Consider the following 57,019-nt stretch of genomic DNA (forward strand, 5'->3'; position numbering starts at 1 on the left):
TTTTCGCGAGCAAGCTCGCTCCTACAGGAGGGCGGTGAAACCTGGCGCGTGACTTGCTAGGAACACCTCAACCAAGCAGTCAACGCTGACTGCCCTCTCACGACAAAGGCGCCGTGTAATCCCCGTTCTGAACGGAGGGTTGCAAGGCGCCTTTTTTGTTTACGCAGGTTTCAGATGGCCAACCAAAGCATACGCAGTGTGTGTCCCTATTGTGGCGTGGGCTGCGGCATCGTCATGCAGGTGCAAGACAACAAAGTGGTCAAGGTGATCGGCGATAAGGCCCACCCCACCAACTTTGGCCGCCTGTGCACCAAGGGCACCACCTGCGGGCAAGCCATCGCCGAGTCCGGGCGCATGGAAAACGCCTATGTACGCCAGGCCCGGGAGCATGACCCGGTGCGCATCGGCATGGACAACGCCCTCCGCGAAACCGCGCGCCGGTTGCGTCACACCCTCGACACGCACGGCCCGGACGCCTTGGCTTTCTACGTGTCCGGGCAGATGTCACTGGAGTCCCAGTACCTGATCAACAAATTGGCCAAGGGCTTCGTCCGCACCGCTAACATCGAGTCCAACTCGCGGCTGTGCATGGCCAGCGCCGGCAGTGGCTACAAACTCTCCCTCGGCTCCGACGGCCCGCCGGGGTCCTATGAAGACTTCGATCGCGCCGACCTGTTCTTCGTGATCGGCGCGAACATGGCTGACTGTCACCCCATCCTGTTCCTGCGCATGATGGACCGGGTCAAGGCCGGGGCGAAGCTGATCGTGGTCGACCCCCGCCGCAGTGCCACGGCAGACAAGGCCCACCTGTTCCTGCCGATCAAACCTGGCACCGACCTGGCATTGCTCAATGGCCTGCTGCATCTGCTGGTCAAAAACGGTCACACCGACCCGGCCTTTATCGCCGCCTTCACCGAAGGCTGGGAGGCGATGCCGGAATTCCTGGAGGACTATTCGCCAGATCAAGTCGCCGCCATCACCGGCCTGGCCGAAGCCGATATCCGCCAAGCCGCCGACTGGATCGGCCAGGCCGCCGAGTGGATGAGTTGCTGGACCATGGGCCTCAACCAGAGCACCCACGGCACCTGGCACACCAACGCGCTGTGCAACCTGCACCTGGCCACCGGCGCCCTCTGCCGTCCGGGCAGCGGGCCGTTTTCCCTCACGGGTCAACCCAACGCCATGGGCGGACGCGAAATGGGTTACATGGGCCCTGGGCTGCCGGGGCAACGTTCGGTGCTGGTCGAGGCCGACCGCGCTTTTATCGAAGAGTTGTGGCAGATCCCCCACGACAGCCTGCCGCGCCAGGCTGGCAGCGGCACCGTGGCAATGTTCGAGCAAATGGCTGCCGGACAGATCAAGGCCTGCTGGATCATCTGCACCAACCCGGTCGCCAGCGTGCCTAACCGGCAGACCGTGATCAAAGGCCTGCAAACCGCCGAACTGGTGATCACCCAGGATGCTTTTCTCGACACCGAGACCAACCGCTACGCCGACATTCTGTTGCCCGGCGCGCTGTGGGCCGAGGCCGAAGGGGTGATGATCAACTCCGAGCGCAACCTGACCCTGATGCAAAAAGCCGTCGACGCGCCCGGCGAGACCCTGCCCGACTGGCAGATCATCGCCAGGGTCGCGTGTGAAATGGGCTTTGCCAATGCGTTCACCTATGCATCCGCCGCCGACGTGTTTGAAGAAATCAAACGCGCCTGGAACCCCAAGACCGGCTACGACCTGCGTGGCGCGAGCTACCCGCGCCTGCGTGAACAGCCGCTGCAATGGCCTTGCGCGTCGGAGGATGGCGCGGACCGCAACCCGATCCGCTACCTGGGCACAGGCACCCTCGCCTTCGCCACCGAAACCGGCAAAGCCCAGTTCTTCGCCCGCCCGCATATGCCGCCCGCAGAAATGCCGGAAGACGCGTTCCCCTTCGTGCTCAACACCGGCCGTGTGCAGCACCAATGGCACACCCTGACCAAGACCGGCAAGGTTGCGACCCTGAATAAACTCAACCCCGGCCCCTTTGTGGAATTACACCCCGAAGACGCGAGCCGATTGGGTATCAAGGACAAGGATCGAGTCGAAATACGCTCCCAGCGCGGCATCGCCGTGCTGCCCGCCGTGGTCACCGACCGTGTGCGGCCAGGCAATTGTTTTGCGCCGTTCCACTGGAACGATGTATTCGGTGAAAACCTGGCCATCAACGCAGTGACCAACGACGCGGTGGACCCGATTTCCTTACAGCCGGAGTTCAAGTACTGCGCCGTCGCCCTGGCCCGCGTCGAGCTGATCGACCACCAATTCCTGGACCGCCCTTCCCCCGTAGCAGAGGACACCGCCATGTCGCGCCTCGACGCCTTCGCCGAAATCGCCGGCATCCGTAACCTACCCGCGCCACCCCTGAGCGAGAATGAGCGCACCTACCTCGCCGGCTTTCTCAGCGGCCTGCAGTCCAACGCCGCGCGCCAGGCCGTCGGCGTGCCGACCATGCCCGCCAATGCGCCGCTGGCCGATGCGTCGCGGCTGTGGTTGAACGGTTTGCTCGGCGGATTGTTCAGCCATGCGCAATCCGTCGCAGCGCCCTCCCCAGCCGTTACCTTGTTGTGGGCCTCGCAAACCGGCAACGCCGAAGCCTTGGCCGAGCGTTTTGCCAAACGGCTGCGCGACGCGGGCATTGCCGTGGAACTGAGCGCGATGTCGTATTTCCCGGCGAGAAAACTGGCAAGCACCCACACCCTGGCGCTGATCAGCAGCACCTTTGGCGACGGCGACCCACCGGACAATGGCGAAGGTTTCTGGCACAGCCTCAGCACCGCCGAGACGCGCCTGGAGTCCTTGCGCTTCGCAGTGCTGGCCCTGGGTGATCCGAACTATGACCAGTTCTGCAACCACGGCAAGCAACTCGACCAACGCCTGTCGGAACTGGGCGCCACCCGCCTGCTGGAACGCGTCGACTGCGACACCGAATTCGAAGCACTGGCCGACGCCTGGCTGGTGCGTTTCCAGCAAACCTTGGCCCCGGCAAAGCCCGTCGCGCCCGCCACCCCCGCCGGAAAAACCAAGCTGTACGGCTCACGCCTGCTGCTCAACCGCCACTTGAACCCGCAAAGCGTCCACAAGGAAACCCGTCAGTTCGCCCTGGACCTGGCCGACTCCGGGCTGACCTACGAAGCCGGTGATGCCCTGGGTGTGCGGCCGCGCAACTGCCCCGACCTGGTCAGCGAGTTACTCGACTTCACACGCTTGAACGCCAGTACCTGCGTGAACATCGACACCTTCGGCGACGTGCCGCTGCAACAGGCCCTGACCCAGCACTTCGAAATCGCCCGGCCCAGCAGCGACACCCTGGCCTTCATCGCCGAGCGCAGCACCAACCCTGGCCTCAAGCACTTGCTCAACCCCGAACACAAGGCCGAACTGAATGACTGGCTATGGGGCCGGCAACTGGCGGATGTGCTGCAGGCCTACCCCATCGAGTGCTCGGCGGATGAATTACTGGGCACCCTCAAGCGCTTGCAACCACGCTTGTATTCAATCGCTTCGAGTGCCAAGGCCTATCCGCAGGAAGTGCACCTCACCGTAGCCGCCGTGCGTTACGGTAAACGTAAAGGCGTGTCCTCGACCTTCCTGGCTGACCGGGTCGGCGACGGCGAAGTGCCGCTGTTCGTGCAGCCGTCCAAGCACTTTCGCACGCCGACTGACGGCGACGTGCCGATGATCATGATCGGGCCCGGCACCGGTATCGCGCCCTTTCGTGCGTTCTTGCAGGAACGTCGCGCACTGGGTCATCAGGGGCGCAACTGGCTGTTCTTCGGCGAACAGCACGCCGCCAGCGATTTCTATTATCAGGACGAACTGCAAGGCATGCAGCGCGACGGCCTGCTCAACCACTTGAGCCTGGCGTTCTCGCGCGACCAGGCGCAAAAGATCTACGTGCAGGACCGCATCCGCGAACAAGGGGCCGAGCTGTGGCGCTGGTTGCAGGACGGCGCCAGGCTGTATATCTGCGGCGACGCCAGCCACATGGCCAAAGATGTCGACCAGGCCCTGCGCCAAGTCGCGCAAACCCACGGCGGGCTTGGCGTCGAGGGTGCCGTGGAGTACTGGCGGCAGTTAGGTGAGCAGAAGCGTTATCTGCGTGATGTGTATTGATTGGATACAGAACAATAAGCACTTTGTATTGTGTACAAAAAACCCTAAAGATTTGCCGGCACCGGGCCGAAACATCAGTGGTAGCAAATCGCCGCAATCCTGATTGAGATAGGCGACGATTTGGCCGCCCTTCACGCTGATGGTCGTCTCGATGAAAATAAAAAATAAGCTGGTACTCGCATTTGTCTCCGTTGCATTCATCCCGGTAAGCCTGGTGGCCGTGATTTCGGTCATGAACACACGGACCCAGGCGGTGGATCAGTTCATCGACGGCAGCACCCGGGAAATCCGCCAGATTGATGGCAACATCCGCCAGTTCTTCGACGGCACCTTGCAAAACGTCGATCAAATGGCCACCGATTCTGTATACACGTCCGTGAGCACGCTGAAGAACTACCAGCCCGCCGACGCAGCCAGCCAGCCCATGCCCGCCGAGGCGCAAGCAGTGATCGACCGCTTCGCGCGCTTTGGCGCCACGCACCCAGCGGCGGCCATCCTGTCCATCGGCCTGGAAGACGGCACCTACGCCAAATGGCCGGATGACCCGCAACTGGCCAAGTACGACCCGCGCACCCGCCCCTGGTACAAGGCGGCCATGGCCAGCCCTGGCAAGACCGTGCGCACCCCCGCGTATTACTACGACAAAGACGACGTCGCTCTGGTGGGTACTGCGCGCGCACTGCTGGAAAACGGCAAGGCCAAGGGCGTGTTCGTGGTCAGCGTCTCACTGAAAAACCTCACCGAACTGCTCAAGAGCATCAAGCTCGGCGAAAGTGGCTACGTGATGCTGATCGAGGACGGCGTGGTGCTGGTCGACCCGCGCAACGCCGCCCACAACTTCAAGCCGCTCAAAGACCTGGGCACAGCCTATGCACAGTTGGCCGACACTGCACAGGGCTCCACTGAAGTGGTGATCGACGGCGTACGCTACATGGCCAACGTGTGGACCTCCCCCCGCCTCGGCTGGCGCTACATCGGGCTGATCGAACACCGTGAAGTCATGGCCGAAGCCACACGCATGACCTACCTCACCGCCATCATCGTCGCGGTGCTGGTGCTGATCTTCGGGCTGATCGCGGCGGCGTTTTCCAAGGTCATCGTCAAGCCTATCGGCCAGGTCAGCACCGGCTTGCAGTCCATCGCCCAGGGCGAAGGCGACTTGCGCCACGAATTGCAGGTCCAGGGCAAGGATGAAACCGCCGAGCTGGCCGGCTGGTTCAACAAGTTTCTTGCAGCGATCCGCCAACTGATCCAGCACATCGGCGCAGCCTCGGCCAATTTGCAGAACGCCTCCAAGGTCAACAGCGAGGTGGCGCACAACATGAACGAGGCGGCCGGACGCCAGCGTGAGGCGGTCGAGCTGGTCTCTACGGCGTTCAACGAAATGGTCGCCACTGCCAACGAAGTCGCACGCTCCTGCAGTGGCGCGGCGCAATCCGCCGAGAACGGGCACCGTCGCGTGGCCGAGGGCAAGCAGCAGATCGAAGTCACCACCGACAACGTCAACCGCCTGGGGCGCCGCCTGACTGAGTCATCCCAGGCCATGGTCGAACTGGAAGCCGGCAGCCGCAGCATCAACCAGATCCTCGGCACCATCCGTGCGATTGCCGAACAGACCAACTTGTTGGCGCTCAACGCCGCCATCGAAGCCGCCCGTGCGGGTGACCAGGGCCGTGGTTTTGCGGTGGTAGCCGACGAAGTGCGCGCACTGGCCAAGCGCACCTCCGACTCCACCGGCGAGATCGAGCAACTGCTCGGCACCCTGGAAAACAAGACCCAGGAAGTCACGCAAAAGATGGGTAGCTGCCTGGACCTGTCGAAGGCCAGTGTGTCGTCCATCGAAAACGCGCGGGACAGCTTTGAAGGGATCCAGACGTCGGTCAACGAGATCCGCGACCAGAACCTGCAGATCTCTGCCGCCGCCGAGGAACAACACAGCGTGGCCGAAGAGATCAACCGGCATATCCAACAGATCTACGACGAAGCGCGCCTGGTGGAAAGCCTGGCCAACTCGGCGCAGGACGATTCGGGGCGGCTGTCAAACCTGTCGGATGAGTTGAATGGATTGGTGGGGCGGTTCAAGTCCTGAGGAAGTCGGCGATTGCCTGCCACATCGCGAGCGGGTTGGAATACATCGGGAAATGCCCACACTGGGCAATCGGTGCCAGGCGCACGCCGTTGGCCTGGATATGCGCCAGGTAGGACAGCCCGGCATTCTGCTCGCCGTACATGAACATCTTCGGGCACGGCAGCCCGAGGAACTTGCCCATCAGGTCGGCGTTGCCAGAGAGTTCGACCATCGACTGGAAGATCCCGCGCACGGCACCGGCACGCACCTTGTGGCGCAGGCTTGCCGAGTAAAGCGCGCTGGCATACGCCGGTGCCTGGCGGGTGCGCGCGATGAAGGCGCTGAAAAACGCCTCGGGATCCTCTGCCGGGAAATCCACGATCTGGCGGCTGAGAAAGCAGTCTTCGGGGGCGATATTGCCTTCAATGTCGGTGAAGCTCAGCACGCGATCCGCAAAGCGATGCGCCAACATCAAGGCGGTCAGGCCGCCCATGGAATGGCCGACCAGATGGAAGCGTTCGATCTTGAACTGCGCCAGCACCTGCAAGGCGGTTTCCAGCAGGAATGGGATATTGATGCTCGCCAGGTCGGCGCATTGGCTCTCACCGCAGCCGGGGGCGTCGTAGGCGATGAAGGCATGCCCGTCGAACGCCGGGTGCAGGACGATATCGGCGTAGTCCTCCTTGGTCGAGCCGAACCCGTGCAGGAACAGGATGGGCGCGCGCTCGCCGTCGCGGTGGATCGCTGCAATCTCCACAGCGGTGCCGTCTATGGTCAGCGGAATTAAGGAATGAACGAACGACATGCAAGAGTTCCTTGGCCAAAAAGGTGCCAATTTCAGCGGTTAGCCGCGCGGTGTAAATGACGGATAACGGAAGGTTGTCATACGCCAATCGTATGAGTCTGGAACTGCGCGACCAACTCGGTCACCAGGGGGTTGGGTCGCTCACTGTTCCAGGCTACCGCCGTGGTGACCACATTGAGTTTCTGGGTCAGCGGCCGTAGCACCACGTTGTCCGGCGCGAGTTTTTTCAACGACGCCGGCACCAGCGCAATGCCCTGGCCACAACTGACGAATGCAATCTGCGAGGCTACCGAGCGCACTTCATGCAGCACCCGTGGCGAGAAGCCGCTGGCGCGGCAGGTGGCGATCAGGTTGTCGAAATACACCGGGCTGACCTTGCGCGAAAACATCACCAGCGGCTCGCTGGCCAGGCTCGACAGGCTGATACGTGAACGCGCGGCCAACGGGTGATCGCTCGGCAACGCCACCATCAAGCGATCTTCCCTCACCGGCAACGACTGGATCGCCGGGCCGAGGTCGCCGTCCAGCCGGGCGAAGGCCAGGTCGATATCCCCGGCTTCCAGCGCCGGCAGCGCCTCGACGCTGTCGATCTCGCGCACCGACACGGTGAGGTGCGGATACTGCTGCTTGAGTTGGTCGATCAGGCTGGGCAACACATCAAACATCGCCGTGGAAATCGCGCCGATGGTGAGCATCCCCGACTGGCCCGCCACTGCTTCTTCGACAGCGAGTTCCAGGCGTTCAAGCTGCTCGGCAAACTTGCGCACCGCCGGCAGGATCGCCGCGCCCACCGGGGTCAACTTGGCGCCCCGCCGGGAGCGTTCGAACAGCTGGACCTTGAGCGCCTGCTCCAGCACCTGGATCTGCTCGCTCAACGGCGGTTGCGACATGCCCAGGCGCTTGGCGGCGCGGCCGAAGTTTTGTTCTTCAGCGACAGCGAGGAATAGCCAGAGGTGGCGAATGAGGCGGAAGTTGATCATGGCGTTTCCATAGGCTTGGCGTATGCAATCAGCGGTTTAGCGCCAATATACCTATCTATTGTTGCTGGGAAACCATCCAGTCGAGAAAGGCTTGAAGCCGAGTGGTGAATTTCTCGCCCTCCGCGCTGGGGTTGCGTGCCTCGAACAAAAAGAACGCGAGTTGGGCCACCATCGCCGGGTAATGCTGGAGGAACAGCTTGACGTGGTCCTCAAGCGATTGCGGCCACATCAAAGCCTGCACCGGGCAAAACAGCAGCGTTGAGCGCACCAGCTTGCGCGATGCTTCACGCTGCAAACGCAGACGCGCTTCATCAGCACCGGCTTGCTCGATGCGAACGAGATAGCCCTTGAGCACCGCTTCAAAGTCACCGTTAAGCGCCCAGGCAATCTCACGGGATGGGCGGAACGCGTCGAAACGCACCGAAAGATCATTGCCCCATACACAACGACAATGGTGTTTGAGCCAAAAACCCCAACGATCTTTGTTCTCGGGTGACAGCACCTGCGCGCAATGACCGATATCGAAGTCGACCTTCGTCACTTCCGGATGCCGCTGTTCAAGGGCCAGGCGGGTCAGTTCCAACTGTTCAAGCAACTCGGCTTGAGGCGGTTCACGAAATACCAGCGTGAGATCCAGATCGGACTCAGCGGAAATGGCCTCTCCCCTGGCGACACTGCCATACACATAAATACCGCCCAGCCCCCACTGCGCCGGTGAAAGGGTCGCACAGACATCGCTGAGCAACGGCTGGAACTCAGGCTGCAGGGGCAAATCGGTCACGGCAAGGACACATCCTTGCGCGTCGACACCAGTAGGTTGCGATGAATTCACGGGAACTGTTTCCTTGAGAAAGACCGACAAGCATGACGGGCAAGGGGCTGAGGGCGCAACGACCTTCAATCCTTGGGCTATGCTCAAGCGGCCCCTGACAGCACGCACTGTATGGCCAATTGGATAGGAAGTCCTATGAACCCAACGACCCGCGTTTTAAGCCTGCTCACCCTGCTGCCCATCGCGATGGCCCAGGCCGACGACGGCGGTATCAGCTTCTGGCTGCCCGGCCAGTTCGGTGCCCTCGCCGCTGCGCCGACCACGCCGGGCTGGAGCCTGCCGCTGGTTTACTACCATGTGAATGCCAGCGACGGTCGGCACTCAGCCACCCCGCGCGGCGGGCGCACGGTGGTGGGGCTGGATGCCAAGGCCGACCTGTTGTTTGCCAGCCCGACCTACACCTTCGCCACGCCGGTATTGGGCGGTGCCCAGGCGGCGATTTCGGCGGTGGCGGCCGTGGGGCGTTCCGAGGCGAGTGTCGACGCCACGGTGACCGGCCCACGCGGGCGCTCGTTTTCGGGCGGTACCAACGATGCCCTCAAAGGGGCCAGCGATCTTTACCTGCTCGGCACCCTGAAGTGGAACCACGGCGTGCACAACTTCATGGCTTATTCCATGGGTAACCTGCCCGTGGGCGCCTATGACCCGGATCGCCTGGTCAATATCGGCCTGGGCCATGCCGCGCTGGATGCTGGCGGCGGCTACACGTTTTTTGACAAGACCAACGAGTTCTCCGCCGTGGCGGGCGTGACCTATAACTGGGAAAACCGCGACACCCACTACCAGAACGGCATCGACGCGCACATCGACCTCAGCGCCTCGCACTTCTTTACCGCACAGACCCACGCCGGACTGGTGGGTTATTACTTCCGTCAGGTCACCGGCGACAGTGGCAGCGGCGCGGTGCTGGGGGACTTCAAGTCCCGCGTGGCCGGGATCGGGCCCCAGGCGGGGCACTTCTTCAAGGTGGGTGATGAACTGTGGTACGCCAATATCAAGGGCTACTACGAATTCGACGCCAAGAACCGCCCGGACGGCTGGAACATGTGGCTGTCCCTGGTAATCCCTCTGTCTGGCAAAGGCTGACGCGATTCAGGCACTTTGCCGCTTCCAGTGTTCGTAGAACGCCAGCGAGGCGACGTTCTTGCCTTTGGCTTCAAGCATGATGTCGAAGCGATCGAGGAACTGCAGCGCGTAGTCATTGGTCCAGCGGTTCCACATCTGCACACTGTGAGCGTAGAGATCGCGCTTGGACACCACCTGCAACAGCGCGTCCATTTCCAGCTTGTGTTCGGCGTCGAAACCCAGTTCCTGCAAGACTTCCTGGGGCTGCGAGTAATGCATGGTCGGGCGCACGCCGCGCCAGCTTTCAATCACGCGGGCAACGCGTTCGGAGTGGGGGTCGATGTAGTCGTTTTCGTTGATCCAGCAGTGGTGGATGTCCAATACCACCGGCGCCAGGTCAGCGACTTGCAGGCAATGGTCGAGGCCGTAGGTTTTCTCATCGTTCTCAAAAGTGATGCAGTTGCGCGCCACCTCCGACAGGCGCGACCACACCGCGCGGGTGCCTTCCACGCCAAGGCGACCGGCGATGTGCACGTTGCACTTGAGGTCCTGGAAGCGACGGCCGTAACCCATCATGCGGATCATGTCGGCGTGGTATTCGAACTCGGCCAGGCTGTTTTCCACCACGCCGGGGTTCTCCGAACCGAGCACGCAATACTGGCCGGGGTGGAACGACAGGCGAATATCCGACGCGCGCGCCAACTCGCCGATGGCCGCGAACCCTTCCACCAACTGGCGCTCGATGGCTGGGTCTTTATACACCGCAGCAACTTTCTGATGGCTGTAGAACGGCAGCAGATCGCTGCTCAGGCGCAACATGCGCAAGGTCGGCGGTAACTCGGCCACGTAAGCCAACAGGCGCAACTGGGCGGCCAGGTTGTGCGTGACCACTTCCACCAGCTTGTCGCGGGCCACTTGCGGCGTGACGCTGTCCATCCAGCGCAACGTGGTGGTGCGCGGGTTGAACGGGCCTTCAATCAACTTCAAGGCACTGGCGGACAGTAGGCGCTCGGGATGTTGGTACTGGCACGCAAAGCCGATGCGAGGGTGGGTCATGGAGGCGCCTGACGAGAGAAAAGGACGGGATGATACGGCGTTAGGCCGGGGCCGCCCTAGAGGGTTCCCACTAATTCGAATCGTTTCACGCTGAACTTTCTCACACGCGACGCGTTCACTTCTTATGCGCTGCCCCGTCCAGGGGCGTTGTACAACAAGGAGCCGCCATCGCTATGACTACCCTCCCCGCTTACCGATACGCACCCGGGCCGCTGCATGCGACCTTGCTCGCCGGCACCGTGCCGTTGTTTCTCGGTGCCTTGCTCAGCGACATTGCCTACACCCAGACCTACCAGATTCAATGGGCCAACTTCTCCGCCTGGCTGATTGCCGGCGCGTTGGTGTTCGCCGGCTTCGCGTTTTTGTTTGCGCTGGTCAACCTGCTCCGTGCCGAGCGCAAGGCCGGGCAACCCACGTGTTATGTGCTGCTGTTGTTGGCCACCTGGATCCTCGGCCTGGTCAATGCCTTCCAACACGCCAAAGACGCCTACGCGTCGATGCCTGGCGGCCTGATCCTGTCGGCGATTGTCTTGCTGCTGACGCTGGCGGCCACCTGGACCGGCCTGCGCGCGGGGGGTGTTAAATGAAAACGTCGAGCACACTGACGCTGTTGAGCGCTGCCCTGCTGCTGACCGCCTGCGGCGGTGAAGGCGACAAGACCCAGGCCCGCGGCCCCGATCCCAAGCTGCCGGAACAACAAAGCAGCCTGTTGCCGAGCATGAAGATTGCCGAGCCCGCGCCCTGGGGCGATCAGAAACCCAAGGTGCCGCAAGGCTACAGCGTCACGGCGATTGCCACTGACCTCGCGATCCCGCGTCAGACTCTGGTGCTGCCCAACGGTGACATCCTCGTCGCCGAAGGCCGTGGCGGCAGCGCGGCCAAGCTCAAGCCCAAGGATGTGATCGCCAGCCTGATCAAGGCCGAGGGCAATACCAAGGTCAAGGGCGGCAACCGCCTGACCTTGCTGCGTGACGCCGACGGTGACGGCACCTATGAACTCAAGACGGTGTTCGCCGAAAACCTCAACGCGCCGTACGGCCTGGCGTTTGCCAACGGCAAGCTCTACGTGGCCAACCAGGATGCGCTGGTGAGCTTCGACTACGCCGACGGCCAGACCAAGGCCGCTGGCCCGCCCACCAAGGTCACCGACCTGCCGGCACAGATCAACCACCACTGGACCAAATCCCTGGCGGTGAGTGCCGACGGCAGCCAGCTTTACGTGGGCATCGGCTCCAACAGCAACGTCACCGAGCGTGGCATGGAAGTGGAGATCGACCGCGCAATGGTCTGGCAGATCGACGCCGCCACTGGCGCGCACAAGCCGTATGCAACAGGCCTGCGCAACCCGACGGCACTGACGATCCAGCCGGACACCGGGCAACTCTGGACCGTGGTCAACGAACGCGACGAACTGGGTCCCGACCTGGTGCCGGACTACCTGACCTCGGTGCGTGAAGGCGCGTTCTACGGCTGGCCGTACAGCTACTGGGGCCAGAATGTCGACCCGCGCGCCCAACCGCAGAACCCGGCCAAGGTCGCCGCCGCGATCAAGCCGGATTACAGCCTGGGCTCCCATGTGGCAGCGCTCGGCGTGGACTTCTCCATCCCCGAAATGGGCGAGCAGTTCGCTGACGGCGTGTTTGTCGGTGAGCACGGCAGTTGGAACCGCGACAACCCGGTGGGCTACAAGGTGATCTTCGTGCCGTTCAGTAATGGCAAGCCGTCCGGTGAGCCGATCGACTTTGCGACGGGTTTTCGCGGTGATGACGGCAAGACCCGTGGGCGCCCTGTCGGTGTAACGGTGGACCCCAAAGGTGCGCTGATCATTGCCGATGACCTGGCCAATACCCTTTGGCGGGTGACGCGTAACCGCTAAGCAAAATGTTTGACATGGTTGCCTAAAGCAACAATATAATTGCTTCAGGCAACCATTCGAGCATTCCCGCATGTCCACTCCCCTGCTTGTCGAACGCGCCGGCATCGTGCGCGGCTTCAATCGCTTCTACACCCACCAGATCGGCGTGCTGCAGGAACACCTGCTGCAGAGCGACTATTCGCTCACCGAAATCCGCGTGATGTACGAACTGTCTACCCGTGGTGATCTCACCAGCGCCGACCTGTGCCAGATGCTCAGCCTCGACGCGGGCTACCTGAGCCGATTGACCAGTGGTTTCGAAAAGAAGGGCCTGATCCAGAAAGTCCGCTCCGCCACCGACGCCCGCGCAGTGCAACTGCACCTCACCGACCATGGCCGTGCAGTGCTGGCGCCCCTGGAACAGCAGACCCAAAGCGAAGTCATCGCCCTGCTCGACAGCCTGCCCGAACAACACCAGCGGCACCTCACCGGCGCCATGAAACGCATCCAAGCGCTGTTGCAAGGCACCGCGCCAACCTACTTGCTGCGCGATCCACAGCCAGGCGACATGGGCGTGGTAGTGCAACAACAGGCCGCGTTGTATGCCCGTGAATATGGCTGGAACTGGGAATTTGAAGCGCTGGTGGCGGAGACGGTCGCCAAGTACCTGAGGGCGTTTGATCCAACCTGCGAGCGTTGCTGGATCGCGGAAAAGGACGGCGAAGTGGTGGGCTCGGTGTTCGTCATCCGCCACGGCGAAACCACAGCCCAGCTGCGCATGCTCTACGTGGACGCCAGTGCGCGCGGCATGGGCATCGGCCAACGGCTGGTGGATGAGTGTGTGCGCTTTGCCCGGCAGGTCGGCTACCAACGCATGCAACTGTGGACGGTGGACATCCTCGGCGATGCACGCAAGCTCTATCAGAAGGCCGGGTTCGCGTTGGTCGAGGAAGAGACGATAGACAGCTTCGGCAAATCCCTGGTCAGCCAGACCTGGGCGCTCATGCTGTAAAGCGGTCCCGCGCCGTTGCGGCGCGGGACATAAGACCTTACAGGTCAGTGATTTCCTTGTGACGCGGCACCAACGTCTTCATCACGCTCCAGGCCACCAGGTAGGCCAGTGCGCAGATGGCGAACATGATCATGTAGCCGGTGTGGATGTCGCCGACGGACTTGTAGTAGTCGAACACCCAACCGCCGATCTTGGTCATGACCACGCCCCCCAGGCCGCCGGCCATGCCGCCGATACCGACCACCGAGGCCACGGTTTTCTGCGGGAACATGTCCGACACGGTGGTGAAGATGTTGCATGACCACGCCTGGTGCGCCGAGGCGCCCACGCCGATCAGCAATACCGGCACCCAGAAGCTGATATAGCCCAATGGCTGCGCCAGCAACACCACCAGCGGGAACAGCGCGATCACCAGCATGGCTTTCATGCGGCCATCGTAGGGCGCATCGCCGCGTGCCATGAAGTAGCTGGGGAACCAGCCACCGCCGATACTGCCGACCATGGTCATGCTGTACAGCACCGCCAGCGGCATGACGATATCGGCGCCTTTCATGCCGTATTGCGCCGACAGGTAGGTGGGCAACCAGAACAGGAAGAACCACCACACGCCATCGGTCATGAACTTGCCGAAGGCAAACGCCCAGGTCTGGCGATAAGTGAGCAGCTTGAACCACGAAACTTTCTTCTCCACGGCGCCAGCAGGTGCAGGGGTGAAAGGCTGCACGGTCTGGTCGCTGCGGATATACGCCAATTCTTCAGGCGACAGGCGTTTTTGCTCCTCCGGTTTCTTGTAGAGCGCGATCCACACCGCTACCCACACGAAACCCAACCCGCCAATCACGATAAACGCCGCTTCCCACCCCCACAAACCGGCAATCAACGGCACGCAGATCGGCGCCAGGATCGCACCCACGTTGGCGCCGGAGTTGAAAATACCGGTGGCCAGCGAGCGCTCTTTCTTCGGGAAGTATTCGGCGGTCGCCTTGATCGCAATCGGGAAGTTGCCCGCCTCGCCAATCGCCAATACCGCACGCGAGAGCATGAAACCGGCAATCGACACCGGAATCACCGCCAGGCCAATTGCACCGCTGATGGCCGCGATGCCCTCGCCCATGGGCACCGAGAACGCATGCATGATGGCGCCCGTGGACCAGATGCCAATCGCCACTATATAGGCCGCCTTGGTGCCGATCTTGTCGACAAAACGCCCGGCAAACAGCATGGAGATCGCGTAGACAAACTGGAAGACTGCCGCAATGTTTGCGTAGTCGGTGTTGCTCCAGCCAAATTGCGTAGAGAGCTGCGGCGCCAGCAAGCTGAGCACCTGGCGATCGAGGTAATTGACGGTGGTCGCGAAAAACAGCATCGCGCAGATGGTCCAGCGATAGTTGCCTACCGCTTGGCCAACGCGGTGTGCGTTGATGGGCTCGTTCAAGTTCATGGCATCACTTTTTATTTTTGTTAGGTAGGACATATGTAACGTCATATGTCGTCGTACAACTGTCACTTTTATATCGGGACGCCAGAACGCTGTCAATCTGAAAGATTGCCGTTTATCGAGGTATTGCGCGGGTATGTGAAATGTCAGGCAAAAGCAGTTGTAGGATGACGAACGCGTAGTACCAAGCTAGGTGCCTTACCCGGCACATCGTCGAGCGTACCGTAAGGCAGCATGCCGATCTTTTCCAGCACGCGGATGGAGGCCGCGTGATCCGGCCGTACCAACCCGAACACTTCGGGCAAGCCGAGTGTTTCGAAGGCCAGCTTTAATGCGTCACGGCCCAACTCGGTGGCGTAGCCCTGCCCCCAGGCTTGCACCGCAAACCGGTAACCCAGGTTGATGCGTCTATCGGTCAGGTAGTCCATCGGCGCGATGCCACCAAAGCCAATGATGTAATCCGGTGCTTCGACGCGTGCAATCGCCCACCAGCCATAGCCTTGGGTAGCCCACTGTTCGATCCAGTGATCGAGCACGCGTTGTGCAGCCTGCAGGCTGGCCATGGGGCCGGCGGGGTTGAACAGGTTGGTCTGCGGATCGCCGTAGATCGCGAACAATCGCTGCACGTCACTCGGTTGTGGCGGTCGGTAGGTCAGGCGGGGGGCGGCAGCGGGCATTCGGTTTTCTCCTGAGTAAACCTGTGAAGTTCAATGCATGTGCAAAAAAACGCAAATAGAGGTGAATTATTTCATGTCCGCTTGTATCTGAACTGACAGAGCGGTGCCATCGCAACGATGGCACCTCCCCTGTTCTGCTTTAGAGTGCCCCGCATGAAATTACGTAAGAAAAGCGTCAAGCCCATCGGATTGAAAGACATCACCATCGTCGACGACACCAAGGTGCGCAAGGCAATCACCGCCGCCGCCCTGGGTAACGCCATGGAATGGTTCGACTTTGGCGTCTACGGTTTTGTCGCCTATGTGCTCGGCAAGGTGTTCTTCCCCGACGCCTCGCCCAGCGTACAAATGATCGCTGCACTCGGCACGTTCTCGGTGCCGTTCCTGATCCGTCCCCTGGGTGGTCTGTTCTTCGGCGCACTGGGCGATAAATACGGACGGCAAAAGGTTCTCGCCGCGACCATCGTGATCATGTCGCTGAGCACTTTTGCCATCGGCCTGATCCCCTCCTACGCCTCGATTGGCATCTGGGCGCCGATTTTGCTGTTGCTGTGCAAAATGGCCCAGGGTTTCTCGGTGGGCGGTGAATACACCGGCGCGTCGATCTTCGTCGCCGAGTATGCGCCGGACCGCAAACGCGGCTTCCTCGGCAGTTGGCTGGACTTCGGCTCCATCGCCGGTTTCGTGCTGGGCGCGGGCGTTGTCGTGCTGATCTCAAGCATATTGGGCGAAGCCGACTTTGAGTCATGGGGCTGGCGCCTGCCGTTCTTCCTCGCCCTGCCCCTGGGCATTATCGGCCTGTACCTGCGTCATGCGTTGGAAGAGACCCCGGCCTTCCAGCAGCACATGGACAAAATGGAACAAGGCGACCGCGAAGGCCTGACCCACGGCCCCAAAGTCTCGTTCAAGGAAGTGGCGACCAAGCACTGGCGCAGCCTGCTGACCTGCATCGGCATCGTGGCGGCGACCAACGTGACCTACTACATGTTGCTCACCTACATGCCGAGCTACCTGTCGCACAACTTGCACTACAAAGAAAACAGCGGTGTGCTGATCATCATCGCGATCATGGTCGGCATGCTGTTCGTGCAGCCGTTCATTGGTTTCATCAGCGACAAGATCGGCCGCAAGCCCTTCATCATCGCTGGCAGTATCGGCCTGCTGTTCCTGTCCATCCCGGCGTTCATGCTGATCACCAGCGGCAAGATCGGCCTGATCTTCGCAGGCTTGCTGATCCTCGCCGTGATCCTCAACTTCTTCATCGGCGTGATGGCTTCGACCCTGCCGGCAATGTTCCCGACGCATCTGCGCTACAGCGCGTTGGCCAGTGCGTTCAACGTGTCGGTACTGATCGCCGGCGTAACCCCGACCGCCGTGGCCTGGCTGGTGGAAAGCACCAACGACCTGTTTATGCCTGCCTACTACCTGATGGTGTTTGCCGTGGTCGGCCTGATCACCGGCCTGACCATGAAGGAAACCGCCAACAAGCCACTGCGCGGCGCAGCGCCGGCCGCTTCGGACATGGAAGAAGCCAAGGAACTGCTGCAAGAGCATCACGACAATATCGAGCAGAAGATCGAAGACATCGATGCCGAAATTGCCGAACTGGAAGCCAAGCGCAAGAACCTGGTCGAGCAGCATCCCCGTATCAACTAAACCCTGACCCTGCGTGGCGGCCAACGCCGCCACGCCATAGGAGTGTTCACGCATGGTTCCAAGCGTCACCGCAGCCTCGTTACTCAGCGCAGATGAGCGCGCTGCCATCGCCGAAATCGAAGCCACCACCAGCATCCTGCACCTGGTCACCCGCCTCACCGGCATGCGCTTCGCAGGTATCGCCAAGTTCACCGACCTGGAATGGGTGGTGTGCTCGGTCTACGACCCGCTGCAAATGGGCATCAACGTCCACGATGTACTCGACCTGGAAACCACCCTGTGCAGCGAGTTCTGCATCAACCCCCAGGCGCTGTTCATTCCCGAGATCAGCAAGAACGGCCGTTTTGCCACGCGCCCAGTGGTCAAGCAATACGAGATCGAAAGCTACGCCGGTGCGCCAATCTTCCTGCCTGACGGGCGTTTGTACGGTGCGCTGTGCGCGCTGGACTCACGGGCAATGCTGTTCGACGACCCCAACCTGCCGGAAACCCTGAGCCTGTTTGCACGGCTGATCGGCTGTATTTTCTATGCAAACTTGACGACGACCGGCGATACATAAGCCCTCATTTTCTGACCCGCGCGGCCGATAACACGAGATACCCCTGACTTGCAGTGACGCCCTGCGGGAAACAATGCCGAATACTCTCGCTCCCATCGTCCGCTCGCTCTCCGATCGCACCAGCCTCTCCCTGGCGCGCACCTCGCTTCTGCGCTTCATGGCCTTGCTGGCCGTGGTGTTTGCCGCCGCGGCCTATTCTCTGGTCTACCTCGCCCATGAACTGGACCGCTCCGAGCAGGTTGAAAGTGCGTTCTATACCCGTAAAGCCGTGCAGTCGCTGGAAAAATCCTTGCGCGTAACGGTCAAGGACTACGCCTTCTGGAGCGACGCCTACAAACATTTGCATATGACGGTCGACACCGATTGGGCCTTTGCCCGTGGCAATATCGGCGCCACCTTGTTCGATGACTTTGGCTTTCAAGGCCTGTTTGTGGTCGACGACGCCAACCGCACGGTCTATGCCGTGGTGGACGGCCAGTTGCAGAGCGTCGAACTCACCCAGTGGCTCGGCGGGCCCATCACCGAGATTCTCGAGCAGGCTCGCGCGGGCGCCGAGGATGAAACGCCCACCACGGCCTTTATCAACGTACGTGCCAGCCCTGCACTGGTGGCCGCCGCCGCCATCACCCCCGGTACCGACCCCACGGTGTTGCCCGACGGCCGACCGGCATCGGTGCTGATCTTCGTCGACATCCTCGACAGCGCCAAACTGGCGGTGATCGGCGATGAGTTCGGCGTGGACAAACTGCACATTGCCACCCCCGATGAAATCGGCAAGACCTTGCTCTTCCCCCTCGGCGACAATGGCGCAGCGGGCAGCCTGCACTGGGAACCGGCCCGCCCAGGCTTGCGTTTGATGGGGGTCGGCCTGCCCCTGCTGGGTCTGGCGGCATTGCTGGTGTGCTTGATGACCTGGGTCATTTCGCGCCGCACCACCGCCGCCGCGTTGGCCCTGGATGCCAGCCATACGTCGCTGCAGAACAGCCAGAGGGCCCTAGCCACCAGCGAAGCCCGCTTTCGCGATGTGGTCGAGGCCAGTTCCGATTGGGTCTGGGAAATCGACGCCGACTGGCGCTTCACCTACCTGTCGGAACGCTTTGAAGGCGTCACCGGGCTGGTACGCAACGCCTGGATCGGCGCCGCGATAAACGACTTGCTGGAGACCGAAAGCGGCCAGCTGTCCCAGTGGCTGAGCACACCCGGACGTCGCCCGGACATCAGCGTGCAGTGTCGTTACGTCGATGCGCTGGGGTTGGAGCGCAGCACGCGGCTGTCCGCGCGGCAGATGCCCTGTGGCGGGTTTCGCGGCACCGCCACCGATGTGACGGAAGAGGTCGAAGCCCGTCGACGCATCGAGTTCTTGTCCCAACACGACGCCCTGACCGGGCTGCCCAATCGCACACGCCTGCAAGCGTTCCTGGAAGGCAAGTTCAAGGCCATGCCTACCTCAGAGCAGCCGCTGGTGATGCTCAGCCTGGACCTCGATCGCTTCAAGCCGGTCAATGACCTGCTCGGGCACGCTGCCGGTGATCGGGTGCTCAACGAAGTGTCGTCCCGATTGGCCGACTGCGTACGCCATGGCGACCTGGTCGCGCGTATCGGCGGTGATGAATTTGTTCTGATCCTGACCGATGCCGGCACGCAGGATGAAGTCGAAGCCCTGTGCAAGCGACTGATCGAATCCATCGAGCGCACCATCAGAATCGACGAACAAGAGGTGTTTGTCAGCGCCAGCATCGGTATCGCCATCGCCCCCAACGATGCCCACGAGGCCGCGGAGCTGCTGCGCTACGCTGACATTGCCCTGTACGAGGCCAAGGCTGCGGGCCGCAATACCTGGCGCTTCTACTCCGGCGACATGAACGCACGGATCATCGAACGTCGACGCCTGGAGAGCGACCTGCGCTATGGGATCAAGCACGGCGAGCTGCGCTTGCATTTCCAGCCGCGCTATCGCATCGCCGACGGGCAGATGGTTGGCGCCGAAGCCCTGGTGCGCTGGCAGCATCCGGTGCGTGGGTTGATCGCGCCAGACACCTTTATCCCGATTGCCGAGGAGTCCGGGCTGATTCTGGCCTTGAGCGACTGGGTACTCGAAACCGCCTGCACGCGTGCCGCCCAATGGCCGGAGCATCTGTTTGTATCGGTGAACCTGTCACCCTCCGAGTTCAAACGCGGCAACCTGGTGGAGCGCACACGCCAGGCGTTGACGAGCTCCGGTATCGACCCGGCCCGGGTGGAACTGGAAATCACCGAAAGCGTCATGCTCGATGATACCAGCGGGGCACTTGAGGTCATGCACACGCTCAAGCACTTGGGCCTGCGCATCGCCATGGATGACTTCGGCACCGGCTATTCCTCGTTGAGCTACCTGCGGGCGTTCCCCTTCGATGGCTTGAAGATCGACCGCAGCTTCCTGACCCGCCTGGAAGAAAGCGCTGACGACAAGGCGATCATCCAGGCGATTGTCGGCCTGGGCCGGGCATTGGCCCTGACGGTGACCGCCGAAGGCATCGAAACCGCCGAGCACCTTGCATTGCTCAAGAGCGTGGCGTGTGAAGAGGGCCAGGGCTATTTCCTCAGCCCACCGCTGGACGTCGATGGCTTCAACGACCTGCTGGGCCTGCACACCCCTGCCACGCACGGCGCTATCTGAAAAAATGACTCGGCGTCTTGCCAAACTGTTTCTTGAACATGCTGGTAAAGGCGCTCGGGCTTTCATAACCCAGCTCCAGGGCGATATCGATCACCTTCTCCCCCACCGCAATCCTCTCCAAGGCCAGCAGCAGCCGTGCCTGCTGGCGCCACTGGCCGAAGGTCATGCCGGTTTCCTTGCGAAACAGGCGCTGGATGGTTTTCTGGTCCAGGTTCAAGCGCTCGCTCCAGTGCGCCACCGTGGAGGCGTCGCCGGGTTCTTCCTGCAACGCGAGGCAGATGCGCTGCAAGCGCGGGTCGGCAGGCTGCGGTAAAGAAAGTGGCAAGGCCGGCAGGATGGCCAGTTCGTCGAGGATCAGGTGCATGATCCGCGCATCCCGCGAGTCCTCGGCGTAGGGCGGTTTCAGGCTCACCGAGGCCTTGATCAACTCACTCAACAACGGCGAAATGCTCACCGTCTTCGGCTCGCCCGGCATGTTCGGGAAGCGATCCGGGCGCACAAACACGCTGCGCATTTTCAGGGTGCCCACGCACCGCAGGGAATGCACCTGCCCGGCGGGCATCCAGATCCCGCGATTGGGCGGCACCGTCCATTGGTTGAGCGCCGAGTACACCACCATCACGCCTTCGATGGCGTAGAGCAGTTGGTGCTTTTCGTGGCTGTGGTCGGGGATCACCCAATTTTCCGGGTAATCCGTGGCGGAACTGATGACCGCCCAGGCGCCTTCGTTGATTTCCTGGAGGAATTCGTTCAGTGGTTTGATCATTTCGCCCTTTTTGCGATGGTTGTCGCCCGAATTACGCGAGACAGGCATTCCTGACGAATCTAGCATGAACGCCGAATCATTTTGTAATGGATGGCGACCTTAAGAAGTTGCCGCCTCTGATTAGCTGCCTTGTATGGAATGCCTGCATGTCGACCCTCACCGCGTCACCCGCCGCTGCTACCACGACACCCCAAGCCAGCCCTTTGGTCATGCGCGTCCTCGGCGCCTGCGCCCTGGCGCATTTGATCAATGACCTGATCCAGGCTGTGCTGCCGTCGATCTACCCGATGCTCAAGGCCAACTACGGCCTATCGTTCACCCAGGTGGGCCTGATCACCCTGACGTTCCAGCTGACTGCATCCCTGCTGCAACCGTGGATCGGCTATCACACCGACCGTCATCCCAAGCCGTGGCTGTTGCCGGCGGGCATGGTCTGCACCTTGATCGGCATTCTGATGCTGGCGTTTGTCGGCACCTTCCCGGCAATCCTGCTGGCGGCGGGCCTGGTGGGCGTCGGCTCATCGACCTTCCACCCGGAAACCTCCCGCGTCGCTCGCTTGGCTTCGGGCGGTCGCTACGGCCTGGCGCAATCGACCTTCCAGGTCGGCGGCAACACCGGTAGCGCTTTCGGCCCCTTGCTGGCGGCCGCAATCATCATTCCTTACGGCCAGAGTCATATCGCCTGGTTTGGGCTGTTTGCCGTGTTCGCCATCCTGGTGCTCTACGGTCTGAGCCGCTGGTATCGCCACCACCTCAACCTGTTCAAGCTCAAGCAAGGCGGCAAAGCCACCCACGGTTTGTCCAAAGGCCGCGTGACTTTTGCCCTGGTGGTGCTGGCCGTGCTGGTGTTCTCCAAATACTGGTACATGACCAGCCTGACCAGCTACTTCACGTTCTACCTGATCGAGAAGTTCCAGTTGTCGGTCGCAAGCTCGCAGATGTACCTGTTCCTGTTCCTCGGCGCCGTGGCCGTCGGCACCTTCGCGGGTGGTCCGATCGGCGACAAGATCGGGCGCAAGAAAGTCATCTGGTTCTCCATCCTGGGTGCCGCGCCGTTCACCCTGGCCCTGCCCTACGTCGACCTGTTCTGGACAGCAGTGTTGAGCGTGGTGATCGGGTTCATCATCGCGTCGGCCTTCTCGGCCATCGTGGTGTACGCCCAGGAACTGGTGCCGGGTAACGTGGGCATGATCGCCGGGATCTTCTTCGGCCTGATGTTCGGGTTCAGCGGGATTGGCGCAGCGTTGCTCGGTTTGCTCGCGGATACCCACGGTATCGAGTACGTCTACAAGCTGTGTTCGTTCCTGCCGCTGGTGGGCATCCTGACGATCTTACTGCCCTCGACCAAGGGCGCCTGACCTGCCGATCATCGCCTGGCCGTGTGCCATCACACGGAATGCTCTGAAAAACCTGCGTGTGCGCTTACAATCCCGGTTCTAAACGCACACCAGGCAGACCCGGCAAGACATGACGCTCGACCCTCCTACGATTTTGGCACTCACCGTTGCCCTGGCAGCCGCTGCCGCCCTGTACCTGGCCGTTGAATGGCGCAGCGTGCGCGAACCTTCGCTGCTGTGCTGGAGCGCCGGTTTCGCCACCATCACCGTCGGTTCCACCCTGGCCCTGCTGCGCCTCAATGGTTACCTGACGATTGGCATCTGGTTCGCCAACGGCTTGCTGGTCACCGCACACTTCCTGTTTTTGCTGGGCGTGGCGCGGTTCACCCAAACGCGGCTGTCGCTGCTGTGGCTGCTGATGCTGGTGGTCTGGCTGGGTATGTTGATGCTGCCGGCCGACCCTTCCTGGTCCAAAGCCATGCTGGCGGTGCAGTCGCTGCTGGTGGCGTTGCCAACCCTGCGCGCCAGCTTTTTGCTGCGGCCCCATGGCAAATCCCTGAGCATCGGCGCGGTGCAGTTGCGTTATGTGCTGTTGATCCATGGCGCGTTCTATGTGGCCAAGGCGCTGTCGGTGCTGATCCCCGGCACCTTGATCGACCTCGCCGCCTTCAAGGGTGAGATCATCCAGATTTCCTTGGTGGAAGGCGCCATGGCGATCATGCTGATTGCACTGTCGATGACCGGCTCCGAACGCTACCGCCGCGAACAACAGATCGCCCGCCTCGCCGCCCGCGACCCATTGACCGCCCTGTACAACCGTCGCGCGCTCGACCTGCGCGCACCGCGCCTGCTGGCCCAGGTGTCGCCGGCGCAACCCGGCGCGTTGCTGCTGATCGACATCGACAATTTCAAGTCGGTCAACGACCTTTACGGCCACACCGCCGGCGACCGTTTGCTGATCGCCTTGAGCGAGATGATTCGCAGCGTGGTGCCCCAAGGCGCGTTGGCCGCACGCCTGGGTGGGGATGAATTCGTGATCCTGCTGAACCCGGCGTCCACCGAACAGATCGTCGAACTGGGCAGCAGCCTGCGCGACCAGTTTCATCAACTGGCCTCGCAATCCTTCACCACGCCAGCACCGGTGACCCTGAGTATCGGTGCCAACCTGTTCGACCAGCCGCCACCAAGCCTCACGGCGTTGATCGAGCAAGGTGATACCACGCTGTATGAATCCAAGCGTGGCGGGCGCGACAGCATTCGCCTGGTCGACCGGACCGGCGCCAGTTCCTACGGCTAGAGGTCGTAACTGACCGCCACACTGCGCCCGGTCTTCACCGACTCCAACGCACAGTCCGCCAAATGCAAGGCATACAGCCCATCGCGCATGCTGGTGGGCAGTGCCTTGCCGCTGTTCAGCGCATCGATGAACTGCGTCAGCTCATTGCGATACGCATCCGCATAGCGCTCCAGGAAAAAATGCTGCAACGGCTCCAGCGCTTCGGTGTGTTCGGCGCTCCAATGGCGCAAGGTGCTCGGGCGGTGGTTGTCGGTGAGCAATACGCCATGGGCGCCGGACACTTCCACGCGCTGGTCGTAGCCGTACACCGCCTGGCGGCAGCAGTTGATGTGGCATTGCTTGCCGGAGGCAGTGCGCAGCAGCACCATTACGCTATCGTAATCGTCGATTTCGGCCAGGCTCGGGTCCACCAGACGGCTGGCGATGGCGCTGACTTCCACTGGTTCTTCGCCGAGCAGGTGGCGGGCGGTATCGAAGTCGTGGATGGTCATGTCGCGCAGGATGCCGCCGGAGTGGGCCAGGTAGTCACGTGGCGCCAGGCCGGGGTCGCGGCTGGTGATGATGACCTGGCGCACCGCGCCGATCTGCCCGGCATCGAGGGCTTGGCGCAGGCGCAGCATGTCGGGGTCAAAGCGGCGGTTGAAGCCGAGCATCACCTTGCCGCCTTGGCGCTCCACGACCTGGGCGGCGCTGCGGGCCTTGGCGATATCCAGGTCGATGGGCTTTTCGCAGAGCACCGCCTTGCCTGTGGCCACCGCCGCCAGGAGCAAGTCGATGTGCGTGTCGGTAGGCGTACCGATCACCACCGCGTCGATGTCTTTTCGGGTCAGCACGGCGGCGCAATCGTAGGCGGCCTCGCAACCCAATTGTGTGCTCAGCGCATCGACGCCTTCGCGCCAGGGGTCAGCCACCAGCACCAGCGTGGCATGGGGGTGGGCAGCGACGTTGGCGGCGTGGATCTTGGCGATGCGCCCGGCACCCAGAACGGCGATTCTCAGCATGGTCGAACTCCTGATGTTGTTATTGAGGGAGTACTTAATCCGGCAGGTTGAACGGTGTGACGATCTGCACCTGGGAGGGCGCAATCGGCCCGGCCTTCCATAGCCGGTGGTACTGCAAGATGTGCAGGAACAGGTGCCGCGCATCGATCTGCAGGTTGTGATCGATGATCGCCGCGACTTTCTCTTCGCGCAGCAGTTGGCGGTTTTCTTCGTCGAGGTCGTGGCCAATAAAGACCTCCAGCGGCCGATCCTGGGCGGCAAAAGCATCGACAATCGCGCGGTTGCCGCCGCCGACGCTGTACACCGCCTTCAATTCGGGATGCTGTTGCAGCGCCTCGGTCACCCGCTCAAAGGTGCGGTCGTAAACCCCATAGCCGCCGCTGACATCCAGCACCCGCAAGTGCGCGGCACGCCCGCGCAGCCAGGCACGAAAGCCCATCTCACGTTCTTCCTCGCCACGGAACAGCTCGCTGCCGATCACCACCGCCACATCCTGGGGCTGCGCCGGCAGCCAGCGTGACATCAGATAGGCGGCGGTCTGGCCGGCAGTGCGGTTGTCCATGCCGACGTAGCCGATGCGCTCGCTTTGCGGCAGGTCCGTGACCAACGTCACCACCGGAATACCCGCCGCGATCAGTTGCTTGACCGCCAGGTTTACCGCCGGCTCATCCGCCGCCTTGAGCACCACGCCCTGGCTGCCGGTGTCCAGGCAGCGCAGCAACTGGTCGTGCATGGCCTGGGGCTCGATCTCTTCGAACAGGTGAAAACGCGGGGCGATCCGGAACGGCGCCAGGCTGCCCAGTTGCGCGGTAATCGCCGCCTGCACCGCTGCGCTGAAGCGCTTGGGCGTGTGCATGATCACGTCGACATGGAAGGTGCGCCCCACCGCCAGGCCGTTTTTCTCCTGGGACTCCAACTCATCCAGCGCCTGCTCGATACGCCGCCGGGTCTGGGCGTGCACGCTGCCGCGCTGGTGCAGCACACGGTCGACCGTGGCCTTGCTCACCCCGGCCTGGGTGGCGAGTTGCTTGATGGAGAAGTGTTTGGCGCGTTCGAGCATGGGGTTTCGCCTGAGGTGTTTTTGAGGTCTTTTTTGGGCGTTACTGAGGTTTCGCAATGCTAGTCTCAGTTTTGCCCGGCGTCGAGCCAGGCGATGAACAACAACAAAAAATCCTGGAGAACTGCATGCCTAACACCGATCTCGCCACGTCGTTCAGCGGCCAATATTTTGTCGTCACCGGCAGCACCCAGGGCCTCGGTGCAGCGGTGGCGCGTACCCTCGCCGAGCGCGGCGCCGCCGGCTTGATCATCTGCGGACGCCGTCGCGCCCAAGGCGAAGAGCAGGTACGGCTGCTGGCACAGCTGGATTGCCAGGCGTTTTTTGTCGAGGCCGACCTGGAAAACGTCGAGGACTGCCGGGCGATCATCGACGCGGCGCGCACCCACTTCGGCACCTTGCATGGGCTGGTGAACTGCGCCGGGATGTCGGACCGCGGCACCATTCTGGACACCTCGCCGGAGCTGTTTGATCGACTGATGGCGGTGAATGTGCGGGCACCGTTCTTCCTGATGCAGGAAGCGCTGAAGCTGATGATCAGCAACGGTGTGGAAGGTGCGGTGGTGAATATCCAGAGCGTCACCGGGCATGGCGGGCAATCCTTTCTCAGCGCCTATGCGGCGTCCAAGGGCGCGCTAGCGATCCTCACCAAGAACGTGGCGTTCAGCGCGCTGCGTAACCGCATCCGCGTGAATGGCTTGAATATCGGCTGGATGGACACGCCCCATGAAGATGACATCCAGCGCCAGTACCACGGCGCCCAGGATGGCTGGCTGGAGAAGGCCGAACGCGCACAACCGTTTGGGCGCCTGCTCAAGCCTGACGAAGTGGCGCGTAGCGTGGCATTCCTGCTGTCCCGCGAGTCGGGGATGATGACCGGTTCGGTGATCGACCTGGAACAAGGCGTGGTCGGTTGCACCGACGGCGGCAGCCCGCAACCCAACCAGGCGCTGGGAGGTGTGTGATGTCGGTGTTCGTGACTGAACAGGCCGTGCGCCTGGCGGATTTCAGCGAGCTTTGCGCGCAACAGGTCAATCCCGAGGATTACCCGTTGTGCGCGCAAGTGCTGAACAATGTGCCGATCTATCAGGCCCAGACCCTGCGCAATGCTGACCGTGTGACCGCGATGAACGAACTGCACCGCCTGTTCCGTGACGGGCCTGGGGTGATGGTGGTGCGCAGCGCTTATGAAGACCTGGAAGTGGTGGACCGTCACAGCCAGGTGTTCGAAGCGATTTTCGACAACGAGGCCGCGCAAGGGGTGGCCGCCGACCACTTCGCCAAAGCCGGCAGCAATGGGCGCATCTGGAATTCGTTGCAGAAAGCCGCGCTGGAGTCGCCCGCCTCCTTTGTCGAGTACTACGCCAACCCGCTGCTGGGCTTGATTGCCGAGGCTTGGCTTGGCCCGAGCTATCAGGTGACCGCCCAGGTCAACGTGGTGCATCCCGGCGGCCAGGCGCAGCAACCCCACCGCGATTACCACTTGGGGTTCCAGACCAATGACGTGGTGGAGCGCTTTCCCCTGCCCCTGCACCTGCTGTCCCAGCACCTGACACTGCAAGGCGCGGTGGCGCACTCGGACATGCCGCTGGAAACCGGCCCGACGCAGTTGCTGCCGTTTTCCCAGCAATACACCCTGGGTTATCTGGCGTGGCGGCGCCCAGAGTTCATCGACTACTTCCAGCAACACGCCGTGCAACTGCCGCTGAACAAGGGCGACCTGTTGTTCTTCAACCCGGCGCTGTTCCATGCCGCTGGCACCAACCGCACCCCAGACCGCCAGCGCATGGCCAACCTGCTGCAAATCTCCTCGGCATTCGGCAAGCCCATGGAAGCCCTCGACCGCGATCGCATGATGCTTGCGGTGTACCCAGCCCTGCTCGATAACACCGCGTTGGATGCCCAGGCCGTGGAGGCGGTGATTGCCTGTACCGCCGACGGCTATTCCTTCCCCACCAACCTGGACACCGACCCACCTTTAAAGGGCCTGGCCCCGCAAACCGGGCAGCAGTTGATGCAGCAAGCCCTCGACGAACGCTGGCCGCTCTCGGACTTTGCCGCTGCCGTGGCGCAGATGCGGGCCAAACGCCAAGCGTGAACCCTCTGTTTTAACAACAACAAGAAGAACGGAGCACCACCATGAAGAAGCAACTCCTTGCAGCACTCTTTACCCTGGCAATCAGCCCCTGGGCCCTGGCCGATATCCGTATCGGCGTGAGCATCGCCCAGGTCGACGATGTCTTCCTCGCGCAGATGCGTGACTACATGGCCGCCCACGCCAAGGCACTGCCCGGCGTGACCCTGCAATTCGAAGACGCCCAGGGCGATGTGGTGCGCCAGCTCAACCAGGTGCAGAACTTCACGGCCCAGGGCATGGACGCGATTATCGTCAACCCGGTGGACACGGCGGCCACGCAAAAAATGACCGCCAATGCCCAGCAAGCCCAGACCCCGCTGGTCTACGTCAACCGCCGCCCGGATGCCCAGCAGTTGCCACCGGGTGTGGGCTACGTGGGCTCGGATGAGGTCAAGGCCGGTGAAATCCAGATGCGCTACCTGGCCGAAAAAATGGGCGGCAAGGGCAACCTGGCGATCATGCTCGGGCTGCTGTCCAACAACGCCACGCACAACCGCACGCTGGGGGTGAAGACAGTGCTCAAGGAGTTTCCCGGCATCAAGATCGTCGAGGAGCAGACCGCCGAGTGGCAGCGCAACAAGGCAATCGACTTGATGAACAACTGGATCGTGTCCGGGCGCAAAATCGACGCGGTGGCGGCGAATGCCGATGAAATGGCGATCGGCGCGGCCATGGCAATCAGCCAGGCAGGCATGCAGCCGGGCAAGGACATCCTGGTGGCCGGCAGCGATGGCGGCCCAGCGGGGTTGGACGCGGTCAAGAAAGGCCAGTTGCTGGTGACGGTGTACCAGGACAATAAAGGCCAGGCGGTGGGTTCGATTGACCTGGCGGTGAAGATGGTGAAGAAGGAACCATACACGGCTGAGCTGACGATTCCTTACCAGCAGATCACCCAGGAGAATTACCAGGCCTTCCTCAATCCTTGAACCTCAACACACCTCCCTGTAGGAGCGAGCTTGCTCGCGAAGAACGCAAGATCAACGCGTGCATTCAGGCAACCCGCGTTATCGTTGACGTTTTTCGCGAGCAAGCTCGCTCCTACAGAGCCCATACCAAATAGGCAGACCACACCCACCCCATAAGCGAGCGTGCGCCAGGGTTGCCATCCCATCAAATACGCCACCGTATGCACCACCCGCGCCACGGTGAAGCTGCCGAACAGCCAGGAGGTGGTAACCAGGGAAGTCTCCAACGCCACGCACAACCCACCCAACACAAAAAACAGCGGGATGTTCTCCAGGTCATTCCTCCACGCCTTGGCCGCTCTCACGACCTGAGGCAGTTCCTGCGCATGAGTGGCGCGGTCGAAGCATCGTGCATCCTCCGGGTTGGTAAAGGCCTTGAGCCTCAGGCGAAAAAAGCCCTGATAACAGGAAATCGCAAACATCTTCAGGCACAGCACCAGCACACACAGCGCGTAAACCTGCAAAAGATCACTCATCGCGCCCCCCATTTACCACCAGATAGAGCAACGGCCCCACCGACACAAACACCGCCGTCAGCACAAAATACGGCAGCAGCGAAACCACCGAGCGCCCGCGCCGCCGCGCATCCCGGTACATCCACACACACGCCAGCACCGCCATCAAATACAGGTCGATCACCACCTGCGCGGTGTCCGGCCGCGACATCAATTCGCGGCCAAAGGCCAACAGCGACTGCTCGGCCGTCAGCATCGTCGCCAGGGTGTAGAGCGAGAATCCCAGCAAACCGGCCAGGGCGATAAAGCGACTGTTCATGGGTTCTTCCTTGGAGTGATAGAGGCCCCACGTTAGTGATAAGGTTCGGCCCCTCGCAATGACCTCGGAGGTCATGATTCCGCCATGGACAACCCTGCTACTGCCGGCGAACAGCTGCGCCAATTGCGCCGTCAGGCCAAGCTGAGCCAGCTCGACCTGGCCCTGATCACCGGCATTTCCCAGCGCCACCTCAGTTGCATCGAGACCGGCCGGGCCAAGCCAAGTCCCGCCACGTTACACAACCTGTTGACCACGCTGGAGGCACCGCTGGAACAGTGCAACCGCGTATTCCTCGCCGCCGGCTACGCGCCGCGTTATGCCGCCACCCCGCTCGCCTCGCCCGCCATGGCGGCAATCCGCGAGGCCGTCAGTCATGTGCTGCACGCCAACAATCCAGCCCCTGCCATCCTGCTGGGAAGCCAGTGGGAAGTGCTGGCGGCGAATGCCAGTACCGGCCTGTTGTTTGAATTAGTGGGCATCCGGGCGGATGCGACTGAGGGCGTGAACTTGCTGACCACGCTGTTGCAACCCGGCGGACTGGGCGATCACCTGATCAATGCCGAGGAGATCCGCACCCTGGCCTGGCAGCGTGCGACTCGCGAGGCATTGAGCAATCCCGAACTGGCCGCGCTGCTGGCAAGCCTGCCGACTCCCGCCAACACCGAACTGCCGGCACACATGCCGCCGCTGGTACTGACCCGCGTGCGCTCACGCCAGGGTGAACTGAGCTTTTTGTCCACCTTCACCACGTTTGGCATGCCCCAGGACATCACCCTTACTTCCCTGCGGATCGAACATCTGATTCCTGCGGACGAGGCCACCTGGCAGGTGATGCGCGGCGCCTATGCGGAGTATGCGGCGCTGGTTTTGTGAAATATCTGTCCGTAGACTGCCGCCATACCCCCACTTGAAGGCGGCGAAAAAAACGTGATGCAAGTTACCGAAGTCTCCATTGCCCAATTGCGCGCTGCGCTTGAATCCGGCCAGACCACGGCCGTTGAACTGGTCAAGGCCTACCTGGCGCGGATCGACGCCTACGACGGCCCGCAGACCGCCACCGCCTTGAACGCCGTGGTAGTGCGCAACCCCGACGCCCTGAAAGAAGCCGAGGCGTCCGATGCACGCCGGGCCAAAGGCGAAACCTTGGGGCCATTGGATGGCATTCCTTACACCGCCAAAGACAGCTACTTGGTCAAGGGCCTGACCGCCGCCTCCGGCAGCCCGGCGTTTGCCCACTTGGTTGCCCAGCGCGATGCATTCACCATCGAGCGCCTGCGCGGCGGCGGCGCCATCTGCCTGGGCAAGACCAATATGCCGCCGATGGCCAATGGCGGCATGCAGCGAGGTGTGTATGGCCGCGCGGAAAGCCCGTATAACGCCGGCTACCTGACGGCGCCGTTTGCCTCCGGCTCGTCCAACGGCGCCGGCACCGCGACGGCCGCCAGTTTTGCCGCGTTTGGCGTAGCCGAAGAAACCTGGTCCAGCGGACGCGGCCCGGCGTCCAACAATGGCCTGTGTGCCTACACGCCGTCCCGTGGCGTGATATCGGTGCGCGGCAACTGGCCGCTCACACCGACCATGGACGTGGTAGTGCCTTACGCCCGCACCATGGCCGACCTGTTGGAAGTGCTCGATGTGGTGGTGGCCGAAGACCCGGACACCCGTGGCGACCTGTGGCGTTTGCAGCCGTGGGTGCCGATCCCGAGCGTCGCCTCGGTGCGCCCGGCGTCCTACGCTGAACTGGCCGTGAGTTCCGAATCCCTCGTCGGCAAACGCTTTGGCGTGCCGCGCATGTACATCAACGCCGACCCCGACGCCGGCACCAGTGAAAAGCCAGGCATCGGCGGCCCTACCGGGCAGAAAATCAACACCCGCGCCAGCGTGATCGACCTGTGGAACGACGCACGCCAGGCGCTGGTTGCGGCCGGTGCCGAAGTGATCGACGTGGACTTCCCGCTGGTGTCCAACTGCGAAGGCGACCGCCCTGGCGCACCCACCGTGTTCACCCGGGGCCTGGTCTCCAAGGCGTTCCTCCACGATGAACTGTGGGAACTGTCGGCCTGGGCCTTCGATGATTTCCTGCGCGCCAACAACGACCCGGCGCTCAACCGCCTGGCGGATGTGGACGGGCCAAAGATCTTCCCCCACGACCCCGGCACCCTGCCCAATCGTGAGGACGACCTGGCCGCTGGCATGGACGAATACGTGCGCATGGCCGAACGCGGTATCACGCCGTGGAACGAGATCAGCACGGTCCCCGACGGCCTGCGCGGTCTGGAACAAACCCGCCGCATCGACCTGGAAGACTGGATGGACACGCTCGGGCTCGACGCGGTGTTGTTCCCGACCGTGGCTGACGTAGGCCCGGCGGATGCCGATGTAAACGAAGCCTCTGCCGATATCGCTTGGAGCAACGGCGTGTGGGTCGCCAACGGCAACCTCGCCATCCGCCATCTGGGCGTGCCAACCGTCACCGTGCCAATGGGCGTGATGGCGGATATCGGCATGCCGGTGGGCCTGACCTTTGCCGGTCGCGCCTACGATGACTCGGCGTTGCTGCGCTTTGCTTCGGCGTATGAGGCCACCGGCAGCAAGCGCCTGGTTCCGCCGCGTACGCCGGCGCTTTAACTCAGTGCATGGGCACGGCAATCAACAGGATTGCCGTGCCATGGGTCAATGTCGCCGCCAACACCCCGTAGCGCATGCGCACCAGCGCACAGGCCAACCCTTCCGCCAGGGTAAACAGCAACACCGGCCAGCCCAGTTGTGTAACGCTCAGTGCCAGGAACGTATGACAGGCCGCAAACGCCACGCCACTGATCAGTGCCGCACGCAACGGCGTGACATGTTGCTCCAGATAGCCCTGCAAAAACCCGCGAAACAGCACCTCTTCCAACGCATTGGCGCCGTAGGCCAGCACCACCATGCCAGGCAGCCATACCCAATAACCTGGAAACTGCCACGCCTCGATGCCCTGGTAGAACCGCAGCGGCACGCCGATCAAGCAACCGACCGCAAGCCCGACCGTAACGCCGGACGCGAGTGATCCCCGGACCCACACGATCAACCGCGAAAGGTCAGGTGCCACGCGCATGAGCAATGTGATCAACAGCACCGACAAACCGCCCAGCGCCGCCAACACAAAGGTATTGGCCGTGAAGGCAAGCTGCACCTCGCTGCCCAGCGACCACATGCCCAAGGGCGTCATCACATCGCGTATCAGCACGAACGCCGTCAGCAGAATCAGGATACGCAGCGCCGTCAGCGACCGGGGCGTGAGTGCGAACCACAGGCCAAACAAGGCCAAGCCTGGTGCCAGGTAAGTGCTGTAGTTGATCAGTACCGCCATGCCTTGAGTAATCATCGATGGCTCAACCGTGCGCCACCGCAATCATATCGATCTCCACCGCCGCCGATTTCGGCAACTGCATCACGCCAATCGACGTGCGCGTGTGCACCCCGGCGGCGCCCAAAATCTCGTGCAGCAAGTCCGACGCGCCGTTGGCCACTTCACTCTGCTGATCAAAATCCTCGGCACTGCGCACGTACACGGTGATGCGCGGAATTGCCTTGACCTGGTCCAGCGAACCCAAGGCCTGCTTGAGCAACCCCAGGCAGCGCAACGCGCTGATACCAGCGGCGATTTGTGCCTGGGCCAAGGTCAAGGTGTCTCCAACCCTGCCCGGCAGCACGATGGCATCGCCGACCCGGGGAATCTGGCCGCTGATGTACAGGTGGTTGGCGTCCCGGACCAGTGGCGTGTAGTTGCCACCGACTTTGAATTCGTCCAGCTGATAGCCGAGGCGTAGCTGGGCGGCCTGGTATTTTTCGTCGGGTGTCATGGGCGTGAATCCTCGTTTCGGCGTTGCCACTCATCCACCACGTCGCCCAGGGTCTTGGGCACCTCGTTGCGGATCCAGGCCATGAACGGCCGGTCGAATTTGAACCCTGGGCCGTAGTGTTCAAGCATGAAGCGGCGAACGTTTTGAGTGTTTTTGTAGTGTGGGGTTACCGGAGTGGTGCGGGTGCGGGTGAGGGTGTCGCTGTGCCAGTCAAAATCCATTTTGTCTCTCGGGCAGTGTCAGGTTTCGGCAGTAGCATAGCGATGTGCTACTGGCACAGGAAGCGAGGCATGATCCGATCAGCGTGTTGAGACATCGTATAAGTCGACCTGTGGTTTATAACGCCTTAAAGTCTAATCTTTTCAAGATATTTCGAAATTTCACTTTCCTTCCCCATCCGAAATATTGCATGGTTGTACGACGACTTAGGCTGTCGTGCCAGCCCCCAACAACAATAAGGAAACACCCATGCAAAACGTCAAAGTGCTGATCGGTTTTCTGTGCCTGTTCACCGGTTATGTTGCAGCCGCGCCTGCCCCTGCCGAAAAGGATGTGGCCCAAGCGGTCGACCAACTGACCCAAGCCATGCTGCACCTGGACCTCAAGCAGCTTCACGCGCTGACGGCCGACAAACTCACCTACGGCCATTCCAGCGGCAAGGTGCAGAACAAAGACCAATTCATCGCTGACCTGGAAACCCATACCAGCGCCTTCAAGACCCTGGAAATGCAAAACCAGACCATCACCCTGCAAGGCGACACCGCGCTGGTACGCAACCACTTCCATGCCCTGGCCGTGAACAGCGGCGTTGAAGTGCCTACCGACATCGACAACTTCCAGGTCTGGCAGAAGCAGAAAGGCAAATGGCTGCTGATCGGACGTCAGGCCTACAAGTACTGATGCCCAGCGGTGAGCCGCTGAAACCGGCTCACCACGCCACCACCTTGCGCACCTTGAGCAACGCTTCGCGCAGTGCCGAGATCGGCACCGAACCCAAGGCCAACCGCAACGCATGCGGGACATGCGCCGAGACGGCAAACGGCTCGGCGGTGGACACTGAAATATTGTCGCGCTGCAAAGTCATGGCGACCTGATCGGCCCGGGTGTCTTCCGCCAGGGGTAGCCACAAGAAGTACGACGAGGGATGGCTGATGCTGGTCAGCCCTTTGAACACCTGAGCCGCCAGGGCCTGTCGCGCCTGGGCGTCCTCGCGCTTTTGCGCCTCAAGCTGTGCCACGGTGCCATCCTCCAGCCATGCCACCGCTATGGCGCTCATCACACCGGGCACATTCCAGGTGGTGGCCATGATGGTGCGCTCCAGCGTCTTGACCCATTCCATCGGCGCCGCGATAAACCCCACGCGCAGGCCCGTTGCCACGCTTTTCGACAGCCCACCCACATACACCGTGCGTTCTGGCGCCAGCGTCGCCACGGGTGGCGGTGCGTTTTCAGCGAGGAACGCGTAGGCCGCGTCGTCAATGATCATCAGATTGTGCTGACGGGCGATAGCGACCAACTGCTCGCGCCGGGCCAGATCCATTACCCAACCGAGGGGATTGTGCAAGGTCGGCATGCTGTATACGGCGCGCACCGGGCGCTTGCGACACAGGTTTTGCAAGGCTTCCAGATCCGGGCCGGTCGGCGTCACCGGGATCGCGACAATTTCCAGGTGCAGGGTCTCGGCCAGTACCTTGAACCCCGAATAGGTCAACGCATCCACCGCAATCACATCGCCGGGTTTGAGCAGTGCCATCATCGTTACCGCCAGGCCATGCTGGGCGCCGCTGACCAGCAGCACCTGCTCGGCGTCCACGCTGAGCCCGCGACGGAGCAAATGCCGCGCAAACGCCGCGCGCTCGTGCAGGCGCCCGGCGTGGGGCTGGTAACGCAACAGCGCTTCAAGGTCGCCGGACAGCGCCAACTGACGCAACGCCGTGCGCAACAGGTCTGCCTGGCCGGGCAACGAGGGATAGTTGAAATTGAGGTCGAGCATGCCCGCCGTTACCGTCATCTGACCACTGCCCTGCCCTGGCGGCAGCGAGATCTCGCGCACGAAGGTGCCACGCCCGGTTTCCCCGCTAACCAGACCCATGGCTTCAAGCTCGGTGTACACGCGGCTGGCGGTGACCAGTGCCAAGCCGTGTTCGGCGGCCAGTTGCCGGTGCGTCGGCAGCCGTGTGCCAGGCGGCATATCCCCACTGCGGATGGCTGCGGCAAAGGTATCGACCAGGGTCTTGTAGCGGGCGCGCGGCATCGGCTGTATCCATGACAATTTTTTGATTGTCTCAATGCTCGCCCCTAGGATGGCCTGAACGCAACCCCTCCTGCTTCGGGCACTCCCTCATGGAACGTACATCCCCCCTCAACACCCTGGACACCAGCACCCAGGGCTGGATCAACGGCTTTATCGGCGTGGTGATTTTCAGCGGCTCATTGCCCGCCACACGATTGGCCGTGATGGAATTCGACCCAGTGTTTCTCACCATGGTCCGTGCCGCGATCGCCGCCTTTCTCGGCGTGATCCTGCTGTGGCTTTTCAAGGAAAAACGCCCCGCGCGCAATCAGTGGATGCCGCTGGCGATTGTCGCCCTTGGCGTGGTGATTGGCTTCCCCTTGCTCACCGCCCTGGCGTTGCAATACGTGACCTCGGCCCACTCCATCGTATTCATCGGCCTGCTGCCTCTGGCCACCGCCGTGTTTGGCGTGTTGCGCGGTGGCGAGCGACCGCGTCCGGTGTTCTGGCTGTTCTCGGTGCTGGGCAGCGCACTGGTGATGGGTTATGCCGTCGCCCAAGGCTTGAGCGCCGCACCGGCCGGCGATCTGCTGATGCTGCTGGCAGTGCTGGTGTGCGGCCTGGGTTACGCCGAAGGCGCCAAGCTGTCGCGCAGCCTGGGCGGCTGGCAGGTGATCTGCTGGGCGCTGGTGGTGTCGATGCCGGTGGTGGTGCCATTGAGCCTGATGCTTGCGCCGTCGAGTTTCAGCGGCATCAGCCTGCCCGCCTGGTTGAGCCTGGGTTATGTGTCACTGTTCAGCATGCTGATCGGCTTTGTGTTCTGGTATCGCGGCCTGGCCCAGGGTGGCATTGCCGCCGTCGGCCAGTTGCAGTTGCTGCAACCGTTCTTTGGCCTGGCACTGGCGGCAGGCCTGCTGCATGAGCAGGTCAGTCTGGGCATGGTGCTGGTGACGGTCGCGGTGATCGGCTGCGTGGCCGGCGCAAAGAATTTCGCCCGTTAACGCTGCGGCGCGACCATCTTGAACTTGATGTTGATGTCGTTGGACACCACGCTGTTGCCGGCCCACTCACCCTCGCCGATCTTGAAGTCGCCACGCTTGAGGACGAACTCACCGTCGAACACACCAATGCCGCTCTGCTCCTTGAGCACCACGTCCACGTCGACCGGACGCGTGGTGCCCTTGATGGTCAGGTTGCCGCTGATCGTGTAGCGGTTGTCGCCCAAGGTTTTGACGCCGGTGGACTCGTAGACGCCCACCGGAAACGTCGCGGTATCAAACCAGGACGCGCGTTGCAGCTCGTCGTTGGCGTCCGGGCTACCCGCGTCGATGCTGGCCAGCTGGATCTTGAGCAAGGCATGCCCGGCCTCCGGCTTTTGCGTGTCGAAGGTCAAGGTGCCTTCAAACTCGCTGAACGTGCCATACACACGCTGCCCCAGTTGCTTGTAGGTGAAACTGATCTGGCTGGCGGTGCGGTTGACGTCCTTGTACTCCACCGCCTGGGCGCTGGAACCATAAGCAAGGATCAGGGCCAGTACCGCGACCGGGGACATAAGACGTTTCATGCAACGCTCCGCAGAGAGGAAAGGACACAAGGTACTGAGCTAACACGCCATACCAGGGATTTATTCCATTCCGGCGTTTGTCCTGCTAAACAGAGTAGTCGCCCCTCCATAATAAGGACGTTGCATGTACGCCCCCTCACTCCAGGACATCACCGCGCCGGAAGGCATCTGCTACGGCTGCGGCGGCAGCAACCCCCACGGCCTGCACATCAAGAGCCGCTGGGACGCGGACGGTATCCACTTGGTCGCCGAACACCTGCCCGAGGCCCATTACAGCGGCTGGCCCGACCTGGTCTACGGCGGCCTGATCGCCATGCTGGTGGACTGCCACTCGAACTGGACCGCCATGGCCTACCACTACCGCGCCGAAGCGCGCGAACCCGGCAGCCTGCCGCGCATCGACTGCGTCACCGGCAACCTGGGGATCAAATTCATCAAGCCGACGCCCATGGGCATCACCCTCACCCTGCGCGCACGGGTCGACGGTGACGTGGGACGCAAGACCCGCGTGATCTGCGAGGTGTACGCCGGTGACGTGCTGACCGCCATCGGCGATTCGATCTTCGTGCGTGTCGACACCGGCCAGTTGGCCGTCGCCGCCCATGGTCGCGAGGGCTGATCCTGGGCTACATTGACCGCCACCGCTAATCGAGGATGCACCGATGACTCGTCTGACCGCGAAAGACTTTGCCCCCGAACTGCTGGAACTCTACGACGGCTATGCCCACGGCAAGATCAACCGCCGCGAATTTCTCGACCGCGCTGCGCTGTTCACCTTTGGCGGCCTCACCGCGTCGGCCCTGCTGGCTGCCCTGAGCCCCAACTACGCGCTGGCCGAACAAGTGAAATTCACCGACCCGGACATCGTCGCCGACTACATCACCTACACCTCGCCCAAAGGCAACGGCACGGTGCGCGGCTATCTGGTGCGCCCAGCCAAAGCCACGGGCAAGCTGCCGGCGGTGGTGGTAGTCCACGAAAACCGCGGCCTCAACCCCTACATCGAAGACGTCGCCCGGCGCCTGGCCAAGGCCGGCTTCATCGCCCTGGCCCCGGATGGCCTGACCTCGGTGGGCGGTTACCCCGGCAACGACGAAAAAGGCGTGGCTCTGCAACAGACCGTCGACCCGACCAAGCTGATGAACGACTTCTTCGCTGCCATCGAATGGCTGATGCACCACGACAGCAGCACCGGCAAGGTCGGGATTACTGGCTTCTGTTATGGCGGCGGCGTGACCAACGCGGCGGCCGTGGCCTACCCGGAACTGGGCGCGGCGGTGTCGTTTTATGGGCGCCAGCCGGAAGCCAAGGACGTGCCCCGAATCAAGGCGCCGATCATGTTGCATTTCGGTGAGCTGGATACGCGGATCAACGAGGGTTGGCCGGCGTATGAACAGGCGCTCAAGGCCGCCGGCACCACATATGAGGCGTATATCTACAAGGGCGCCAACCATGGCTTCCATAATGATTCGACGCCACGCTATGACGAGGCGGCAGCGAACCTGGCGTGGGAAAGAACGCTCGGTTGGTTCAACAAGTACCTGGTTTAGGCGTTTACGCTTTCACACATCCACCGTTTAAACGCCAGCATCGCTGGCGTTTCAGCCCGCGACTGCAAACGCGTCAACCAATAGCTGCCCGTGCTGATGCCGACGTCGAACGGCTGGCGGATCACGTCGCTCTCCAGTTGCCGCGAAAACATCATTGCCGGCGCCAGTGCCACGCCGATGCCTTGCAAGGCGGCTTCCATCATCGCCAACGAAGAATCGAACACGATGCTGCGCGGCACCAGGGTATCGGCGGGCAAACCGGCGGCCTGGAACCACAGGTTCCATTCATCGGTGCGATAGGAGCGCAGCAAGGTGTGTTTGAGCAAGTCTTGCGGTGCGTGCAGTTGCTCGGCCAATTGCGGCACGCAGAGTACGGTGAGAGGCGCTGCCAGCAGCTCACAGGCGTCGGTGCCGTGCCAGGCACCCGCGCCGAAGCGGATCGCGTAATCCAGGCCTTCGGCTGCCACGTCGACGCGGTTGTTGTGGGTGGACAGGCGCAGGTCGATAAACGGGTAATGCGCCTGGAACTCGGGCAGCCGTGGCAACAACCAGCCCACAGCAAAGGTGCCGACCGCGCCCACAGTGAGCACTTCGCGGTAATGCCCGCCTTCGAATTGGCTCAAGGTCTGGGCAATGCGGTCAAACGAATCTCGCACCACCGGCAACAGGGTTTCGCCTTCGCTGGTGAGCATCAGGCCACGGGGCAGGCGCTTGAACAAGGTCACGTTCAACTGCGTTTCCAGGCTTTTGACTTGATGGCTGACCGCCGCCTGGGTCACGCATAACTCAATGGCGGCGCGGGTAAAACTCAAATGCCGGGCCGAGGCCTCAAAGGCACGCAGGGCATTGAGGGGAAGATGGGAGCGCAGCATGCTTGACCCCAATTAATCTAATGGCAGGTGCGAGATATCATCGTTTGCCCAACGCCCGCGAACTGCCTACATTGGCCACGCCCGCGCAGGCTCTTCATTCAATCGATCACTCTCATGGAAGCGATATCATGCCTCAATTCTCCCTGTCCGGAGTGCGTAACGTGGGCGCCCTGGCGTTAGTTCTCGCCACCGGCCATTGCCTGGCCGCCGACGACCTGCGCGCCGTGGTGGACGCCAGCGTCAAGCCGCTGATGCAGCAACAGTCTATTCCAGGTCTGGTTGTCGGTGTCATCAAGGACGGCAAGGCGCAATACTTTAACTACGGCGTTGCCAGTAAAGACGCTAAACAGCCCGTCAGTGAAAACACGCTGTTTGAAATTGGCTCGGTGAGCAAGACCTTCACCGCCACCCTCGCCGGCTATGCCGTGGCGAGCGGCAAACTGACCCTCACCGAACCGGCCAGCCAGTACCTGCCTGCGTTGCGCGGCGGCAAGTTCGACCACATCAGCCTACTCAACCTGGGCACCTACACCGCCGGTGGCCTGCCGCTGCAATTCCCCCGCGAGGCGGACAACACCCAGCACATGATCAGCTACTTCCAGCAGTGGAAACCCGACTTCGCCCCCGGCACCCAGCGCCTGTATTCCAACCCGAGCCTCGGCCTCTTCGGCTACCTGGCGGCGCAGAGCCTGAAGCAGCCGTTTGATCAACTGATGGAGAAAATCCTGATTCCGAAACTGGGGCTCAAGCACACGTTCGTCAACGTACCCGCCAACCAGATGGGCCTGTATGCCCAAGGCTATGGCAACGACGGCAAGCCGGTGCGCGTCGGCCCCGGCGCCATGGACAGCGAAGCGTACGGCATCAAGACCAGTGCGGCAGACCTGCTGCACTACGTCAGTGCGAACATGAACCCGACGAAACTGGACACGGTGCTGCAACAGGCCATCGCCACCACCCACACCGGCTACTACACCGTAGAGGGCATGACTCAGGGTCTTGGCTGGGAAATGTATCCCTACCCCATCACGCTTGATGCCTTGATTAGCGGCAACTCCACGCAAATGGCCAGGGTGCCGCACAAGGTTGACTGGCTGACCCCGCCGCAGGCGCCGCACGCCGACACATTGGTGAACAAGACGGGCTCCACCAACGGGTTTGGCGCGTATGTGGCGTATGTGCCGAGCAAGGAAATGGGGGTAGTGATCCTGGCCAACAAAAACTACCCGAACGGGGAGCGAGTGAAAGTGGCCCATGCGATCTTGAGTGCGCTGGACCATTAAAGGACCCAGCGCCCTTTGTAGGAGCCGGCTTGCCGGCGATGGCGTCCTTGATTGCTGTACCGAATTCAAGGGCCTCATCGCCGGCAAGCCAGCTCCTACAGGGGGGCGACTACATACCGAGCCAGTGCGGTAGCGCCAGGGAGATAAACGGCAAGTAGGTGACCATGATCAGGAACACCAACAAGATCATCAGCCACGGCAACGCCGCTCGAATGGTCTGCCCCAGGGTCAGCCCGGTCACCGCCGAGGTCACAAACAGGTTCAACCCCACCGGCGGGTGAACCAGGCCAATCTCCATGTTCACCACCATCACGATGCCCAGGTGAATCGGGTCAATGCCCAGCTTCATGGCAATCGGGAAGAAGATTGGCGCCAGGATCAGCACGATGGCTGACGGTTCCATGAAACTGCCGGCAATCAGCAACACCACGTTGACCATGATCAAAAAGCCAATCGGCGTCAGACCTTCAGACAGCACCCACGCGGTGATTTCCTGGGGAATCTGTTCGGTGGTCAGCACATGGGCAAACAGCATAGCGTTAGCGATGATGAACATCAGCATGATCGCCAGGCGCCCAGACTCCAGCAGCACCTTGGGGCAATCGCGCAGCTTCATGTCTTTGTAGACGAACAGTGCGACAAACGCCGAGTACACCGCCGCCACCGCTGCGGCTTCGGTCGGGGTGAACATGCCGCTGTAGATACCGCCGAGGATGATCACCAACAGCAACAGGCCCCAAAAGGCACGGCGTGCGCAGGTCAGCCACTCGCGGAAGGTCGCACGTGGCTGGGCCGGCAGCTTCTTGATGCGTGCGACGATGTAGATCGCGATCATCAGCATCAGGCCCAGCAGCAACCCTGGAATCACGCCGGCCATGAACAGCTTGCCGACCGAGGTTTCGGTGGCCGCCGAGTACACCACCATCACGATCGACGGTGGAATCAGGATGCCCAAGGTGCCGGCGTTACAGATGATGCCGGCGCCAAACTCCTTCGGGTAACCGGAACGCACCATGCCGGCCACGGCAATCGAGCCCACCGCCGCCACCGTTGCCGGAGACGAACCGGACAGCGCCGCAAACAGCATGCACGCCAGCACCGCTGCAATCGCCAGGCCACCACGGATATGGCCGACACAGGCGTTGGCAAAGTCGATCAGGCGTTGCGCCACGCCGCCGGTGGTCATGAACGCACCGGAGAGCAGGAAGAACGGAATCGCCAGGAAGGTGTAGGCGTCGGAGGTCTCGAACAGTTTGATCGCCAGGGAACTCACCGAGTCCTGGCTGAACATCAAGATCGACACGGCGCCGGACAGGCCCAGGGAAATCGCGATGGGCACGCCGAGGAACATGAACACGAACAACAACAGGAATAGACAGAGCACGGCCATCAGTGACGCTCCTCATGGCTGCCGGCCAATTTGCTGGCCTCGCCAGCCTCGTCGGCCAGCCCCAACCCGACCTGACGGTGGGTAAAGATGCGGTAGAAAATTTCCAGGTAGCGGATGAACACCATGGCAAAACCGATGGGCACGATGATCACGATATCGCCCACGTCGATGCCGTACTGGTCGAGGTCCTCGGCGCCGATATGCGCGCCCATCACGGCGCTCACCCACTTGTAGCTGGCGACCATGAACAGCCCTGCGTAGGCCAGGCAGCACAGGCAGGCGAGCATGCCGAGCACGCGTTGCACCGGACGTTTGGTCAGCTTGACCAGTGCGTCCACACCAAGGTGCCCGGCAGTGCGCACGCCATAGGAAATACCGAAGAAGATCAGCCAACCGAACATGGCCTTGGTCAGCGCCACGCTCCAGGTCATGTCCTGGGCCCAGGTCATGGTGTGGTCGCCCAGGGCGCCGAAGAAGTTGCTGCTCCACGCCCATTTGTCGGCCAGGGCAAAAAACAGCGTGTAGATGTTGTTGAGCATGACGTAGACGAATGTCACCAGGGTCATGGCGGCCAGCAGGAAGGCGATAAAACCTTCCTCCAGGTGCTCCCAGACGCGCCTTAGCGTTTGCATGGCAAAACCTCGCAACAGGAACAGGAATGTGAAAGCAGATGGCTTTTTGTAGGAGCCGGCTTGCCGGCGATGAGGCCCTTCAATCCTGCACCGGTTTGAGGACGCCATCGCCGGCAAGCCGGCTCCTACAGGAGTTATTGGGGCTGGTTGGACGCGTCGGCGGCCTTGATCAAGTCAGCCCCGATCTCACCCTCGAACTTCTGCCACACCGGGCGCATGGCTTCGCGCCACAGCTGGCGTTGCTCCGGGGTCAATTCGATGATTTCGCTGGTCTTGGAATCGACGATCTTCTGCTTGGCTGACTGGTTCAGCGCTTCGGCCTGCTTGTTCACCTCGACGGTAACCTCGACCATGATCTGCTCCAGCGTGCTGCGGATGTCCGGCGGCAGGCCGTTCCAGAACTTGGCGTTGGTGATCACCATGTAGTCGATCAGGCCATGGTTGGACTCGGTGAAGTATTTCTGCACCTCGTTGACCTTCTGGCTTTCATAGTTCGACCAGGTGTTCTCGGTGCCATTCACGGTGCCGGTCTGCAGGCCTTGGTACACCTCGGCAAAACTCATCTTGCGCGGGTTGGCGCGGATCGCCTTGAACTGCTCTTCCAACACGCTTGAAGCCTGCACACGGAATTTCAGGCCACGGGCGTCCTTGGGCTCATGCAGCGCCTTGTTCGACGAGAGTTGTTTGAGGCCATTGTGCCAATAGGCCAGGCCGAGGATGTTCTTGTCCTGCATGGAGGTCAGCAGTTCCTTGCCCTGGGCCGCCTGGAAACGGTCGACGGCGGCCAGGTCGTTGAACAGGAACGGCAGGTCGTAGATCTGCACTTGCTTGGTGTACTGCTCGAACTTGGCCAGGGACGGTGCCAGCATCTGCACGTCGCCCAGCAGCAACGCTTCCATTTCCTTGCCATCGCCGAACAGCGACGAGTTCGGGTACACCTCGACCTTGACCTTACCGGGCAGGCGTTCTTCCGCGAGTTTCTTGAACAGCAGCGCGCCCTGACCCTTGGGGGTGTTTTCGGCGACCACGTGGGCGAACTTGATGACAATCGGGTCTGCCGCCTGGGCCAGGCCCGCGGCAAACAAGGTGGCGGCGCACAGCAGCGCCCGGGAAAGCTTGAGCATGGGAAATCACCTTCTTATTGTTGTGTTGTAGGGCAAGGTGCCTGATGTCACGCGTGTAGTGAATTTCGATTTTTTGATACCTGCGTTCGGTCTGGACGAACGCTAGACCTGAGCCGCCAACAGCCGTTGCGCGCGCAGCAACACCGGTGCATCCACCATCTGCCCATCGATCTGATACGCCCCTGCCCCATGGGCGCCGGCTTCCACCACACGCCGGGCCCAGGCCAGGTCTTCGGCGCTTGGCGCCAGGGCCTGGTGAATCACCGCCACCTGCTTGGGGTGGATACACAACGCCCCGGCAAAGCCCATCTCATAGGCATGCCGAATCGAGCGACGCAGGCCTTCAGGGTCATCGATGGCCGGGTGCACGCCATCCAGCGGTGCGATCAGGCCGGCGGCACGGGAATGCACGATCAGCGCCAGGCGCGCCTGGTCCAGGGCGAACTGGGCGGCCGCAGAATTGCTGCTCAGGTTCAAGTCCAGCGCCAGGTCCAACCCGCCGAATGACAGGCGCTCCACCTGCGGTGCATGGGCGATCTCGGCCACCGCCAGCAAACCCCGCGCGCTCTCGATGATCGGCCAGATGACTTTGCCGCTGGCCGCCACCACGGCGACCTGGGCTGCGCTTTCGACCTTCGGCAACAGCACGCCCGCCACATTCGGATGCGCCTTGCAGAACGCCACATCCTCAAAGTGCTCGGCATGTTCCGGCGCGTTGATCCGCACCCACACCAGGGCGGCGGGGTTGGCGGTCAAAAACGCTCCAAGGTTTTCCCGCGCCTGGCGCTTGAGCGGCTCTTCCACCGCATCCTCGAAATCCACGATCACCGCGTCGGCACCGCTGGCCAAGGCTTTGGAAAATCGCTCCGGTCGGCTACCGGGTACAAACAACGCCGAACGTACCAATGGCTTGGGCATCTGTTGAATTCCTTATTGTTAGATAACACCGCGCGTGCGCAGGCCGTCGATGGCATCTGCGGCGTAACCGAGCCTTTCGAGAATGCCTTGGCTGTGCTGCCCCAAACCTGGAACAGCGTCCATGCGCGGGGTGAACGCACCATTGCGTGCCGGCGGCAGCAACGACGGCAACGGACCCGCCGGGCTGTCGACTTCGCGCCAACTGCCCCGCGCCTTGAGTTGCGGATGCTCCCACACGCCTTGCATGTCGTTGACCCGGGCGCTGGCGATCTGCGCGTCTTCCAGGCGCAGGATCACCGCCTCCGCATCCAACTGCGCAAAGCTGTCGACGATGATCTGGCGCAGCACGTCGCGATTGGCCGAGCGCTTGAAGTTGGCGGAGAAACGCTCGTCGGTCGCCAATGCCGGGGTGAGCAGCACCTTGTCGCAGAACGCCGCCCATTCGCGCTCATTTTGCAGGCCGAGCATCACCGTGCCGCCGTCGCCGGTGGGAAACGGTCCATAGGGATAGATCGTCGAATGCGCGGCCCCAGCACGCGGTGGCTGCGGTGCACCGTCAAACGCGTAGTACATCGGGTAGCCCATCCATTCCACCAGGCTTTCCAGCATGCTCACGTCGATGCGGCTGCCCTTCCCCGTTTTGCCACGCAGCAGCAGCGCCGAGAGGATGCCGCTGTAGGCGTACATGCCCGCCGAGATATCGGCGATGGAGCAACCGGCCTTGGCCATCTGGTCTTCACCGGGGCCACCGGTCACCGACAGAAAGCCACCTTCGCTCTGGATCAGCAGGTCGTAGGCCTTTTTCTTTTCATAAGGTCCACCTTCGCCGTAACCGGAAATGTCGCAGACGATCAGGCGCGGGAAGCGCTCATGCAGCGCCTCGAACGACAGGCCCATGCGCGCGGCGGCGCCGGGCGCCAGGTTTTGCACCAGTACATCGGCATCGGCCAGCAGGGTGTCGAGAATATCCCCCGCCTCATCCTGCTTGAGGTCCAGGGTCAGGCTTTCCTTGGAGCGGTTGGTCCACACGAAGTGCGAAGCCAGGCCGCGCACGCGTTCGTCGTAGCCACGGGCAAAATCACCGGCACCGGGGCGCTCGACCTTGATCACGCGGGCGCCCAGGTCGGCCAGTTGACGGGTGCAGAACGGCGCGGCAATCGCGTGTTCCAGGCTGACGACGGTGATGCCGTCCAGCGGTCTTGGGTTAGTCATGACAGTTCCTCAAAGCCAGTCGGCCATGGATGCGGCGTTGCGCAGGTCCCAGACCTTGTCGATCAGGGCATTGGCCTGGGCCGGTGTGCGGGCGTTGCTGAATTGACTGAGGCGCTGGAATTTGTCGGCCAGCTCCACACGGCTCAGGGTGTTGCCCGGATCGCCCTTGGGCTCGTCGATGGCGCCGTGCAGCGTGCGGCCATCCAGCGTGGTGACGGTGACGCGACCGAGCCAGCGCTGCGGGTAAGCGCCGTCGACGTCGGCGTCGAGGGTCATGCTGACCTTGTCGCGAAACGCCGAGACCGCTGGATCGGTCAACGCCAGCTCATGGAACTCCGTAAGCCCGGCCTTGCCATGCACGGCGATCAGGCCCAGCACGGTGCCCATGGAAAACTTGGCCTGATGCACGCTGGCCGGTACTTTCACGCGGCCCAGTACATCGATGGCGCCCTGGTGCACCCGGGTTTCCACGTGGGCGATCTGTTCGGCCTGCAGGCCTTCGCGCAGCATCAAATCCAACAGCGCATCGGCGGCCGGATGGGTATGGCGGCATGAGGCGTGGAACTTGAACGAGGTTTCCAGCAACGCCCAGCGACTGCCCAGGTCGGCAGACAACTTGGCCGGCTCGGCATCACGGGACATACCGGCCGCCAGACCTTGATCGCCCTCCAGAATATTGCGCGCGCCGGTCAGCCCATCCGCCGTCAGGTAAGCGGCGAGCAAACCGTCCGCTGCGGCTTTCGCCGTATGCAGTTGCTTGGAATCGGCGGCATCGCGCAGGAACTCCCACAAACCGGCCGCCTGGGTGCCGGCGCTGCCGAGCAGGTTGATGAATTGTTCTTCGTTGAAATCCAGCAACTTGCCTACGGCTACCGCCGCCGCCAACGTGCCGACGGTGGCCGTGGTGTGGAAGATGCGGTAGTGGGAACGGCCCATGAATTCGCCGATGCGGATGCCCGCTTCATAACCGGCCACCGAGGCCAGCAGCAAATCGCGACCGGATTTGCCGAGGTCCTGGGCGGCCGCCAGCGCGGCTGGGAACACCACGGTCGCCGGGTGCAGGACCGAGCTGTTGTGCAGATCATCCTGCTCCACCAAGTGGGACGAAGCCGCGTTGACCAGCGCGGCGAAATACGCGCTGGTGCTGCCGCCATTGACGATCACCTGCGCCGGGCCGCTGCCGGGGCCCATCTTCTGTGCGTAGCGTTCAAACAACGGAATCGGGTGCGCGCCCTGGCTCGCCAGCGCCGAGGCCAACCAGTCCAGGTACAAATCTTCGGTGCGCGCCAGCACGTCTTCCGGCAGTTGCGCGTAATCCAGTTCGGCCAGGAACCGACACAAGGCTTGGGTATGGCTCATGGTCAGCCCCTCAGAAACTGCGTGGCAGTTCGAGCAAATGCTCGGCCACGTAGGACAGGATCAGGTTGGTGGAGATCGGCGCCACCTGGTACAGGCGCGTCTCGCGGAATTTGCGCTCCACGTCGTATTCGCAGGCAAACCCGAAACCGCCGTGTGTTTGCAGGCAGGCGTTGGCCGCCTCCCAGGACGCCTTGGCCGCCAGGTACTTGGCCATGTTGGCACTGGCCCCGGCATTGGCGCCGCTGTCGTATTCCTCACAGGCGCGCCAACGCATCAAGTCGGCCGCCTCGATCTCGATATGCGCTTCGGCAATCGGGAACTGCACGCCCTGGTTCTGCCCGATGGGCCGGCCAAACACCACGCGGTCGCGGGCATAGGCACTGGCCTTTTCGATAAACCAGCGGCCATCACCGATGCATTCGGCGGCGATCAGCGTGCGCTCGGCGTTGAGGCCGTCGAGGATGTATTTGAAGCCCTTGCCCTCCTCACCGATCAGGCTGTCCAGCGGCAACTCCAGGTTGTCGAAGAACAGCTCGTTGGTTTCGTGGTTGACCATATTGGCGATGGGCTGCACGGTCAGGCCGTTGCCGATGGCTTCGCGCAGATCCACCAGAAAAATCGACATGCCCTCGGACTTTTTCTTCACTTCGGCCAATGGCGTGGTGCGCGCCAGCAGGATCATCAGGTCGGAATGCTGGACCCGCGAGATCCACACCTTTTGGCCGTTGATCACGTATTTGTCACCACGCTTGATCGCGGTGGTCTTGATTTTGGTGGTGTCGGTGCCGGTAGTGGGCTCGGTCACACCCATGGATTGCAGGCGCAATTCGCCGCTGGCGAGCTTGGGCAGGTAGAAGCGTTTCTGTGCGTCGCTGCCGTGCCGCAGCAGGGTGAACATGTTGTACATCTGGCCGTGTACGGTGCCGGAGTTGCCGCCGCAGCGGTTCACCTCTTCAAGGATCACCGAAGCTTCCGCCAGGCCCAGGCCGGAGCCGCCGTACTCTTCGGGGATCATCGCGGACAGCCAGCCGGCGTCGGTCAGCGCCTTGACGAAGGCTTCGGGGAAACCCTTTTCCTCGTCAATCCTGCGCCAGTAAGCGGCATCGAATTCAGCGCACAAGGCGCGCACGCCTTCGCGGATGGCATTGAGTTCTTCATTGTCATTCGGGTTCATTAACGGCTCTCCGCCTGTTGTTCTTGGATTATTCGAAATGCACGCTGGCTTGCTGCGCCAGGCCCTGGGCATTGCCGGCCCACAGCTGTGCCACACCGGCTTCGGTCACGCGCCCGCCCACTTCAAATTGCTGCGGCGCAATCAACGGGCGCACGCCGCGATAGGCAAAACGGCGCAAGGTGGCGCCAGGGTTGGCGCGGCAGAATGCGCGCAGGCTCAGGGTGGCGATCAGCGGCCCATGCACCACCAGGCCTGAATAGCCTTCGGTGCCGGTGACATAGGGGTAGTCGTAGTGAATGCGATGCCCGTTGAAGGTCACGGCGCTGTAGCGAAACAGCAGGGTGGGCGTGGGATCGACGGTTTCAGACCATTCGCCCTGCTCCAGCGCGTCACCGCTGCCGGATTTGGGCGGCGTGGGTTCGCGGTAGACGATGTCCTGTTCCTCACGGATCGCCAGGCGACCGTCCTGGGAATAGTCGTGGCGCACGGTGACAAACAGCAGCGAACCGGTGCGCCCGGTTTTTTCTTCCACTTGGGTGATGGTCGACACGCGGGTCGCCGCCTCACCGGCCCGCAGTGCCTGCAGGAACTCGATGCGCCCACCGGCCCACATGCGATTGCGGTTGTCAGCCGGCGGCAGGAAGCCGCCACGGGCCGGGTGGCCGTCAGTGCCCAAGGCCGTTTCCGGCAACGGGTCCTGGAAGAAACACCACTGCCACAGCGACGGGATGTCCGCGCCGTCTTCGGGCACTTCTTCACCGAAGGTGGCGGCAATACGCTTGAGCAGGTTATGGCTGAGGTGGTCGTGGGCGGTTTCGCTTCGGCCGATCCAATCGGTGGCGCTCATCGGGTGCAGGTCCTCGGGCAGTGAGTGTCTGCCCCGGATCATGCAAGCCTGTACCCGTTCTGAGAATTTGCATTTCAATAAACCAGCGTTCGGTTATGCTGAACGCCGCCATCCTGCCCTGGGAGCCTTGCATGCACTTCGATCTGGCCGACCTGCGCCTGTTTATCCATATCGCCGAATCCCCCAGCCTGACCCAGGGCGCCAAGCGTGCGTTCCTCTCGCCGGCTGCCGCCAGTGCGCGGATCAAAGCCCTCGAAGGCCAGCTCGACACCCGCCTGCTGTACCGCGACAGCCGTGGCGTCGAGATCACCCCGGCCGGTGAGCGTTTGCTACACCATGCGCGGTTGATCATGCGCCAGGTGGATTACCTCAAGAGCGAATTCACCCAATACGGCGTGGATTCGGCCGGGCATATCCGCATCTTTGCCAACACCACGGCCGTCACCGAATTCTTACCCGAAGTGCTGGCAGGTTTTCTGTCACAGCGCCCCGGCGTGACCGTCGACCTGCAGGAACGCCTGTCCCGCGATATCGTGCGCGGCGTGCTGGATGGCACCAGCGACATGGGCATCATCGCCGGCCCCGTAGAAGCGGCAGGTTTGCAGGTGCTGCATTTCAGCACCGATGAACTGGTGTTGATGGTGCCGGTCGGCCATCCCTTGGCGGAACAACCCTCGGTCACGCTGGAACAGACCCTCGCCTACCAGCACATCGGCCTGCACGAAGGCAGCACCTTGCTGAGCTTCTTGCGCGAACACGTCGAACGGCTGGGCAAGCATTTGTCACTGCGTATCCAGGTGTCGAGCTTCGAGGCGATCTGCCGGATGGTCGAGGCCGGTGTCGGGATCGGCATCATCCCGGAGTCGGCCGCCGTGCGTCACAGCCGCACCATGCAGTTGGTCGCGGTGAAGCTGGATGAGCCCTGGGCGATTCGTGAGCGCAGTATCCTGGTGCGGGAGCTGGAGGCGTTGCCCGGCACCATTCGTGCGTTGATTGCCACGTTGATGCCGCAAAGCGCCTAAGCTGAACAGTCACCTTGCCAAAGGAGTCAGCCCATGCAGCTTGAAGGATCCTGCCATTGCGGCGCCGTCACGTTCAGCCTCGCCAGTGCCCACCCCTACCCTTACCAGCGTTGCTATTGCTCGATCTGCCGCAAGACCCAGGGCGGTGGCGGTTACGCGATCAACCTGGCCGGTGACACCGCCAGCCTGAAGGTGCGCGGGCGCAAATTCATTTCGGTCTACCACGCCAAGCTCAAGCCCGAAGGCGCCAGCCGTGCCCATGCGAGTACGGCCGAGCGGCATTTCTGCTCGCAATGCGGCAGCGCGCTGTGGGTGTTCAGCCCGGAATGGCCGGAGTTGATCCATCCGTTCGCCTCGGCCATCGACACGCCACTGCCGGTACCACCGGAGCACCCGCACTTGATGCTGGGGTCCAAGGCACCTTGGGTAGAGGTTACGCTGCGTAAGGGCGACCTACAGTTCGATGAGTACCCCGAAGAGTCGATTGCCCAGTGGCATGAGCGCAACGGAGTGACCCGTTAACAGTCTTTGACAGTTTATCGACAAAGCTGTCAAAGACCCTCGGGCGCCACAGCCCTAGCATTCGAGCATCCAAATCACCTGTCGGGTGCTCGTCATGCTTCGCACATTGCGCGGTCTTCCATTACTTGGTTGCCTGTTGGGCAGTATCGGCTGCCAAGGGCAGTCACCTGCCCCGCCGCCGATTCCGAAGGGCGACTACAGCGCGATCATCCGTTACCTGCAAACCCGGATCCCGCGAGACATGGCCCAGGACAACATCCCGGGCCTGTCGATTGCCTTGGTCAACGGCCAGGAGTTGATCTGGAGTCGCGGGTTCGGCATGGCCGACAAAGCCAAGGGCCTGCCGGTGACGCCGAACACCGCCTTCCGGGCCGGTGCGATCTCCAAGCTGCTCACCGCCAGTGCGGCCCTGCAACTGGTTGAACAACAGCGACTGGCGCTGGACGCACCGATCCAGCAAACCCTGCGCGAATTCTATGTGCGCTCGCGCTTCCATACCGACCAGCAGGCCGCCGACCGCGACATCACCTTGCGTCGCCTGCTCAGCCATCAGTCCGGCTTGCCCAGTGAACACCTGCGTGACCTGCGCAACACCTACGCCATGGGGCAGATGCCGATGCGCCTGTCCGGCGTCTGGCTGAGCACACCGCCCGGTACGCAAGTGGCCTATTCCAACCTGGGTTATGCGCTGGTGGGCGCGGCCATCGAGCGCAGCAGCGGCAAGGAGTTTGAAGCCCAGCTGCAACACAGCCTGCTCAAACCGCTGGAGATGGACCACGCGAGCTTTGTCGGGACGGCTGCGCAAATCGGCTATCGCGCCCAGGGCTATCAGGAAGGCGTCGCCAGCACCGATGCGCAACTGCGTGACATCGCCGCCGGCGGCTTGTGGGCCAGCCCCAGGGACCTCAGCCATTACGTGCAGATGCTGTTTGCCGAAGGCCTCTACAAGGGCAACCGGGTAATGACCAGCCGCTCCATCGATGAAATGTTCACCCAGCAAAACACTGGCAATGCCCTGGACTTCGATTGCCAGATCGGCCTGGCGTGGTTCCTGGCGCCCTGCGGTGACGAGCCGGTCGGCCCTGGTGTGCGCACCTACCAGCACAGCGGCGGCGGCGATGATTTCGCCGCACAGCTGAGCCTGCTGCCGGACCATCAATTGGCGGTGATCATCATGGCCAACGACAGCAATGCCGAAGACCTGGTCGCCACACTGGCCACCGACACCCTGCGCCTGATGCTTCAGGCGCAAACCGGCGAGCAAGTCTGCAGCGACGACTGCCAGGCCCCCCGCCACGGACTCAAGCTGCGCCAGGTGCCGGCCGCCATCGACCGCCAGCGTCTGGCCGGGTTCTACGCCACCGCGTGGGGGGTGTTCCGGATCAAGGATGATGACCATCGGCTGCGTGGCGAACTGGCTGGCTTTAACTTCGAACTGCTGCGTGACGATCAAGGCTGGCTGCGCGCCCAGAAGAAAGTCTTCGGTTTCTGGCTCAAGGACCTCGGCGAATTGGGCCAGGTACAACTCGACGTCATCACTGTGCAAGGCCGGCAGATGCTCACGGCGCGCAGTCATGGCCAGCGCATCCCCATCGGCGAACGCATCGACCCGCCGCCACTGCCCTTGGCCTGGGCCGACACCGTCGGCACCTACCAAGTACTCAACACCCATGAACCCGATGCGCCATTGAGCGGCATCAGCGTGCGCCTCGAAGAAGGCTTCCTGGTGATTCGCGGCCAACTGCACGACGAACCGCTGACCGACTACATCCTGCTGCCCGTGGACAACGCCCATGCCGTACTGGCCGGCAACGGCTATGGCCTGGGTGACACGGTGAGCCGCCAGATCAATGGCCTGAGCGCCTCGGGCTACTCCTTCAAACGTACCCATCCACCCTTGAGTTTCTAACCGACATGAAAACCCTGATGAACCCAAAAAATCTATGCCTGTCCCTGACCTCACTGTGTTTGCTCGCGAGCGCCAACAGCGTACTGGCTGAGGACTGGACCTACAGCCTCAAGGCCGGCGTGGCCAACCTGCCCCGCTACAGCGGCAGCGACGAACGCATGACCGCCCCGGTGTTCGGCGGTGCCATCGTCAGCCCCTGGGGGATTTTCCTCGACACCGACAAGGGCCTGGGCTGGGGCTACGAAGGCAACGCCTTGAGCTTCAGTGCGTATGTCGGCGCCAGTGGATCACGCAAAGACAAAAACGAGTCCATGCACCTCGGCTCAAAGCGCCTGAAAGGCATGGGTGAAATCAAATCACGCCCGCAGTTGGGCGTGAGTGCCAGCTACAACCTGGGCGGTGTAATTATGGGCGCCACGCTGGAGCATGCCCTTAAGGAAGATGACCACAAGGACAGCGGCAAAGCGTTCACCCATCTGGAATTGAGCCTGGGCACCAACCTGTATGAAGGCCGTTTCGGCTCCGTCGACGCCAGCCTCAGCAGCCATTTCGGTGACCGTGACTACTTGCAGACCTGGTACGGCGTGACCACCGGCCAAGCCGCGCGCAGCCGCTTCAAAGCCTATAAAGCCGGTGCGGGCAATATCAGCAATGGCATGAACCTGGTATGGAGCCTGCCGATCAGCGAGCACACCCAGTTCTCGACGTTACTGGATGTGCAGTACCTGGCGGATGAAGCGGGCAAGAGCCCGATTGTTGAGCGGCGGCTGCAGACGTCGGTGATGGGTGTATTGGAATACACCTTCTAACCGGTCTTACTCGGCATACGCCCAGGTCATTCGGAATGAGGCCCCGCCCCATTCCGAATCCAGCACTTGCACCTGGCCACCGTGCCATTGCGACACCCGCTGCACCAACGCCAGGCCCAGGCCGAAGCCGCCGGTGCGGCGGTCGCGGCTGGCGTCCAGGCGCATGAAGGGCTGGAAGATCTTCGAGCGGCCTTCTTCCGGTACCCCGGGGCCGTCGTCACACACCCGCACTTCGTAGCCGCTGCCGAACTTGACCAGCGACACTTCCACACGGCGTTCGGCGTAACGGATGGCGTTGCGCAACAGGTTGATTACCGCGCGCGCCATGAAGCGCGGCTCGATCTGGATAAAGTCCACCTCGCACGTGCGCAACGACAGTTGGATACCCGCCGCTTCAGCCTCCAGCGCCACGCTGCCGATCACGCTGTCGAGCCAGCTGTGGGCCTCGATGCTTTCGCGGGTGACTTGGGTGGCACCGCGTTCCAGGCTGGCGTAGGTGAGCAACTCGGACACCATTTCTTCCAGCTCGCCCAGGTCCGCGTACATGTCCGCGATCAATTCGCCGCGCTGCCGTGGATCGGCCTGTTGCTTGAGCTGGTCGAGTTCGAACGACAGCCGCGCAATCGGCGTACGCAGTTCATGGGACACGGCGTTGGTGAGTTCGCGCTGGTTGGCGATCAGGCTTTCGATACGCTCGGCCATCTGGTTGAAGTGCCCGGCCAGCGAACGCACGGTGGAACGGCGTGGCAGCAGAATGCGTGAACTGAGATCGTTATCCCCGAAGCGTTGGGCCGCCAGGCGGATATGCTCCAGGTCGCGCCAGTGCGGGCGCACCCAGAAATACAGCACGATCGCCAGGCTCAGCCCCAGCAGGCTGTAGGCCCACAAGTACAGCCATTTTGGCTCGTCGGGCAGCTTGATATTGAGCAATTGCGGGCCGCCGTCGATATTGGCGATGAACTCCATGAAGTCGCCCCGCACCACCAACTGCCCGGCCGCCAGCAATTGTTGCTCACGCTGATCCAGCGCCAGTTCATCGCGCTGCACCAGCTTGAGGTGCAGGCCGTAATGGGGTTGCAGCTCGCTAAGACGCGCTTGGCGGGCATCACCGAGCAAGGGCCGCAACTGCTCGACCAAACCATAGGCCGGGCCACGCAGGGCTTCGCGGTTATAGGTTTCATTGGCTTCAGGCAGCAGCTCGTCGAAGGTGTAGTTGACCAGCCAGATCGCCCCCGCCAGGCCCAGCGCCAGGATGATGTACAGGCGGATATAGAGCCGCAGCATCTAAGCCTCCCACGCGAACGGATTGAACAGGTAGCCCTTGCCCCAGATGGTCTTGATGCACACCGGTTCGCGGGGGTTGTCGTTGAGTTTGCCGCGCAGCTTGCTGATGTACACATCGACACTGCGGTTGAGGCCGTCGAACGCAATGCCGCGCATGCGGTTGAGGATGTCATCACGGGACAGGATCGTCCCCGAGTTGCTGGCCAGCAGCCACAGCAGCTCAAATTCCATGGTGGTGAGGTCGATTTTGTCATCGCCCAGGCTGACCACCCGGCAACTGCGATCGATGGCCAGCCGTCCGAAGGCCAGCGAACCACGCACGGTCGGTTCTGGCGTCTGGCGTCGTTGCAGGGCGCGCAGGCGCGCCAGCAGCACCGGGGGCTTGATCGGCTTGATCACGTAGTCGTCGGCACCGGACTCCAGGCCAAGGATATGGTCCAAGTCGTCCTCTTTGGCCGTGAGAATCACGATCGGCGTGTCAGACACCGCGCGAATCCCCCGGCAGACATGCAGGCCACTCTGACCGGGCAGCATCAGGTCGAGTACGACGATCTTCGGCTTGAACTCCAGGAACGCGGCCAGGGCCTCGTCGCCCCGGTGCTCCACGCGCACCTCAAAACCATGCTGCGCGAGAAAGTGCGCGATCAGCCCTGCCAGTTTTTCGTCGTCCTCAACGAGCAAGACCTTGCCCAGCCCCAGGTTTTCCATAAGTTCTCAGTATGCAGACACGGATTGAAGAGCGGGCATTATAGGTGGCAAGCTGGGCAACTAAAGCGGCTGGCCAGCATTGGCCGACGAAGCTTCATGCTTTTAAGAGTTTTTAACAAATAACCTGCAATCTTTAACGCCATCCACAGGGAGTTGTATGCGCAAGGATTACCTGGCGTTCTTTGTTTCGCTGTTCCTGTCGCGGTTGGCGGACCAGATTCTGCTGTTCATCGTGCCCTTGATCGTGTTCCAGACCACCCAGAGCGTGGCCTGGGCCGGGCTGGCGTTCTTTATCGAGTCGCTGCCGCGTTATCTCGCGTTCCCGGTGTGTGGCGCATTGTGCGACAAGTTCGCACCGGCGCGCATCCTGCATATCAGCCAGGTTTACCGGGCGCTGGCTTGCGTGACGGCCGTGGTTTTGTACGGGGTATTCGACGGCATCCTCTGGATCGTCCTGCTCTCGGCGCTCTGCGGCGTGCTGACCACCCAGGGCATCATGGCGCGAGAAGTGCTGATGCCCCATGTTTTCCCCCACTACAGCTATGCCAAGACACTGTCCTATTCGCAGATTGCCGACCAGAGCGGGCTGGTGCTCGGCCCATTGGTAGCGGCGCTGATGCTGG

The 57,019-nt window shown here is 62.1% G+C and carries 52 protein-coding genes and 2 pseudogenes (1 of these 54 running past the window's edge); 27 read left to right on the forward strand and 27 right to left on the reverse strand.

The genetic code is table 11. From position 1 onward, the window contains the following. The first annotated feature begins 174 nt into the window (after positions 1-174). From CI807_RS23555 to CI807_RS32180, 3 genes and pseudogenes are all read left to right on the forward strand, one after another. Positions 175-4,149 carry a bifunctional nitrate reductase/sulfite reductase flavoprotein subunit alpha gene (locus CI807_RS23555; RefSeq protein ID WP_095016447.1) on the forward strand — a complete coding sequence of 1,325 codons (3,975 nt, stop codon included), beginning with the start codon at positions 175-177 and terminating at the stop codon, positions 4,147-4,149. Positions 4,150-4,381: 232 nt separating this feature from the next. Beyond that, positions 4,382-5,383 (forward strand): annotated as a pseudogene (locus CI807_RS32175) (cache domain-containing protein); the annotation flags it as partial. A gap of 87 nt (positions 5,384-5,470) precedes the next feature. Beyond that, positions 5,471-6,238: a methyl-accepting chemotaxis protein gene (locus CI807_RS32180; protein WP_371858017.1), complete on the forward strand. Its 768-nt coding sequence runs from the start codon at positions 5,471-5,473 to the stop codon at positions 6,236-6,238. Here CI807_RS32180 and CI807_RS23565 read toward each other — a convergent pair. From CI807_RS23565 to CI807_RS23575, 3 genes are all read right to left on the reverse strand, one after another. Then, positions 6,228-7,022, reverse strand: coding sequence for an alpha/beta fold hydrolase (locus CI807_RS23565; protein WP_095016448.1), 795 nt, complete (start codon positions 7,020-7,022; stop codon positions 6,228-6,230). The two genes, CI807_RS32180 and CI807_RS23565, sit on opposite strands and share 11 nt — an antisense overlap. Positions 7,023-7,099: 77 nt before the next feature. Next, positions 7,100-8,002, reverse strand: coding sequence for a LysR family transcriptional regulator (locus CI807_RS23570; protein ID WP_095016449.1), 903 nt, complete (start codon positions 8,000-8,002; stop codon positions 7,100-7,102). A gap of 55 nt (positions 8,003-8,057) precedes the next feature. Continuing rightward, entirely contained in the window at positions 8,058-8,834 is a 777-nt protein-coding gene (locus CI807_RS23575) for a nucleotidyltransferase domain-containing protein (protein WP_095016450.1), read from the reverse strand. Positions 8,835-8,969: 135 nt separating this feature from the next. On the opposite strand from CI807_RS23575, the gene CI807_RS23580 reads away from it, so the two are divergent. Further along, a complete protein-coding gene (locus tag CI807_RS23580; RefSeq protein ID WP_016979971.1) occupies positions 8,970-9,920 on the forward strand; it encodes a transporter in 951 nt (316 codons plus the stop codon). Between the two features lie 6 nt (positions 9,921-9,926). Here the strand turns inward: CI807_RS23580 and CI807_RS23585 are convergent, their stop codons facing one another. Then, positions 9,927-10,955 carry a UV damage endonuclease UvsE gene (locus CI807_RS23585; protein ID WP_095016451.1) on the reverse strand — a complete coding sequence of 343 codons (1,029 nt, stop codon included), beginning with the start codon at positions 10,953-10,955 and terminating at the stop codon, positions 9,927-9,929. A 173-nt stretch (positions 10,956-11,128) separates the two neighbouring features. On the opposite strand from CI807_RS23585, the gene CI807_RS23590 reads away from it, so the two are divergent. From CI807_RS23590 to CI807_RS23600, 3 genes are all read left to right on the forward strand, one after another. After that, a complete protein-coding gene (locus tag CI807_RS23590) occupies positions 11,129-11,542 on the forward strand; it encodes a DUF2231 domain-containing protein (protein ID WP_095016452.1) in 414 nt (137 codons plus the stop codon). Then, positions 11,539-12,831, forward strand: a complete 1,293-nt coding sequence (locus tag CI807_RS23595) for a sorbosone dehydrogenase family protein (protein ID WP_095016453.1) — start codon at positions 11,539-11,541, stop codon at positions 12,829-12,831. The genes CI807_RS23590 and CI807_RS23595 overlap by 4 nt, the downstream gene beginning before the upstream one ends. A 70-nt stretch (positions 12,832-12,901) precedes the next feature. Continuing rightward, positions 12,902-13,822, forward strand: coding sequence for a helix-turn-helix domain-containing GNAT family N-acetyltransferase (locus tag CI807_RS23600; protein WP_095016454.1), 921 nt, complete (start codon positions 12,902-12,904; stop codon positions 13,820-13,822). Positions 13,823-13,859: 37 nt separating this feature from the next. Here CI807_RS23600 and CI807_RS23605 read toward each other — a convergent pair whose 3' ends face one another. Next, positions 13,860-15,263: an MFS transporter gene (locus tag CI807_RS23605; protein ID WP_095016455.1), complete on the reverse strand. Its 1,404-nt coding sequence runs from the start codon at positions 15,261-15,263 to the stop codon at positions 13,860-13,862. Between the two features lie 143 nt (positions 15,264-15,406). Continuing rightward, on the reverse strand, positions 15,407-15,937 hold the full coding sequence (locus CI807_RS23610) for a GNAT family N-acetyltransferase (RefSeq protein WP_095016456.1): 531 nt from the start codon (positions 15,935-15,937) through the stop codon (positions 15,407-15,409). 153 nt (positions 15,938-16,090) lie between these two features. On the opposite strand from CI807_RS23610, the gene proP reads away from it, so the two are divergent. From proP to CI807_RS23625, 3 genes are all read left to right on the forward strand, one after another. Continuing rightward, a complete protein-coding gene (gene proP, locus CI807_RS23615) occupies positions 16,091-17,593 on the forward strand; it encodes a glycine betaine/L-proline transporter ProP (protein WP_038849597.1) in 1,503 nt (500 codons plus the stop codon). 52 nt (positions 17,594-17,645) lie between these two features. Further along, complete coding sequence (locus tag CI807_RS23620) at positions 17,646-18,152, forward strand: GAF domain-containing protein (RefSeq protein ID WP_095016457.1); 507 nt, start codon at positions 17,646-17,648, stop codon at positions 18,150-18,152. Positions 18,153-18,225: 73 nt separating this feature from the next. Then, positions 18,226-20,808, forward strand: a complete 2,583-nt coding sequence (locus tag CI807_RS23625) for an EAL domain-containing protein (protein ID WP_095016458.1) — start codon at positions 18,226-18,228, stop codon at positions 20,806-20,808. On the opposite strand, the gene CI807_RS23630 is transcribed toward CI807_RS23625, so the two are convergent. Next, positions 20,801-21,622: a helix-turn-helix domain-containing protein gene (locus tag CI807_RS23630; protein WP_078048688.1), complete on the reverse strand. Its 822-nt coding sequence runs from the start codon at positions 21,620-21,622 to the stop codon at positions 20,801-20,803. The two genes, CI807_RS23625 and CI807_RS23630, sit on opposite strands and share 8 nt — an antisense overlap. 98 nt (positions 21,623-21,720) lie before the next feature. Here CI807_RS23630 and CI807_RS23635 point away from each other — a divergent pair, with 98 nt between their 5' ends. Both CI807_RS23635 and CI807_RS23640 read left to right on the forward strand, forming a co-directional pair. Then, complete coding sequence (locus tag CI807_RS23635; protein ID WP_016979981.1) at positions 21,721-22,932, forward strand: MFS transporter; 1,212 nt, start codon at positions 21,721-21,723, stop codon at positions 22,930-22,932. 109 nt (positions 22,933-23,041) lie between these two features. After that, positions 23,042-24,208 (forward strand): GGDEF domain-containing protein, encoded by a 1,167-nt coding sequence (locus CI807_RS23640; protein WP_095016459.1) that lies wholly within the window; start codon positions 23,042-23,044, stop codon positions 24,206-24,208. On the opposite strand, the gene iolG is transcribed toward CI807_RS23640, so the two are convergent. Both iolG and CI807_RS23650 read right to left on the reverse strand, forming a co-directional pair. After that, positions 24,205-25,209: an inositol 2-dehydrogenase gene (iolG, locus tag CI807_RS23645; protein ID WP_095016460.1), complete on the reverse strand. Its 1,005-nt coding sequence runs from the start codon at positions 25,207-25,209 to the stop codon at positions 24,205-24,207. The genes CI807_RS23640 and iolG overlap by 4 nt on opposite strands. 34 nt (positions 25,210-25,243) lie before the next feature. Then, on the reverse strand, positions 25,244-26,269 hold the full coding sequence (locus CI807_RS23650) for a LacI family DNA-binding transcriptional regulator (protein WP_095016461.1): 1,026 nt from the start codon (positions 26,267-26,269) through the stop codon (positions 25,244-25,246). A gap of 125 nt (positions 26,270-26,394) precedes the next feature. On the opposite strand from CI807_RS23650, the gene CI807_RS23655 reads away from it, so the two are divergent. The 3 genes from CI807_RS23655 to CI807_RS23665 are packed head-to-tail and all read left to right on the forward strand — an operon-like array spanning position 26,395 to position 29,329. Further along, the gene (locus CI807_RS23655) at positions 26,395-27,231 is read left to right on the forward strand and encodes an SDR family oxidoreductase (protein WP_095016462.1); all 837 of its coding nucleotides are present in this window, start codon (positions 26,395-26,397) and stop codon (positions 27,229-27,231) included. Further along, positions 27,231-28,364: a phytanoyl-CoA dioxygenase family protein gene (locus CI807_RS23660; protein ID WP_095016463.1), complete on the forward strand. Its 1,134-nt coding sequence runs from the start codon at positions 27,231-27,233 to the stop codon at positions 28,362-28,364. The genes CI807_RS23655 and CI807_RS23660 overlap by 1 nt, the downstream gene beginning before the upstream one ends. 41 nt (positions 28,365-28,405) lie before the next feature. After that, entirely contained in the window at positions 28,406-29,329 is a 924-nt protein-coding gene (locus tag CI807_RS23665; RefSeq protein ID WP_095016464.1) for a sugar ABC transporter substrate-binding protein, read from the forward strand. 113 nt (positions 29,330-29,442) lie between these two features. Here the strand turns inward: CI807_RS23665 and CI807_RS23670 are convergent. Next, a pseudogene (locus CI807_RS23670) lies at positions 29,443-29,844 on the reverse strand (MAPEG family protein); the annotation flags it as partial. After that, a complete protein-coding gene (locus CI807_RS23675; protein ID WP_095016465.1) occupies positions 29,837-30,142 on the reverse strand; it encodes a DUF2834 domain-containing protein in 306 nt (101 codons plus the stop codon). The pseudogene CI807_RS23670 and the gene CI807_RS23675, both read right to left, overlap by 8 nt. An 84-nt stretch (positions 30,143-30,226) precedes the next feature. Between CI807_RS23675 and CI807_RS23680 the strand changes: the two genes are divergently transcribed. Both CI807_RS23680 and CI807_RS23685 read left to right on the forward strand, forming a co-directional pair. Further along, on the forward strand, positions 30,227-31,015 hold the full coding sequence (locus tag CI807_RS23680) for a helix-turn-helix domain-containing protein (RefSeq protein WP_095016466.1): 789 nt from the start codon (positions 30,227-30,229) through the stop codon (positions 31,013-31,015). Between the two features lie 54 nt (positions 31,016-31,069). Beyond that, positions 31,070-32,770 (forward strand): amidase, encoded by a 1,701-nt coding sequence (locus CI807_RS23685; protein ID WP_177409600.1) that lies wholly within the window; start codon positions 31,070-31,072, stop codon positions 32,768-32,770. A gap of 1 nt (position 32,771) precedes the next feature. Here the strand turns inward: CI807_RS23685 and CI807_RS23690 are convergent, their stop codons facing one another. From CI807_RS23690 to CI807_RS23700, 3 genes are read right to left on the reverse strand one after another with little or no spacing between them, the layout of a single operon-like run. After that, positions 32,772-33,506 carry a CPBP family intramembrane glutamic endopeptidase gene (locus CI807_RS23690; protein ID WP_095016468.1) on the reverse strand — a complete coding sequence of 245 codons (735 nt, stop codon included), beginning with the start codon at positions 33,504-33,506 and terminating at the stop codon, positions 32,772-32,774. A gap of 7 nt (positions 33,507-33,513) precedes the next feature. Further along, a complete protein-coding gene (locus tag CI807_RS23695) occupies positions 33,514-33,984 on the reverse strand; it encodes a RidA family protein (RefSeq protein ID WP_095016469.1) in 471 nt (156 codons plus the stop codon). Then, entirely contained in the window at positions 33,981-34,205 is a 225-nt protein-coding gene (locus CI807_RS23700) for a DUF6434 domain-containing protein (RefSeq protein ID WP_095016470.1), read from the reverse strand. Before CI807_RS23700 ends, CI807_RS23695 begins: the two co-directional genes overlap by 4 nt. 247 nt (positions 34,206-34,452) lie before the next feature. Between CI807_RS23700 and CI807_RS23705 the strand changes: the two genes are divergently transcribed. Continuing rightward, complete coding sequence (locus CI807_RS23705) at positions 34,453-34,884, forward strand: nuclear transport factor 2 family protein (RefSeq protein ID WP_016979456.1); 432 nt, start codon at positions 34,453-34,455, stop codon at positions 34,882-34,884. A 28-nt stretch (positions 34,885-34,912) separates the two neighbouring features. Here the strand turns inward: CI807_RS23705 and CI807_RS23710 are convergent, their stop codons facing one another. Continuing rightward, complete coding sequence (locus CI807_RS23710) at positions 34,913-36,238, reverse strand: PLP-dependent aminotransferase family protein (protein WP_095016471.1); 1,326 nt, start codon at positions 36,236-36,238, stop codon at positions 34,913-34,915. 89 nt (positions 36,239-36,327) lie between these two features. Between CI807_RS23710 and CI807_RS23715 the strand changes: the two genes are divergently transcribed. Then, on the forward strand, positions 36,328-37,218 hold the full coding sequence (locus CI807_RS23715) for a DMT family transporter (protein WP_095016472.1): 891 nt from the start codon (positions 36,328-36,330) through the stop codon (positions 37,216-37,218). Here the strand turns inward: CI807_RS23715 and CI807_RS23720 are convergent. Next, positions 37,215-37,769, reverse strand: coding sequence for a YceI family protein (locus tag CI807_RS23720; protein ID WP_095016473.1), 555 nt, complete (start codon positions 37,767-37,769; stop codon positions 37,215-37,217). The two genes, CI807_RS23715 and CI807_RS23720, sit on opposite strands and share 4 nt — an antisense overlap. A 136-nt stretch (positions 37,770-37,905) precedes the next feature. Here CI807_RS23720 and CI807_RS23725 point away from each other — a divergent pair, with 136 nt between their 5' ends. Together CI807_RS23725 and yghX are read left to right on the forward strand one after the other, a co-directional pair. Beyond that, positions 37,906-38,400: a PaaI family thioesterase gene (locus tag CI807_RS23725; protein ID WP_095016474.1), complete on the forward strand. Its 495-nt coding sequence runs from the start codon at positions 37,906-37,908 to the stop codon at positions 38,398-38,400. A 43-nt stretch (positions 38,401-38,443) separates the two neighbouring features. Next, a complete protein-coding gene (gene yghX, locus CI807_RS23730) occupies positions 38,444-39,331 on the forward strand; it encodes a YghX family hydrolase (RefSeq protein WP_095016475.1) in 888 nt (295 codons plus the stop codon). On the opposite strand, the gene CI807_RS23735 is transcribed toward yghX, so the two are convergent. After that, on the reverse strand, positions 39,328-40,203 hold the full coding sequence (locus tag CI807_RS23735) for a LysR family transcriptional regulator (RefSeq protein ID WP_095016476.1): 876 nt from the start codon (positions 40,201-40,203) through the stop codon (positions 39,328-39,330). The two genes, yghX and CI807_RS23735, sit on opposite strands and share 4 nt — an antisense overlap. A gap of 128 nt (positions 40,204-40,331) precedes the next feature. Between CI807_RS23735 and ampC the strand changes: the two genes are divergently transcribed. Beyond that, entirely contained in the window at positions 40,332-41,486 is a 1,155-nt protein-coding gene (ampC, locus tag CI807_RS23740) for a class C beta-lactamase (RefSeq protein ID WP_095016477.1), read from the forward strand. Between the two features lie 109 nt (positions 41,487-41,595). Here ampC and dctM read toward each other — a convergent pair whose 3' ends face one another. The 8 genes from dctM to CI807_RS23780 form a co-directional block, all read right to left on the reverse strand. Next, complete coding sequence (dctM, locus tag CI807_RS23745; protein WP_012724622.1) at positions 41,596-42,876, reverse strand: C4-dicarboxylate TRAP transporter large permease protein DctM; 1,281 nt, start codon at positions 42,874-42,876, stop codon at positions 41,596-41,598. Beyond that, positions 42,876-43,508 carry a TRAP transporter small permease gene (locus CI807_RS23750; RefSeq protein WP_095016478.1) on the reverse strand — a complete coding sequence of 211 codons (633 nt, stop codon included), beginning with the start codon at positions 43,506-43,508 and terminating at the stop codon, positions 42,876-42,878. The genes dctM and CI807_RS23750 overlap by 1 nt, the downstream gene beginning before the upstream one ends. 134 nt (positions 43,509-43,642) lie before the next feature. After that, positions 43,643-44,632, reverse strand: a complete 990-nt coding sequence (locus tag CI807_RS23755) for a TRAP transporter substrate-binding protein (protein WP_095016479.1) — start codon at positions 44,630-44,632, stop codon at positions 43,643-43,645. A gap of 102 nt (positions 44,633-44,734) precedes the next feature. Next, positions 44,735-45,550 (reverse strand): CoA ester lyase, encoded by an 816-nt coding sequence (locus CI807_RS23760; protein WP_095016480.1) that lies wholly within the window; start codon positions 45,548-45,550, stop codon positions 44,735-44,737. Between the two features lie 18 nt (positions 45,551-45,568). Then, complete coding sequence (locus CI807_RS23765; protein ID WP_095016481.1) at positions 45,569-46,762, reverse strand: CaiB/BaiF CoA-transferase family protein; 1,194 nt, start codon at positions 46,760-46,762, stop codon at positions 45,569-45,571. Positions 46,763-46,771: 9 nt separating this feature from the next. Next, the gene (locus CI807_RS23770; RefSeq protein ID WP_095016482.1) at positions 46,772-48,121 is read right to left on the reverse strand and encodes an MmgE/PrpD family protein; all 1,350 of its coding nucleotides are present in this window, start codon (positions 48,119-48,121) and stop codon (positions 46,772-46,774) included. A gap of 10 nt (positions 48,122-48,131) precedes the next feature. Beyond that, complete coding sequence (locus tag CI807_RS23775; RefSeq protein ID WP_016979469.1) at positions 48,132-49,295, reverse strand: acyl-CoA dehydrogenase family protein; 1,164 nt, start codon at positions 49,293-49,295, stop codon at positions 48,132-48,134. Positions 49,296-49,323: 28 nt separating this feature from the next. Beyond that, the gene (locus CI807_RS23780) at positions 49,324-50,142 is read right to left on the reverse strand and encodes a MaoC family dehydratase N-terminal domain-containing protein (protein WP_095016483.1); all 819 of its coding nucleotides are present in this window, start codon (positions 50,140-50,142) and stop codon (positions 49,324-49,326) included. Positions 50,143-50,273: 131 nt separating this feature from the next. Between CI807_RS23780 and CI807_RS23785 the strand changes: the two genes are divergently transcribed. The 4 genes from CI807_RS23785 to CI807_RS23800 all read left to right on the forward strand — a co-directional run bounded on the left by CI807_RS23785 (position 50,274) and on the right by CI807_RS23800 (position 54,404). Then, positions 50,274-51,164 carry a LysR family transcriptional regulator gene (locus CI807_RS23785; RefSeq protein ID WP_095017614.1) on the forward strand — a complete coding sequence of 297 codons (891 nt, stop codon included), beginning with the start codon at positions 50,274-50,276 and terminating at the stop codon, positions 51,162-51,164. A gap of 33 nt (positions 51,165-51,197) precedes the next feature. Beyond that, the gene (locus tag CI807_RS23790) at positions 51,198-51,686 is read left to right on the forward strand and encodes a GFA family protein (protein WP_095016484.1); all 489 of its coding nucleotides are present in this window, start codon (positions 51,198-51,200) and stop codon (positions 51,684-51,686) included. Between the two features lie 94 nt (positions 51,687-51,780). After that, on the forward strand, positions 51,781-53,595 hold the full coding sequence (locus CI807_RS23795) for a serine hydrolase (RefSeq protein WP_095016485.1): 1,815 nt from the start codon (positions 51,781-51,783) through the stop codon (positions 53,593-53,595). 17 nt (positions 53,596-53,612) lie between these two features. Then, positions 53,613-54,404, forward strand: coding sequence for a MipA/OmpV family protein (locus CI807_RS23800; RefSeq protein ID WP_095017615.1), 792 nt, complete (start codon positions 53,613-53,615; stop codon positions 54,402-54,404). Positions 54,405-54,410: 6 nt separating this feature from the next. Here CI807_RS23800 and CI807_RS23805 read toward each other — a convergent pair whose 3' ends face one another. Then, positions 54,411-55,688: an ATP-binding protein gene (locus tag CI807_RS23805; protein WP_095016486.1), complete on the reverse strand. Its 1,278-nt coding sequence runs from the start codon at positions 55,686-55,688 to the stop codon at positions 54,411-54,413. Beyond that, positions 55,689-56,396, reverse strand: a complete 708-nt coding sequence (locus CI807_RS23810; RefSeq protein WP_016979480.1) for a winged helix-turn-helix domain-containing protein — start codon at positions 56,394-56,396, stop codon at positions 55,689-55,691. It lies immediately after the preceding gene. A 157-nt stretch (positions 56,397-56,553) separates the two neighbouring features. Between CI807_RS23810 and CI807_RS23815 the strand changes: the two genes are divergently transcribed. Beyond that, a protein-coding gene (locus tag CI807_RS23815) for an MFS transporter (protein ID WP_095016487.1) crosses the window boundary here: on the forward strand, positions 56,554-57,019 show its beginning. The gene runs 734 nt beyond the window's last position; 466 of the gene's 1,200 nt are visible here — the first part of the coding sequence; the start codon lies at positions 56,554-56,556; its stop codon lies beyond the right edge, outside the window.

This window comes from Pseudomonas sp. NS1(2017), from assembly GCF_002269425.1.
Lineage (GTDB): Bacteria > Pseudomonadota > Gammaproteobacteria > Pseudomonadales > Pseudomonadaceae > Aquipseudomonas > Aquipseudomonas reactans.

Coding starts and splice junctions, on each gene's coding strand:
- CI807_RS23760 (WP_095016480.1), bottom strand. CDS start 45,550: ATGCCCAAGCCATTGGTACGTTCGGCGTTGTTTGTACCCGGTAGCCGA.
- CI807_RS23715 (WP_095016472.1), top strand. CDS start 36,328: ATGGAACGTACATCCCCCCTCAACACCCTGGACACCAGCACCCAGGGC.
- CI807_RS23650 (WP_095016461.1), bottom strand. CDS start 26,269: ATGCTCGAACGCGCCAAACACTTCTCCATCAAGCAACTCGCCACCCAG.
- CI807_RS23590 (WP_095016452.1), top strand. CDS start 11,129: ATGACTACCCTCCCCGCTTACCGATACGCACCCGGGCCGCTGCATGCG.
- CI807_RS23595 (WP_095016453.1), top strand. CDS start 11,539: ATGAAAACGTCGAGCACACTGACGCTGTTGAGCGCTGCCCTGCTGCTG.
- CI807_RS23775 (WP_016979469.1), bottom strand. CDS start 49,295: ATGAACCCGAATGACAATGAAGAACTCAATGCCATCCGCGAAGGCGTG.
- CI807_RS23690 (WP_095016468.1), bottom strand. CDS start 33,506: ATGATTACTCAAGGCATGGCGGTACTGATCAACTACAGCACTTACCTG.
- CI807_RS23720 (WP_095016473.1), bottom strand. CDS start 37,769: ATGTCCCCGGTCGCGGTACTGGCCCTGATCCTTGCTTATGGTTCCAGC.
- CI807_RS23810 (WP_016979480.1), bottom strand. CDS start 56,396: ATGGAAAACCTGGGGCTGGGCAAGGTCTTGCTCGTTGAGGACGACGAA.
- CI807_RS23585 (WP_095016451.1), bottom strand. CDS start 10,955: ATGACCCACCCTCGCATCGGCTTTGCGTGCCAGTACCAACATCCCGAG.
- CI807_RS23750 (WP_095016478.1), bottom strand. CDS start 43,508: ATGCAAACGCTAAGGCGCGTCTGGGAGCACCTGGAGGAAGGTTTTATC.
- CI807_RS23580 (WP_016979971.1), top strand. CDS start 8,970: ATGAACCCAACGACCCGCGTTTTAAGCCTGCTCACCCTGCTGCCCATC.
- CI807_RS23660 (WP_095016463.1), top strand. CDS start 27,231: ATGTCGGTGTTCGTGACTGAACAGGCCGTGCGCCTGGCGGATTTCAGC.
- CI807_RS23790 (WP_095016484.1), top strand. CDS start 51,198: ATGCAGCTTGAAGGATCCTGCCATTGCGGCGCCGTCACGTTCAGCCTC.
- yghX (WP_095016475.1), top strand. CDS start 38,444: ATGACTCGTCTGACCGCGAAAGACTTTGCCCCCGAACTGCTGGAACTC.
- CI807_RS23675 (WP_095016465.1), bottom strand. CDS start 30,142: ATGAACAGTCGCTTTATCGCCCTGGCCGGTTTGCTGGGATTCTCGCTC.
- CI807_RS23605 (WP_095016455.1), bottom strand. CDS start 15,263: ATGAACTTGAACGAGCCCATCAACGCACACCGCGTTGGCCAAGCGGTA.
- CI807_RS23600 (WP_095016454.1), top strand. CDS start 12,902: ATGTCCACTCCCCTGCTTGTCGAACGCGCCGGCATCGTGCGCGGCTTC.
- ampC (WP_095016477.1), top strand. CDS start 40,332: ATGCCTCAATTCTCCCTGTCCGGAGTGCGTAACGTGGGCGCCCTGGCG.
- CI807_RS23665 (WP_095016464.1), top strand. CDS start 28,406: ATGAAGAAGCAACTCCTTGCAGCACTCTTTACCCTGGCAATCAGCCCC.
- CI807_RS23765 (WP_095016481.1), bottom strand. CDS start 46,762: ATGACTAACCCAAGACCGCTGGACGGCATCACCGTCGTCAGCCTGGAA.
- CI807_RS23780 (WP_095016483.1), bottom strand. CDS start 50,142: ATGAGCGCCACCGATTGGATCGGCCGAAGCGAAACCGCCCACGACCAC.
- dctM (WP_012724622.1), bottom strand. CDS start 42,876: ATGGCCGTGCTCTGTCTATTCCTGTTGTTGTTCGTGTTCATGTTCCTC.
- CI807_RS23610 (WP_095016456.1), bottom strand. CDS start 15,937: ATGCCCGCTGCCGCCCCCCGCCTGACCTACCGACCGCCACAACCGAGT.
- CI807_RS23555 (WP_095016447.1), top strand. CDS start 175: ATGGCCAACCAAAGCATACGCAGTGTGTGTCCCTATTGTGGCGTGGGC.
- CI807_RS23725 (WP_095016474.1), top strand. CDS start 37,906: ATGTACGCCCCCTCACTCCAGGACATCACCGCGCCGGAAGGCATCTGC.
- CI807_RS23655 (WP_095016462.1), top strand. CDS start 26,395: ATGCCTAACACCGATCTCGCCACGTCGTTCAGCGGCCAATATTTTGTC.
- CI807_RS23805 (WP_095016486.1), bottom strand. CDS start 55,688: ATGCTGCGGCTCTATATCCGCCTGTACATCATCCTGGCGCTGGGCCTG.
- CI807_RS23680 (WP_095016466.1), top strand. CDS start 30,227: ATGGACAACCCTGCTACTGCCGGCGAACAGCTGCGCCAATTGCGCCGT.
- CI807_RS23570 (WP_095016449.1), bottom strand. CDS start 8,002: ATGATCAACTTCCGCCTCATTCGCCACCTCTGGCTATTCCTCGCTGTC.
- CI807_RS23565 (WP_095016448.1), bottom strand. CDS start 7,022: ATGTCGTTCGTTCATTCCTTAATTCCGCTGACCATAGACGGCACCGCT.
- CI807_RS23755 (WP_095016479.1), bottom strand. CDS start 44,632: ATGCTCAAGCTTTCCCGGGCGCTGCTGTGCGCCGCCACCTTGTTTGCC.
- CI807_RS23635 (WP_016979981.1), top strand. CDS start 21,721: ATGTCGACCCTCACCGCGTCACCCGCCGCTGCTACCACGACACCCCAA.
- CI807_RS23710 (WP_095016471.1), bottom strand. CDS start 36,238: ATGCCGCGCGCCCGCTACAAGACCCTGGTCGATACCTTTGCCGCAGCC.
- proP (WP_038849597.1), top strand. CDS start 16,091: ATGAAATTACGTAAGAAAAGCGTCAAGCCCATCGGATTGAAAGACATC.
- CI807_RS23770 (WP_095016482.1), bottom strand. CDS start 48,121: ATGAGCCATACCCAAGCCTTGTGTCGGTTCCTGGCCGAACTGGATTAC.
- CI807_RS23800 (WP_095017615.1), top strand. CDS start 53,613: ATGAACCCAAAAAATCTATGCCTGTCCCTGACCTCACTGTGTTTGCTC.
- CI807_RS32180 (WP_371858017.1), top strand. CDS start 5,471: ATGAACGAGGCGGCCGGACGCCAGCGTGAGGCGGTCGAGCTGGTCTCT.
- CI807_RS23620 (WP_095016457.1), top strand. CDS start 17,646: ATGGTTCCAAGCGTCACCGCAGCCTCGTTACTCAGCGCAGATGAGCGC.
- CI807_RS23735 (WP_095016476.1), bottom strand. CDS start 40,203: ATGCTGCGCTCCCATCTTCCCCTCAATGCCCTGCGTGCCTTTGAGGCC.
- CI807_RS23795 (WP_095016485.1), top strand. CDS start 51,781: ATGCTTCGCACATTGCGCGGTCTTCCATTACTTGGTTGCCTGTTGGGC.
- CI807_RS23700 (WP_095016470.1), bottom strand. CDS start 34,205: ATGGATTTTGACTGGCACAGCGACACCCTCACCCGCACCCGCACCACT.
- CI807_RS23705 (WP_016979456.1), top strand. CDS start 34,453: ATGCAAAACGTCAAAGTGCTGATCGGTTTTCTGTGCCTGTTCACCGGT.
- CI807_RS23785 (WP_095017614.1), top strand. CDS start 50,274: ATGCACTTCGATCTGGCCGACCTGCGCCTGTTTATCCATATCGCCGAA.
- CI807_RS23695 (WP_095016469.1), bottom strand. CDS start 33,984: ATGACACCCGACGAAAAATACCAGGCCGCCCAGCTACGCCTCGGCTAT.
- CI807_RS23640 (WP_095016459.1), top strand. CDS start 23,042: ATGACGCTCGACCCTCCTACGATTTTGGCACTCACCGTTGCCCTGGCA.
- iolG (WP_095016460.1), bottom strand. CDS start 25,209: ATGCTGAGAATCGCCGTTCTGGGTGCCGGGCGCATCGCCAAGATCCAC.
- CI807_RS23625 (WP_095016458.1), top strand. CDS start 18,226: ATGCCGAATACTCTCGCTCCCATCGTCCGCTCGCTCTCCGATCGCACC.
- CI807_RS23630 (WP_078048688.1), bottom strand. CDS start 21,622: ATGCCTGTCTCGCGTAATTCGGGCGACAACCATCGCAAAAAGGGCGAA.